At 67.9% G+C, this 56777-nt stretch carries 53 protein-coding genes, 1 tRNA gene and 1 pseudogene; 25 read left to right on the plus strand and 30 right to left on the minus strand.

What is annotated here, in order from left to right; genetic code table 11:
* Window positions 1–310: 310 nt before the first annotated feature.
* The 4 genes from AB0M65_RS16525 to AB0M65_RS16540 all read right to left on the minus strand — a co-directional run bounded on the left by AB0M65_RS16525 (window position 311) and on the right by AB0M65_RS16540 (window position 9581).
* Complete coding sequence (locus AB0M65_RS16525; RefSeq protein ID WP_364027946.1) at window positions 311–1555, minus strand: MFS transporter; 1245 nt, start codon at window positions 1553–1555, stop codon at window positions 311–313.
* Entirely contained in the window at window positions 1548–2819 is a 1272-nt protein-coding gene (locus AB0M65_RS16530) for a galactosyltransferase-related protein (protein ID WP_364027949.1), read from the minus strand. Before AB0M65_RS16530 ends, AB0M65_RS16525 begins: the two co-directional genes overlap by 8 nt.
* Before the next feature lie 105 nt (window positions 2820–2924).
* On the minus strand, window positions 2925–4178 hold the full coding sequence (locus tag AB0M65_RS16535; protein ID WP_364027952.1) for a cation:proton antiporter: 1254 nt from the start codon (window positions 4176–4178) through the stop codon (window positions 2925–2927).
* Window positions 4179–4250: 72 nt separating this feature from the next.
* Window positions 4251–9581 (minus strand): acyltransferase domain-containing protein, encoded by a 5331-nt coding sequence (locus tag AB0M65_RS16540; protein ID WP_364027955.1) that lies wholly within the window; start codon window positions 9579–9581, stop codon window positions 4251–4253.
* A gap of 180 nt (window positions 9582–9761) precedes the next feature.
* On the opposite strand from AB0M65_RS16540, the gene AB0M65_RS16545 reads away from it, so the two are divergent.
* Window positions 9762–11408 (plus strand): AMP-binding protein, encoded by a 1647-nt coding sequence (locus AB0M65_RS16545; RefSeq protein WP_364027958.1) that lies wholly within the window; start codon window positions 9762–9764, stop codon window positions 11406–11408.
* Window positions 11409–11410: 2 nt separating this feature from the next.
* Here AB0M65_RS16545 and AB0M65_RS16550 read toward each other — a convergent pair whose 3' ends face one another.
* Complete coding sequence (locus AB0M65_RS16550; protein WP_364027961.1) at window positions 11411–12424, minus strand: methyltransferase; 1014 nt, start codon at window positions 12422–12424, stop codon at window positions 11411–11413.
* A 155-nt stretch (window positions 12425–12579) separates the two neighbouring features.
* Between AB0M65_RS16550 and AB0M65_RS16555 the strand changes: the two genes are divergently transcribed.
* Window positions 12580–13842, plus strand: a complete 1263-nt coding sequence (locus tag AB0M65_RS16555; protein WP_364027964.1) for an FAD-binding protein — start codon at window positions 12580–12582, stop codon at window positions 13840–13842.
* Here the strand turns inward: AB0M65_RS16555 and AB0M65_RS16560 are convergent.
* From AB0M65_RS16560 to AB0M65_RS16570, 3 genes are all read right to left on the minus strand, one after another.
* Window positions 13806–15173, minus strand: coding sequence for an aminotransferase class V-fold PLP-dependent enzyme (locus tag AB0M65_RS16560; RefSeq protein WP_364027967.1), 1368 nt, complete (start codon window positions 15171–15173; stop codon window positions 13806–13808). The two genes, AB0M65_RS16555 and AB0M65_RS16560, sit on opposite strands and share 37 nt — an antisense overlap.
* Window positions 15174–15308: 135 nt before the next feature.
* On the minus strand, window positions 15309–15581 hold the full coding sequence (locus AB0M65_RS16565; RefSeq protein WP_364027970.1) for a class I SAM-dependent methyltransferase: 273 nt from the start codon (window positions 15579–15581) through the stop codon (window positions 15309–15311).
* A complete protein-coding gene (locus tag AB0M65_RS16570) occupies window positions 15548–15799 on the minus strand; it encodes a hypothetical protein (RefSeq protein WP_364027973.1) in 252 nt (83 codons plus the stop codon). The genes AB0M65_RS16565 and AB0M65_RS16570 overlap by 34 nt, the downstream gene beginning before the upstream one ends.
* Before the next feature lie 45 nt (window positions 15800–15844).
* On the opposite strand from AB0M65_RS16570, the gene AB0M65_RS16575 reads away from it, so the two are divergent.
* A complete protein-coding gene (locus tag AB0M65_RS16575) occupies window positions 15845–16222 on the plus strand; it encodes a VOC family protein (RefSeq protein ID WP_364027976.1) in 378 nt (125 codons plus the stop codon).
* A 15-nt stretch (window positions 16223–16237) separates the two neighbouring features.
* Here AB0M65_RS16575 and AB0M65_RS16580 read toward each other — a convergent pair whose 3' ends face one another.
* The 3 genes from AB0M65_RS16580 to AB0M65_RS16590 all read right to left on the minus strand — a co-directional run bounded on the left by AB0M65_RS16580 (window position 16238) and on the right by AB0M65_RS16590 (window position 17501).
* Complete coding sequence (locus AB0M65_RS16580) at window positions 16238–16699, minus strand: hypothetical protein (RefSeq protein WP_364027979.1); 462 nt, start codon at window positions 16697–16699, stop codon at window positions 16238–16240.
* Window positions 16696–17073 (minus strand): helix-turn-helix transcriptional regulator, encoded by a 378-nt coding sequence (locus AB0M65_RS16585; protein WP_364027982.1) that lies wholly within the window; start codon window positions 17071–17073, stop codon window positions 16696–16698. The genes AB0M65_RS16580 and AB0M65_RS16585 overlap by 4 nt, the downstream gene beginning before the upstream one ends.
* Window positions 17074–17159: 86 nt before the next feature.
* The gene (locus AB0M65_RS16590; RefSeq protein ID WP_364027985.1) at window positions 17160–17501 is read right to left on the minus strand and encodes a type II toxin-antitoxin system RelE/ParE family toxin; all 342 of its coding nucleotides are present in this window, start codon (window positions 17499–17501) and stop codon (window positions 17160–17162) included.
* A 286-nt stretch (window positions 17502–17787) separates the two neighbouring features.
* Between AB0M65_RS16590 and AB0M65_RS16595 the strand changes: the two genes are divergently transcribed.
* The 3 genes from AB0M65_RS16595 (at window position 17788) to mscL (ending at window position 19369) form a co-directional block, all read left to right on the plus strand.
* Entirely contained in the window at window positions 17788–18114 is a 327-nt protein-coding gene (locus AB0M65_RS16595; RefSeq protein ID WP_364027988.1) for an FmdB family zinc ribbon protein, read from the plus strand.
* Between the two features lie 118 nt (window positions 18115–18232).
* A complete protein-coding gene (locus tag AB0M65_RS16600) occupies window positions 18233–18874 on the plus strand; it encodes an SAF domain-containing protein (protein ID WP_364027991.1) in 642 nt (213 codons plus the stop codon).
* 90 nt (window positions 18875–18964) lie between these two features.
* Window positions 18965–19369: a large conductance mechanosensitive channel protein MscL gene (mscL, locus tag AB0M65_RS16605; protein ID WP_364027994.1), complete on the plus strand. Its 405-nt coding sequence runs from the start codon at window positions 18965–18967 to the stop codon at window positions 19367–19369.
* A 6-nt stretch (window positions 19370–19375) separates the two neighbouring features.
* On the opposite strand, the gene AB0M65_RS16610 is transcribed toward mscL, so the two are convergent.
* A complete protein-coding gene (locus AB0M65_RS16610; RefSeq protein ID WP_364027997.1) occupies window positions 19376–19546 on the minus strand; it encodes a hypothetical protein in 171 nt (56 codons plus the stop codon).
* Window positions 19547–19549: 3 nt separating this feature from the next.
* Entirely contained in the window at window positions 19550–20050 is a 501-nt protein-coding gene (locus AB0M65_RS16615; RefSeq protein ID WP_005155592.1) for a molybdenum cofactor biosynthesis protein B, read from the minus strand.
* Window positions 20051–20178: 128 nt separating this feature from the next.
* Between AB0M65_RS16615 and AB0M65_RS16620 the strand changes: the two genes are divergently transcribed.
* Window positions 20179–21249, plus strand: coding sequence for an NAD-dependent epimerase/dehydratase family protein (locus AB0M65_RS16620; protein WP_364028000.1), 1071 nt, complete (start codon window positions 20179–20181; stop codon window positions 21247–21249).
* Window positions 21250–21318: 69 nt separating this feature from the next.
* Window positions 21319–22122, plus strand: a complete 804-nt coding sequence (locus tag AB0M65_RS16625; RefSeq protein ID WP_364028003.1) for an MBL fold metallo-hydrolase — start codon at window positions 21319–21321, stop codon at window positions 22120–22122.
* 1 nt (window position 22123) lies between these two features.
* On the opposite strand, the gene AB0M65_RS16630 is transcribed toward AB0M65_RS16625, so the two are convergent.
* The 4 genes from AB0M65_RS16630 to AB0M65_RS16645 are packed head-to-tail and all read right to left on the minus strand — an operon-like array spanning window position 22124 to window position 26420.
* Window positions 22124–23269 (minus strand): serine hydrolase domain-containing protein, encoded by a 1146-nt coding sequence (locus AB0M65_RS16630; protein WP_364028006.1) that lies wholly within the window; start codon window positions 23267–23269, stop codon window positions 22124–22126.
* Window positions 23270–23324: 55 nt separating this feature from the next.
* Window positions 23325–24374, minus strand: a complete 1050-nt coding sequence (locus tag AB0M65_RS16635) for a HAMP domain-containing sensor histidine kinase (RefSeq protein ID WP_364028009.1) — start codon at window positions 24372–24374, stop codon at window positions 23325–23327.
* On the minus strand, window positions 24371–25069 hold the full coding sequence (locus AB0M65_RS16640; RefSeq protein ID WP_364028012.1) for a response regulator transcription factor: 699 nt from the start codon (window positions 25067–25069) through the stop codon (window positions 24371–24373). Before AB0M65_RS16640 ends, AB0M65_RS16635 begins: the two co-directional genes overlap by 4 nt.
* Window positions 25070–25079: 10 nt before the next feature.
* Window positions 25080–26420: a hypothetical protein gene (locus AB0M65_RS16645; RefSeq protein ID WP_364028014.1), complete on the minus strand. Its 1341-nt coding sequence runs from the start codon at window positions 26418–26420 to the stop codon at window positions 25080–25082.
* 144 nt (window positions 26421–26564) lie between these two features.
* On the opposite strand from AB0M65_RS16645, the gene AB0M65_RS16650 reads away from it, so the two are divergent.
* From AB0M65_RS16650 to AB0M65_RS16670, 5 genes are read left to right on the plus strand one after another with little or no spacing between them, the layout of a single operon-like run.
* Window positions 26565–27221 (plus strand): glycosyltransferase family 2 protein, encoded by a 657-nt coding sequence (locus AB0M65_RS16650; RefSeq protein ID WP_364028016.1) that lies wholly within the window; start codon window positions 26565–26567, stop codon window positions 27219–27221.
* On the plus strand, window positions 27218–27874 hold the full coding sequence (locus AB0M65_RS16655) for a DUF2064 domain-containing protein (RefSeq protein WP_364028018.1): 657 nt from the start codon (window positions 27218–27220) through the stop codon (window positions 27872–27874). Before AB0M65_RS16650 ends, AB0M65_RS16655 begins: the two co-directional genes overlap by 4 nt.
* Window positions 27871–28488: a class I SAM-dependent methyltransferase gene (locus AB0M65_RS16660; protein WP_364028020.1), complete on the plus strand. Its 618-nt coding sequence runs from the start codon at window positions 27871–27873 to the stop codon at window positions 28486–28488. The genes AB0M65_RS16655 and AB0M65_RS16660 overlap by 4 nt, the downstream gene beginning before the upstream one ends.
* Window positions 28485–29534, plus strand: coding sequence for a molybdopterin-dependent oxidoreductase (locus AB0M65_RS16665; protein WP_364028022.1), 1050 nt, complete (start codon window positions 28485–28487; stop codon window positions 29532–29534). Before AB0M65_RS16660 ends, AB0M65_RS16665 begins: the two co-directional genes overlap by 4 nt.
* A 20-nt stretch (window positions 29535–29554) precedes the next feature.
* The gene (locus AB0M65_RS16670; protein ID WP_364028024.1) at window positions 29555–29983 is read left to right on the plus strand and encodes a hypothetical protein; all 429 of its coding nucleotides are present in this window, start codon (window positions 29555–29557) and stop codon (window positions 29981–29983) included.
* 193 nt (window positions 29984–30176) lie between these two features.
* On the opposite strand, the gene AB0M65_RS16675 is transcribed toward AB0M65_RS16670, so the two are convergent.
* From AB0M65_RS16675 to AB0M65_RS16685, 3 genes are all read right to left on the minus strand, one after another.
* On the minus strand, window positions 30177–31601 hold the full coding sequence (locus AB0M65_RS16675) for a trypsin-like peptidase domain-containing protein (protein WP_364028026.1): 1425 nt from the start codon (window positions 31599–31601) through the stop codon (window positions 30177–30179).
* Between the two features lie 72 nt (window positions 31602–31673).
* A complete protein-coding gene (gene galT / locus AB0M65_RS16680) occupies window positions 31674–32756 on the minus strand; it encodes a galactose-1-phosphate uridylyltransferase (protein ID WP_364028028.1) in 1083 nt (360 codons plus the stop codon).
* On the minus strand, window positions 32753–33553 hold the full coding sequence (locus AB0M65_RS16685; RefSeq protein ID WP_364028030.1) for a DeoR/GlpR family DNA-binding transcription regulator: 801 nt from the start codon (window positions 33551–33553) through the stop codon (window positions 32753–32755). The genes galT and AB0M65_RS16685 overlap by 4 nt, the downstream gene beginning before the upstream one ends.
* A gap of 81 nt (window positions 33554–33634) precedes the next feature.
* Here AB0M65_RS16685 and AB0M65_RS16690 point away from each other — a divergent pair.
* Window positions 33635–34019, plus strand: a pseudogene (locus AB0M65_RS16690) (VOC family protein).
* Here AB0M65_RS16690 and lspA read toward each other — a convergent pair.
* The 6 genes from lspA to AB0M65_RS16720 form a co-directional block, all read right to left on the minus strand.
* Complete coding sequence (lspA, locus tag AB0M65_RS16695) at window positions 33988–34515, minus strand: signal peptidase II (RefSeq protein WP_364028032.1); 528 nt, start codon at window positions 34513–34515, stop codon at window positions 33988–33990. The pseudogene AB0M65_RS16690 and the gene lspA sit on opposite strands and share 32 nt — an antisense overlap.
* Window positions 34493–34993, minus strand: coding sequence for a carboxymuconolactone decarboxylase family protein (locus AB0M65_RS16700; RefSeq protein ID WP_364028034.1), 501 nt, complete (start codon window positions 34991–34993; stop codon window positions 34493–34495). The genes lspA and AB0M65_RS16700 overlap by 23 nt, the downstream gene beginning before the upstream one ends.
* Window positions 34993–36417 (minus strand): HAMP domain-containing sensor histidine kinase, encoded by a 1425-nt coding sequence (locus AB0M65_RS16705; protein WP_364028036.1) that lies wholly within the window; start codon window positions 36415–36417, stop codon window positions 34993–34995. Before AB0M65_RS16705 ends, AB0M65_RS16700 begins: the two co-directional genes overlap by 1 nt.
* Window positions 36414–37106: a response regulator transcription factor gene (locus AB0M65_RS16710; protein WP_364028038.1), complete on the minus strand. Its 693-nt coding sequence runs from the start codon at window positions 37104–37106 to the stop codon at window positions 36414–36416. The genes AB0M65_RS16705 and AB0M65_RS16710 overlap by 4 nt, the downstream gene beginning before the upstream one ends.
* A gap of 85 nt (window positions 37107–37191) precedes the next feature.
* Window positions 37192–37806 (minus strand): TRIC cation channel family protein, encoded by a 615-nt coding sequence (locus tag AB0M65_RS16715; RefSeq protein WP_364028040.1) that lies wholly within the window; start codon window positions 37804–37806, stop codon window positions 37192–37194.
* Window positions 37806–38459: a response regulator transcription factor gene (locus AB0M65_RS16720; RefSeq protein WP_364028042.1), complete on the minus strand. Its 654-nt coding sequence runs from the start codon at window positions 38457–38459 to the stop codon at window positions 37806–37808. Before AB0M65_RS16720 ends, AB0M65_RS16715 begins: the two co-directional genes overlap by 1 nt.
* Window positions 38460–38840: 381 nt before the next feature.
* Between AB0M65_RS16720 and AB0M65_RS16725 the strand changes: the two genes are divergently transcribed.
* Window positions 38841–38916, plus strand: a tRNA-Arg gene (locus AB0M65_RS16725).
* Between the two features lie 194 nt (window positions 38917–39110).
* On the opposite strand, the gene AB0M65_RS16730 is transcribed toward AB0M65_RS16725, so the two are convergent.
* Window positions 39111–40994: a DNA/RNA helicase domain-containing protein gene (locus AB0M65_RS16730; protein ID WP_364028044.1), complete on the minus strand. Its 1884-nt coding sequence runs from the start codon at window positions 40992–40994 to the stop codon at window positions 39111–39113.
* 129 nt (window positions 40995–41123) lie between these two features.
* Between AB0M65_RS16730 and AB0M65_RS16735 the strand changes: the two genes are divergently transcribed.
* Together AB0M65_RS16735 and AB0M65_RS16740 are read left to right on the plus strand one after the other, a co-directional pair.
* The gene (locus tag AB0M65_RS16735; protein WP_364028046.1) at window positions 41124–43016 is read left to right on the plus strand and encodes a DNA/RNA helicase domain-containing protein; all 1893 of its coding nucleotides are present in this window, start codon (window positions 41124–41126) and stop codon (window positions 43014–43016) included.
* 69 nt (window positions 43017–43085) lie between these two features.
* Window positions 43086–43997, plus strand: a complete 912-nt coding sequence (locus AB0M65_RS16740) for a restriction endonuclease (protein ID WP_364028048.1) — start codon at window positions 43086–43088, stop codon at window positions 43995–43997.
* Between the two features lie 102 nt (window positions 43998–44099).
* Here AB0M65_RS16740 and AB0M65_RS16745 read toward each other — a convergent pair whose 3' ends face one another.
* The gene (locus tag AB0M65_RS16745; RefSeq protein ID WP_364028050.1) at window positions 44100–44942 is read right to left on the minus strand and encodes a hypothetical protein; all 843 of its coding nucleotides are present in this window, start codon (window positions 44940–44942) and stop codon (window positions 44100–44102) included.
* Between the two features lie 108 nt (window positions 44943–45050).
* On the opposite strand from AB0M65_RS16745, the gene AB0M65_RS16750 reads away from it, so the two are divergent.
* From AB0M65_RS16750 to AB0M65_RS16775, 6 genes are all read left to right on the plus strand, one after another.
* Window positions 45051–45182, plus strand: a complete 132-nt coding sequence (locus AB0M65_RS16750; RefSeq protein ID WP_364028052.1) for a hypothetical protein — start codon at window positions 45051–45053, stop codon at window positions 45180–45182.
* A 41-nt stretch (window positions 45183–45223) separates the two neighbouring features.
* Window positions 45224–45520, plus strand: a complete 297-nt coding sequence (locus tag AB0M65_RS16755; protein ID WP_364028054.1) for a hypothetical protein — start codon at window positions 45224–45226, stop codon at window positions 45518–45520.
* Between the two features lie 156 nt (window positions 45521–45676).
* Window positions 45677–47221, plus strand: coding sequence for a TIGR02677 family protein (locus AB0M65_RS16760; protein ID WP_364028056.1), 1545 nt, complete (start codon window positions 45677–45679; stop codon window positions 47219–47221).
* Window positions 47218–48411, plus strand: a complete 1194-nt coding sequence (locus AB0M65_RS16765; RefSeq protein ID WP_364028058.1) for a TIGR02678 family protein — start codon at window positions 47218–47220, stop codon at window positions 48409–48411. The genes AB0M65_RS16760 and AB0M65_RS16765 overlap by 4 nt, the downstream gene beginning before the upstream one ends.
* Window positions 48408–52445 (plus strand): TIGR02680 family protein, encoded by a 4038-nt coding sequence (locus AB0M65_RS16770; protein WP_364028060.1) that lies wholly within the window; start codon window positions 48408–48410, stop codon window positions 52443–52445. Before AB0M65_RS16765 ends, AB0M65_RS16770 begins: the two co-directional genes overlap by 4 nt.
* Window positions 52445–53662 (plus strand): TIGR02679 family protein, encoded by a 1218-nt coding sequence (locus AB0M65_RS16775; RefSeq protein WP_364028062.1) that lies wholly within the window; start codon window positions 52445–52447, stop codon window positions 53660–53662. Before AB0M65_RS16770 ends, AB0M65_RS16775 begins: the two co-directional genes overlap by 1 nt.
* Here the strand turns inward: AB0M65_RS16775 and AB0M65_RS16780 are convergent.
* Window positions 53659–54045: a cupin gene (locus tag AB0M65_RS16780; RefSeq protein ID WP_364028064.1), complete on the minus strand. Its 387-nt coding sequence runs from the start codon at window positions 54043–54045 to the stop codon at window positions 53659–53661. The genes AB0M65_RS16775 and AB0M65_RS16780 overlap by 4 nt on opposite strands.
* A gap of 77 nt (window positions 54046–54122) precedes the next feature.
* On the opposite strand from AB0M65_RS16780, the gene AB0M65_RS16785 reads away from it, so the two are divergent.
* On the plus strand, window positions 54123–54719 hold the full coding sequence (locus AB0M65_RS16785; RefSeq protein ID WP_364028066.1) for a helix-turn-helix domain-containing protein: 597 nt from the start codon (window positions 54123–54125) through the stop codon (window positions 54717–54719).
* Window positions 54720–54845: 126 nt separating this feature from the next.
* Window positions 54846–56087, plus strand: a complete 1242-nt coding sequence (locus AB0M65_RS16790; RefSeq protein ID WP_364028068.1) for a plasmid pRiA4b ORF-3 family protein — start codon at window positions 54846–54848, stop codon at window positions 56085–56087.
* A 1-nt stretch (window position 56088) separates the two neighbouring features.
* Here the strand turns inward: AB0M65_RS16790 and msrA are convergent, their stop codons facing one another.
* A complete protein-coding gene (gene msrA, locus AB0M65_RS16795; RefSeq protein WP_364028070.1) occupies window positions 56089–56583 on the minus strand; it encodes a peptide-methionine (S)-S-oxide reductase MsrA in 495 nt (164 codons plus the stop codon).
* Window positions 56584–56777 lie beyond the last annotated feature (194 nt).

The raw sequence follows: 56777 nt of genomic DNA on the forward strand, positions 1-56777 counted from the left end.
CTCAGCCGAGGGAAGGGGTCCTTCACGCGGCTCAGCCGAAGAAACTCGACCTTCACACCTTCCCCAAGTACGTGAAGGACCCCTTCCTTGCGCCTAGGTACAGGAAGGGGGCCTTCATGTACTTCACGCGAGCAACACCACAGGTGACGCGCAAGTGCTCAAGAGCGGATTCGCTCTAACGCCCCACAACACTCACGCGACCCTGCCCGCTCGGTACCGGCGCCCCGTTGCTCGCCTCAAGTACAGGAAGGCCCCTTCCTTGCGCCTAGGTACAGGAAGGGGGCCTTCATGTACTTGAGAACGCTTGGCCCTAACGACCCAAATCACTCACGACAGCCCTAACCGGCTCCGGCCCGCCTTCCGGCGCCCCCGACGTCGAAGCGGGAGCGGTAGCCGCGGCGAAGACGGCGATCACCCCCAAGGGCACCAGCAACAGTGTCAGCGCGGTACTGATCCCGAACGTCTGCGCCAGCGAGCCGAAGATCGCCGGTCCGGCCAGCACGCCGGCGTTGTGCAGGGTGCTGTAGCGCGCGATCGCCAGGCTGGTGTTGGACTTCGTGCCGTGCCCGACCGCGCTGGAGATGATCGGGATCGCCACGGCGAGACCGACGCCCGCCATCGCGAGCCCGGCGAGGCCGAACCACACGTCCTCCACCATGACGGCGAGCAGGACGCCGGCCGCGGTCATCGCCATACTCCAGCGCACCAGTGCCACCGCGCCGAAGCGCCGGTGCAGCCGGTCTCCGGCGAGCCGGGTCCCGGTCTGCGCCACGATGAACGCGAAGTAGCCCAGTGACGCGATATTCGCCGCCGCCCCGCGTTGCTCGCTCAGGAAAACGCCGCCCCAGCTGGAAACGGCACCCTCGCACAGCGCGACAGCCGCGCCGAGACCGCCGAGGACGATCACCGCGCGAGTCCAGCCGGAGAAGAAGCCGACCTTCGGCGCCTTTTCCTCGGCACGCGCCACCAACGAGGATTCCGTCAGCAGCCAACGACCACTCACCAGGGCGATGACGAAGAGAACGACCGAAACGACCCAGAAGTGCGAGAGCAGCGACCATTCCGCGCGGACAGCCAGCACCGTCCCACCCGAGCCGAGCAGGGCACCGATACCCCATACCGCGTGCAGGCTGTTGAGCACCGGCCTCCGCGCCCGCCGCTCGACCTCGACGCCCTGTGCGTTCATGGAGACGTCGAGCAGGCCCGCGATGACACCCCACGTCAGCATGCCGAGAGCGGCGGTGATCACGCCGGGCATCACCGCCATCAGCGGCAGGAACCACGGCAGGACAACGGAAGTGACGCGGATGACCGCCCGGCTGTCCAGATGGTTCGACAGATGTCCCGCGAGCTGCATGGCCAGCAGGACACCGACGGTCTGCGCGAGCAGCACCATACCGAGTTCGGCGAAGTTCAGCCCGAGTTCGATCCGCAGCTGCGGCACCCGCGCGAACCACGAGCCGAGCATCATCCCGACCATCAGGAAGATGCCCGAGATCGCGATCCGCCGTCGGCGCACGTCCTTCGCCGGATGGATTTCCAGCCCGCTACTCATCGCCCCTCGCCGCACCGGACACGTCGCCGAAACCGGACTCGCCCGTCCAGCTGCCCACTTCCACATGCGCGTTGAACGGGTCCCCTTCGGCGTTGCGCATTGGCGGCCGCCGGTGCGCCAGGTGCAGGAAGACGTCGTCGTATTGCGTGACGTCGCCCGCCGCGGAGATGCGGTAGAGCATGTCCTCGTCCTCGCCGCCCCAGCCCTGGTAGCGTTCGTCGAAGCCGCCGATGCGGGTGAAGATCTCCGGCCGCGTCCACAGGCAGGCCCCCGGGACGTCGCGCAGCAGCAGCCCGCGTGCCCCGGCCAGCGGCGCTTCCGGCGTGTTCTCGCCGCAGCGCCGTTCGATCAGCCAGTCGCTCGAAGGACCGTCCAGTGAGAGCATTTCGGTATGCGGCAGATGCGCGTCGTGGCGCTGGTCGGCGAACCTGGCGTGGTTGCGCTCCAGGAATTCCCGGTCCACCAGGATATCCGCGTCGAGCAGGCAGAGGGTCCTTGCCGCGCCGAGGGTTTCGCGCACACCCACGTTCAGTGTCCAGGACTTGTTGAACAGTCCTTCGCCCTCGATGTGCACGTAGTGGTCGACCAGCGGCTCGACGACGTGCTTCCAGCGCGGCTTCTCGTCGAACTCGACGACGGTCACCCGGTACCGGTCCGACGGGAACGTCTGATCGCGCAACGCGAGCAGGCAGGCGGTCAGGTTCCGGATGCGGCCCGCACCGTCCCGATCGGACAGTGGGACGACGACGAGGATCTCGTCGCCGGTCCCGGACGGCCGCGAACGGATACCGCGAGCGAGGTCCGTCAGCCGGTCGAGCCCGGCGGGTTCCGCTTCCGGTTCGAAGAGACGACCGCGGAAGTAGTTGATGTAGACGTTGTCGTCCGCGGCGTCGGCTTCGTTCCCCAGTTTCCCGGCCAGACTGGGGTTTTCGTCGAGCAGCTCGACGACGCGTTCTTCGAGACGGCGCTCGGCGAACGTGTCGGCCGACTGCGAAACAAGCCGCCGGTACGCCAGATCGCGCCCGATCACGGCTTCGAGCGGATCGACAACGGCACGGTAGAAGCGTTCGCTGTGCATCCAGTAGTCGGCGGCGACATCCGGCACGGCGGGATCGTTGGCCAGGACGACGTACCGGACGATCCGCCCCGCGAGATCCGCGCTGCCCGGTTCGGCCTTCCAATATGCCGACGCCGAAGCGAAAGTCTTGCCACCCGTACGGGTCGGCCGGATCTGCATCGGATTGGTCGCCCGTAACACGCACATCGGGCTGCAGTCACAAGGATGCGGTTGCACTGCTCCTCCGTCCCTCGTTTTCCTTGATTACCCGGATACCGAGCGTGACAGTCGGTAGCTGCGCGAAACGTCTTCTTAATTGCCGACAATCTCGAAGACTTCCGGCTTCGCGGGTACCTTTTCCCGCCGCATGAGTAACCGCATCAACGGTCCCGTGACAGCCGTGGTGACGACGGCGACCAGCACGAGAATGGTGAACCCCAATTGGTTCACGAGCCCGTACTTCAGCCCGATCGTGGCGATGACGAGTTCGGTGACGCCGCGGCAGTTCATCAGCGCGCCGAGCTGGAATGCCTGTCTGCCGGGCAATCCCGCCAGTCTGGCCGCGCCGCCCGCGCCGATGAACTTCGTCAGCTGCGCGACCACCAGCACCCCGAGGAACAACAGCCAGTGCGAAAGATCCGAGCCCAGCAGGCCGATCGACGTGCTCAGCCCGACGAGTGCGAAGAACAACGGCAGCAGCACGACGACGGTGAAGCCCCGCAACTGTTCGCTGATCCTTTCCACCACCGGACTGTCGCGGGGAACGGCGGTGCCGAACAAGAACGCGCCGAGCAACGCGTGCAGTCCGAGCATCTGGGTCAGCACGGCGAAACCGATCGCGCCGACGAGCAGCAGTACGGTCATCACCTTGTCGGATTCGATCCGGGTGACCAGTTTGGCCAGCACCCGCCGCACGACCAGATGGGTGACGACGACCAGCACCACCGCCAGTATCGCGGTGGTCACGATACTTCCGCCGCCGGTCAGGCCGGTGCCCACGAGGATCAGCGTGAGGGTGAGCCAAGCGACGCCGTCTCCGATCGCCGCACTGGTCAGGGAAAGCGCGCCAAGCCCGGTCCGTTCGATTTTGAGGTCGACCAGGATCCTTGCCAGCACGGGCAAAGCGGTGATGGCCAGCGCGAGCGCGAAGAACAGGACGAAACCCGCCTTCGGGGCGCCGTCTCCCGCCAGCACGGACGACGCGGCGAACGCGACCCCGATCCCGGCGGCGAACGGGAGCCCCATTCCACCCAGTACCACCGCGCCGACCAGCGACTTCCGCTCGATGCGGTCGGTACGCAGTTCGCAGCCGAGCAGGAACATGAACACGACCAGGCCCAGTTGCGCGGCCTTGTCCAAACTGGACAGTACTTCGGGCGAGAACAGCCAAGCGCCACCGGCGGGCCAGATCAGGCCCAGCACCGAGGGGCCGAGCAGGAGCCCGCCGACGATCTCGCCGAGCACCGGTGGCTGGCCGAGTCTTCGCAGCACCTCGCCGCAGAAATGGCTGACCAGCAGGATCGCGCCGACGGCGAGCAGGAACCGGGTGATCGGTTCGACGGCCATGGACCCACCTCTCAAAGATGCGCGGAAGGGCGCGAGCGGCCGCGAGAGCCGCCCACGCCCTTCTGCGGGGGATCAGGCCGCTTCGGCCTGATTTGCGACGGCCAGTTCGGCGAGGCTGGTGTAGATGTGGTCGGACACCGCGGCCACGGTGGGCTTGGCCCACAGGATGGTCGGCGGGAGGTCCAGCCCGTACCTCCGCTGCAACCGCACCCGCAGCGCCACCGTCATCACCGAGTCGACACCGAGTTCGACCAGCGGTCGTTTGAGCTCGATGTCACCGGCCTCCAGGTTCAGCTCCGCCGCCACCTGCTCGCGGACGTCACCGGTGACCTTCTCGCGGGCGTCCTCTTCGGACAGATTCGCGAAGTCGACGGTGAAACCGGTGCCCGCGTTGGCTTCCTCGTTCTCGTCGACCACGGTCAGCTCGCGGAACATCGGCAGCTTCCGCTGGTGTGGCGGGGTCGGCAGGACTCGCAGCACCGCCTGGTAGTCCGAGGCGAACCGGTCGCCGAACGCCCACGCCCGGAACGCCTCCGAAGCGGAGACGGCCTCCAGACCACGGGAGTTCGCTTCGAGCATGGTCGTCGCGATGTCCTGCGACAGACCGACACCACGCCACGCCGTCCAGCCGAGGCTGATCGTATCGCCCGCGCCACCCGCATTGCGGTGCGTGGCCAGCGCGTCGAGGAACGAGTTGGCCGCCGCGTAGCTCGCCTGCCCGGAGAGGCGGGCGAACTGGCCGCACGAGGAGAACAGGACGAAGAAGTCGAGCGAGCCCGCCGGGAAGAGCCGGTGCAGTACCAGCGCCCCGCCCACCTTCGGCGCGAACACGTCGCGCAGCCCGTCCTGATCGACCTTGTCCACCAACGCGTCGTTGACCACACCGGCCGCGTGGATGACGCCGGTCACCGGCGGAAGACCCAGCGCACCCGGCGCCAGCGCCGACGCGACCGCGTCCTCGTCGGTGATGTCGAGTGCCAGCACGCCGACCGTGACACCCAGCGCCTCAAGGCCGAGGACACTGTCGATTTGGTGCCGCACGTCCGGGTCGGCCACGGTACCCCAGTCCGCCCGCGGCGGCAGGCCACGACGGCCTGCCAGCAGCAGGCGGCGGGCGCCGCGATCGACCAGCCAGCGGGCGACTTCGAGACCCAGCCCGCCGAGACCGCCGGTGATCAGCACCGTGCCCGAAGGCGAGCAGTGCAGTGGGGTCCCGTCGGTGCTGCGCGTGATCTGGCTCAACCGAGCCGCTTCCGCGCCCTCGCCGGTCAGCGAGATGACGTCCTCGTCACCGGCCGGGCCGCGGAAGACGTCGATCAGCCGCGAACCGAGATCCGGCGCCGTGCGGTACTCGACGTCGACGGTGCCGCCCCACAGTTCCGGATGCTCGCCCGCGATGACGCGGCCGACACCCCACAACGGGCCGTGCGCGACCGAACGCTCGTCGGTGCCCTGGCGGACGCCGCTGGTCACGGCCCAGATCCGCTGGGTGGCGACCTTGCCCTTCGACGTCGCCTGCAGTTCCGCGAGCCGCTGCGAGGTACGGATGAGCGACCACGTGGCACGCTCTGTCGCGTCCTCCAGCCGCTCGCCTTCCACCGCCCGCGAAGGCGCGACGACGACCGCGCCCGGATTCGCGAACAGTTCGGCGGTGAGGTCGAGCGGTTCGCCGTCGATCGCCACCTCGACCGCGGTGGCGGTGACGCCCGCCGCGACGAACTGCTCGACCAGGGGGCCGGTCGTGGCGGGCGGCCCCACCACGACGATCTGGTCGAGGTCCGAAGCCGGCGTGGCTTCCGGCAGTTCGTGCCAGGTGATCTCGTGCACCAGGTCACGCGGCAGGACCGCGGTGCCGAGGTGCTCGACCGCCGCGAACTTCAGGCCGATGACCTCGCAGACGATGTCACCCGCCTCGTTGGCGACCAGTACGTCGACGGTGTCCTCCGGCGACTTCGGCGAACGGACGGCGTGCACGAGGATCCGCGCGGGCGGCAGCCCCTTCCATGCCACCTTCTCGATGCCACGCGACATCCACAGCACGGTGGCGTGGCCGGGAGAGACCACCATCGCGCTGATCGTCAGCGCGGCGTCGATCACATGCGCCCAGCTCGTCGCCAGCTTCGCGGGCGGCGCGACGACGTCCATCAGCGCGAGCTGCTCGACATCGTCGTAGTAGAGCTCGCTCATCTCCCACGGGAACGCGTAGCCCTCGACGCCCATCCGGCCGAACATCTCGTCGGCCTTGGTGAGCGATCCGGTGGGCAGGCGGTCGCGGATCGTGGCGAACTCGATCCGGCCATCCGGCACCCTCGCGCCCGTGTCGATGGAGGCGGTGGTGTGCGTGATCCACTCGTCGTCCTCGGCGCTGGTCTCGTCCGCGACCCGGGTGGCCAGTGCGAGCGACCGGCCCTCCTTGACGATCTGGACGATGCGGGCGGGCTGCACGGCGAGCGGGGTGCGCAGCACGATGTCGGTCAGTGCCGGCGCGACCTCTTCCTCCGCCGCGAGGGCGAAGGTGTTGATGATCGACGCCGCCGGGGTGACCTCGACCCCGACCAGGCCGTGGCTCTGCGGGTATGGACGGCTGTCCATGTCGAGCCGGGTCTGCCAGACCTGCCGCGACGGCGCGCCGGATACGGTCATCCGGCCGCCCAGGAGACTGTGGCTCTCCGGGTCGTGCCCGCTGCCGAGTCCGGTGGCGGCGCCGCGCTCCGGGAAGATCCAGTACGGCCGGTGCTGCCACGCGGCCGCCGGGATGCCCAAGAGGTCACCCGAGGCGAAGTCCCGCGTCCAGTCGATCTCGATGCCCTGTACGTGCAGCTTGGCCAGGTTGTGCAGGAGCGTGCCGACCTCGTCGGTGTTGCGGCGCGACGTGGCGCAGCCCGCGAGGTCGTCGATGCCGAGGCTCTCGGCGGTCTCGATGATGGAATGCGAGACGACCGGGTGCGACGAGATCTCGACGAATACGCGGTGCCCGTCTTCGAAAGCGGCCTCGACGGCTTCGGCGAAGCGGACCGGGTTACGCAGGTTGCCCGCCCAGTACTCCCCGTCGCGCACGACGTCGGAGCGCGGGTCGGTCAGCGCGGTGCTGTAGAGGCTGACCGCCGGTGTCCGCGGGTTGAGCTGACGCGCGGCGGCGGCGACCTCTTCGATCACGGCGTCCACCTGGGTGCTGTGGAACGCGATGTCCGTGTCGACGACACGCATGTCGATTTCCTCTTCACGCCACTGCGTGACGAGCCGCTCGATCGCGGCCTTGTCCCCGGAGACGACCGTGGACGTCGGGCTCGCGGAAATCGCGGCGACGAGGTCGGGCCGGTCACCCAGCTTGGCCTTCACCTCGGCGAAGGACAGGCTCGCGAGCACCATGCCGCCGTCGCCTTCCAGCCGCTGCAACGCGGCCGCGCGGCGGCAGGCGAAGCGGGCGGCTTCGAGCAGGTCGAGCGAACCGGCGGCCACCGACGCGGCGATCTCGCCGACGGAGTGCCCGATGATCGCGCTCGGCCGGACGCCGCGGCTGCGCCACACCTCCGCGAGGCCGGCCTGCATGGCGAAGGTCAGCGCCTGGACGTGCGCCGCGGTCCACGGGCCGCCGTCGAGGATCGCCTCGCGCGGCGTCCAGCCCAGTTCCTCGCGGAAGACGCCTGCCAGCGAGTCGATCGTGGCGGCGAATCCGGGGTGTTCGGCGAGCAGCTGACGGCCCATGCCGGACCACTGCGCACCGTGCCCGGAGAAGACCCACACCGCGCCGTCGCGCTGCTGTCCCGCGCGGGCCAGCAGGATGCCGGACGCGGGTTCGTCGACGGCGAGCGCGCGGAGCCGCTCGGCCAGCTGTTCGGTGGAGGCGGCGATGACCGTGCCACGCTGCGGAAGGTGCGAACGACGCCGCGCGAGGGTGTACCCGATCGAGGAGAGCGAAGCCTCCGGGTTGGCGTCGATCCAGTCCGCGACGGTACCGGCCAGCGCGCGCAGGCCCGCTTCCGACATCGCCGAGATCGGGAAGACCTTGCGCGTGCCGTCGCTGATTTCCTTACCGGACTTGGGTACCGGCCGCGCTGGGCCCTCTTCGAGGACGACGTGGGCGATGGTGCCGCCGACGCCGTAGCTGGAGACACCGGCGCGGCGGGTGTTGTCCCCGGCCGGCCACGGCGTGTTCTCGCCGACCAGCTTCAGACCCGAGGCCGGGTCGGCGATCGCGTCGTTGGGCTCGGTGTGCAGACTCGGCGGGATCTGCTGATTGCGCAGTGCCAGCACGGTCTTGATCACGCCGGTGATCCCGGACCCGCCCTCGACGTGCCCGATGTTCGGCTTCACCGAACCGACCAGGCACGGGTTCCCCGCCGAGCGCACGGAGCCGATCACGGCCGCGAGTGCCTCGACCTCCTCGCCGTCGCCGGTCGGGGTGCCGGTGCCGTGCGCCTCGACGTAGTCCACAGTGGACGGATTGACCCCGGCCCGCTCGTAGACCTCACGCAGCATATGGGCCTGTGCCTCGGCGTTCGGCGCCATCATGCCCTCGGACCGGCCGTCCTGGAAGACGCCGCTGCCGCGGATGACGGCCTGGATCGGGTCACCGTCGCGGATCGCGTCCGAAAGCAGCTTCAGCACGATGACACCGGCGCCCTCGCCGCGGCCGTAGCCGTCGGCGTTCTTGTCGAAGGCCTTGCTGGTGCCGTCCGGCGACATCGCTCCCGCCCCCTGCAGCGCCACGTTCAGCGCCGGGGTGGCCATGATGTTGACGCCCCCGACGAGCGCGATCGACGTCTCGCCACTGCGGAGGCTCTGCCCGGCGATGTGCAGGGCGGTCAACGATCCGGCGCAGGCGGTGTCCACGGCCATACTCGGGCCGCGGACGTCGAGGAAGTAGGAAACGCGGTTCGCGATCCCGTAGAACGTCGTGCCGTTGACGGCGTACGCGCCGGTGAGGGGAATGTCCTCCAGCAGGCGGCGGCCGTAGTCGTTCGAGTTCGCGGCGACGAACACACCGGCGTCGGAGTTACGCAGCGACAGCGGTGGAACACCCGCGTCCGCCAGCGCTTCCCAGGCCAGTTCGAGGATGAACCGCTGCTGCGGGTCGAGGAAGTCCGCCTCACGCGGGGAAATGCCGAAGAAGTCGGCGTCGAACCCCTCGATGTCGTCGAGGAAGGAACCGCGGATCGTGGTCCCCCTGAGGATCGCGGTCGCCTGAGGACTGCTCGCCGCGTACGCCTTCCATCGCTTTTCGGGCATGTCACCGACGGTGCTCTTACCATCGGTGAGGAACTCCCAGAACTTCTCCGGGGAGTCGAGGTCTGGAGCGAACCTGCAACTCATGCCGATGATCGCAATGGCTTCATCGGGCGCTTTGTACTCGCTCAAGTCCTCGCTCCTCGAAGTAAAGGTCGCCTGAGGCGAAGACGACACAAAATTCCGGCGTGTCGTTGTACGGACAGCGTCTGCCCCGGCGCCTCGCTCCGGCATCTCCTCGACTGCCCGCGCGGGATCCTCTAGCGATCCCCGAGTGCGAGCGCAAGGTTCGAGACGCCCGCACGCGGGCGAGGTCCCTAGTGTCCGGACGGGACCGAGTGCGGAGGAGGGCGAACCATGCCGGCATCAGCGGGGCGGTCGACCGGGACGGGAGTCGTGCCGTGGCCGAGACGGGACGCGGACCGCTACTTCGCCGAGGGTTATTGGGAAGGCCGGTCGCTGGGGACTCACCTGGCCGAGACGGCACGCAAGTATCCGGACGAGGTCTGCCTCGTCGACGGCGACGTACGGCTGACGTTCCGTGAACTGCTGGCGAAGGCCGACGGCGCGGCCATCCGGATGAGCGCACTCGGGGTCGGCGGCGACGACCGGGTCGTCATCCAGCTGCCGAACTGCTGGGAATTCGTCGTCACCACGGTCGCCTGCCTGCGGCTCGGCGCCGTTCCGGTGTGGACGATGCCGCAGTTCCGCGAGCACGAGATCGGCGGCATCCTGACGAACGCCGAGGCGAGCGCGATCGTCGTCCCGGACGTCCACAAAGGATTCGACCATCAGGCGCTCGCCCGTGAAATGCTGCCCGACGGGCTCGTGTTCGTGGCGGGCGAGGACGTCGCGCCGGGTAACATCGACCTCCGCGCGCAGTTCGTCGCGGACGAGCCCATCGAGGTCTCGCAGGCACTCGACGCCGCCGCACCGAACGGCGACGCCGTCGCGACGTTCCTGCTTTCGGGTGGGACGACCGGGCTGCCGAAGCTGATCCCGCGCAGTGGCAACGACTTGAGCTACATGATCAAGACGGCGTCGGAGATCTGCCGGTTCGGGCCGGACACGTCGTATCTCGTGGTGCTGCCGCTGGGACACGGGTTCGCCAACACCGGGCCGGGTATCCTCGGCGCGCTGCTGTCCGGCGGACGGGTCGTCATCGCGCCGTCTCCGGCTCCCCAGCAGGCGTTGCCGCTGATCGAGCGGGAGCGGATCACCGCGACGTCGGCGGTGCCGGCGATCCTGCATCGCTGGATCGAGTACCTGGACACCGATCCCGGCCTTGATCTGTCCACTTTGGAGATGATCCAGATCGGCGCGGCCAAGCTCGATCCTGCGTTGGCGGCTCAGGTTCGACCGAAGCTCGGGTGCACGCTCCAGCAGGTTTTCGGGATGGGTGAAGGACTTCTGTGCCTGACCCGGCTCGACGACCCGGACGAGCTGATCCTGCACACCCAGGGCAAGCCGATCTCGCCGCACGACGAGATCCGCCTTGTCGACGAAGACGGCACGCAGGTGCCGCCGGGTGAGCCGGGAATCCTGCTGGTCCGCGGGCCGTACACGACTCGCGGCTACTACCGCTCACCGGAGGAGAACGCGCGGTCGTTCGTCGACGGCTGGTACAACACCGGCGACATCGTCCGGATGACACCCGAGGGCTATCTGGTGGTTTCCGGCCGGGAGAAGGACGTCATCAATCGCGGCGGGGAGAAGATCAACGCCGAGGAGATCGAGACGTTCGCCTCGGAAGTGTCCGGGGTGAAGCACGCGGCCGCGGTCGCGATGCCGGACGCGGAACTCGGCGAGGTCGTCTGTCTCTACGTGGTCGCCACGAAACCTGTGACACTGCGGGATGTCCACGCGCTGATGCTGGCCGCCGGGGCGGCCCGGTTCAAGCTGCCGGAGCACCTGGTCGTCGTGGACGCGCTGCCCGCCACGGGTATCGGCAAGGTGGACAAGACGGCACTGCGGGCCGACATCGCCTCGCGCCTGGCAGCCTAAGCCTAAGCCTTGACCAATTCCACAATGGACATATACGATTTGTGGCTCACCTTGTGCGTCCCACGCACCTTGAGCCCGGCCCGGCGCGCCAGCTCCGCCAGTTCGGAGAGACCGCGTTCCTTGCCACCGTTGTAGACCAGCATGCGCAGGTCCATCCCGGTGTTCGGGGTCTCGCCGTCGGAACCGATCGCCTCGACGAGCAGCACGACGCCGTCATCCCCGGCCGCTTCCGCGCATCGCTTCAGAATGTCGACGGACGGCTCGTCGTCCCAGTCGTGGATGATCGCCGACAACACATACGCGTCCGCGCCGGCGGGCAGCGGATCGAAGAAGCTCCCCGGCACGACGTCGACCCGTTCGCCGAGGCCGCTGTCCGCGAACCGCTCACGAGCGTTCGCGGCGGGTCCCGGCAGGTCCACCAGCGTCCCGTGCAGTCCGGAATGCTTGGTCAGCAACGCTTCCAGCAGCGCGCCGCTGCCACCCGCGACATCGACCACGTGGCCGAGGCTCGACCACTCGTAGGCGTCGACGATGCCCGAGTTGTCCAGCGCGATGTGGTGCCCCATCAGCGCGTCGAACGACGCCGAGAGTTCCGCGTCCCCGCTGAGGTCGTCCCAGAACGGGACGCCGTGACGCACCGAATAGGACTCTTCGCCGGTCTGGACGGCGTGCGCGAGGTCGACGAAACTCAGGTCGCCCTTGCCGATGGCGCCGTTCATGTCCAGCCACTTCCGCTTGCCGCGCGGGTGACCGTCCCGGAGTTGCCCGCCGATCTCGGTCACCGCGTAGGCACCCGCGTCGTCCCTGGTGAACAGGCCGACGGTGACCAGGTGCCGCAGCAGGCGGTCCAGCGCCCCCGCGTGCGTGCCGGTGACCGCGGCGAGTTCGGCCGGAGTCCGTGCCCCACCGGCGATGTGGTCGGCGATCCGCAAGGTGGCCGCCACCCGTACCGCCATCGGTGTCGCCAGATCCGCCAACGCCCTCAGCCCGACGCGCCCCGCTTCGTCGACCGGCATTTGTGCTCCTTTCGCCCTTCGGTCAGGCTAGGGCGAGAGGGACGGCGAGGCTTATCCACGACTGCCCGCAATCGGGGAGAGGCTGTCCGCCGTCCGCGGCCGATACCGTCGGTTACCGAGGAGAAGGCAGTTCCCCGGACCGGAGGTCGCATCCCGTGGCACACCACGAGTTCGGACCCCGGCTGGCGATCCCCGGACGCGGAGCCGTGGCACTGCCCGAACTCGCCGGAACGCTCAGCGTCCGCGAACGTGACCTCGCGGACGCTGAGCGGGACTTCGGCGGGCACGTCCACCGCCGCCCGCTCGCCGTCGCCTTCCCGGCCACCGCCGTCGACGTGGCGGCACTCGTCCGCTTCGGGCGGACACACGGCATCCCGGTCGTCCCCCGCGGTGCCGGGCATTCCGTCGACGGCCAAGCACTGGTCAGCGACGGAATCGCCATCGACATGTCGACACTCAAGGAAGTTCGGCCGGTCGACCAGGACCGGATCAGCGTGGACGCCGGCGCCCGCTGGCGCGCGGTCGTCGACACGAGCCTCCGCGATGGCACCGTCCCGCCGGTACTCCCGGACTACCTGGAACTTTCCGTCGGCGGATTGCTGTCCACGGGTGGTTTCGGCGGCGCGAGCCACCGATACGGCTCGCAAGCCGACAACGTCCACGACCTCGACGTCGTCACCCCCGACGGCGAACTGGTGACCTGCTCGCCCACCACCAACCCGGAGCTGTTCGACGCCGTGCGCGGGACGCAGGGGCGGCACGGGATCATCACACGCGCCACCGTCGCGCTGACCCGCGCGCCTTCGACGGTGTGGTGGCATCGCCTGACCTACCACGATCTCGGCGCGTATCTCGGTGACCAGCGGCGGCTGGTGGACGAACTCCGCTTCGACCACGTCGACGGCCAAGCGCGGTTCGTGGACGGCCACTGGCGTTTCATCCTGGAGGCGGTCTCCACGCGGTCACCGCCGATCGATGATCTCGCCTGCGATTCCGCCGAGATCATCGAGGCGGCCTACCGCGAGTTCGCCGACCGGATCCTCCCGATCGAGGCGCGGTCGCGGTCGACCGGTTCGTGGTACCACCCGCATCCACGCGCCAACGTGCTGCTGCCGGGAAAGCACGCGGAAACCGTTCTGACGGAAGCGTTCGCCGAACTCACGCCCGAACTGCTCGGCACCGGCGGCAGTGTCTTGCTGTATCTCTTCCCGACCGCGCGGGTGCAGGCCCCCAACGTCCCGAAGGCACGGGATCCCTACACCGTGCTGTTCGGCGTCCAGCGGACCTCGCCACCCGGAGATTTCGTGGCGCTGCAACGCATGCGGGAGGCCAACGCCGCCTTGCACGCGACCGCGCGGCGACTCGGTGGGGCGAGCTACGCCTACCCCCTGGACGCTACGGACGCCCAAGCCGCCTGAATCGCGGCGACACTGCGATCGACGTCGGCTTCGGTCGTGTTCCAGCCGGACACGGAGATCCGCATCAGGCGCCGGCCGTGCCAGGTGGTCGCGCCCATCCAGCATTCGCCGGAGCGCTGCACGGCTTCGACGACGCGGTCCGTGTCCTCACCGAAGCCGACGAGAACCTGGTTCAGCACGACGTCGTTCACGACCGTGATGCCTTCCACGGCACTGAGCTGCTCGGCGAACCGCCGGGCGAGCACGCGGCAGCGTTCGATCAGCTCCGCGATCCCGGTGCGGCCCAGCTCGCTGAGCGCCGCCCACGTCGCGAACCCCCGCGCCCGTCTGGACGACTCGGGGACGAAGTCGCTCGGAGCTCTCACTCCGCCATCCCCATGACCGGTCAGGTACGCGGCCGTGAAGGACATCGCGGCCGCGTGCGCCTCCGGATGCGCGCAGAAGGCGTACCCGCAGTCGTAAGGCACGTTGAGCCATTTGTGCCCGTCGGCCGCCCACGAATCCGCCCGTTCCACCCCCGCAACCAGAGGACTACTTGCGGGGTTGGCGGCGGCCCAGAGGCCGAACGCGCCGTCGACGTGGACCCAGGCGTCATGCTCGTGGGCGATGCGGATCGCGGCTTCGAAGTCGTCGAAAGCACCACTGTTCACGTTCCCGGCCTGAAGGCAAACGATGGCGGAGCCGTCCAGCACGCGTTCGAGGTCGGCGACGTCGATCGCGCCCTGAGCGTCGGCACGAACGGGCGTGACGGCGTCGGTGCCCAACCCGAGAAGTCGCAGGGACCGGTCGATCGTCGCGTGGCGTTCCTCGCTCGCGATCACTTTCAGCGGCGGCGCCCCGTTCAGGCCGCGGCGCTCGACGTCCCAACCGGCCCGCGCGAGCACGTGGTGACGGGCGGCGGCCAGGCCGACCGTGTTCGCGCCCTGCCCACCGGTCACGAACCCGAACGACGCGCTGGACGGCAGCCCCAGTACGTCTTTCAGCCACCCGCCCGCGACGTCCTCGACGGTCGCGGCGGCAGGCGAAGTGGCGTGGTTGAAGGCACTCTGATCCCAGCCTGTCGCCAAGATGTCGGCCGCGGTCGCCGCGTCGAGCGCTCCGCCGGTCACGAACCCGAAGTACCTCGGCCCGGTGGTCGCCACCAGCGCGGGCTCGACGGCATCGGCCAGCTTGGTGACGACGTCGGCCGCCGGAGTGGGCTTCTCGGGCAACTCGCCGAGTGCTTCGCGGATGTCGGTGTCGTGCGGGAAGACCGGGCTTTCGGACACACGCTCGCGGTAGTCGGCCACACGGGTGGCGGCGTCGGCCAGGAGATCTCGCAGCTCACTCACCCGTTGGCCTTCTTTCGATCGTCGCGAACCAGGCCGGTGCGCCGTTCTCGTCGTGGAACCTAGTCCGTACGCGCTCCTTCTCGATAGCGGTTATCCGCCACCCCGCCTGGAACGCCGTCGTGAGGTCTTCGCGGCTCACGGGGTGCGGGCCGGGTTCTCGCCTTCGTCGCCGAAGCACAGGACGTACAGCGTCCCCTTGGTGACCGCCTTGAGGCTTTCGGCGTACTCCAGCCGCTCAGAGGCGTCGAAAGTATGGAAAAGCCCGGAGTCGAGCACCGTGTCGAACTGCCGCCCGAGCCGCTCCAGATGGAGTGCGTCCGCTGTGGCGAACTCGGCTTCGAGGCCGCTTCGCCGGGACTTCTCCCGTGCGCTCTTCAGCGCCGTCTCGGCGACATCGACACCCAGCACCTCGAACCCAGCCCGGCGAGGTGAAGGGCGTTCTCACCGGCCCCGCAGCCCGCGTCGAGCACCGTCCCGGTGAACCTCGGCGCGGCCCGCGCGATCGCCGGCTGCGGCCCGCCGAAATCCCAGGGCACGGGCCCTTCGTGATACGACGCGTCCCAGTGCAAACCGGTCATACGCTCGTGGCTCGTCGGGTTCCTGCCGCCGAACGGGTCCTCTGCCATCGTTTCATCGTGGCAGGCGACCGGGCGGGAAGGTAGGTTTCGCCCATGGCATGCCGGATCACCGAACTCGTGCTCGATTGCCGAGATCCCGAGGCACTGGCGCGGTTCTGGTGCGAGATCCTGGACTACACGGTGCTCGACCGCGAAGACGACGACATCGAGATCGGGCCGCGCGAAGGATCCGGCGGCCCGCAGCCGACGCTCATCCTCAGCCGCACCGACCAGCCGAAGAGCGGGAAACTCCCGCTTCACCTCGACGTCAACGCCACCGACCGCGACCAGGACGCCGAACTCGAACGGCTGCTGGCCGCCGGTGCCGTGTTCGCCGACGTCGGCCAGAGCGGCGAAGAGACCTGGCACGTCCTGGCCGACCCCGAAGGCAACGAGTTCTGCCTGCTCAGTGCCCGCGTCGAGCCGGTGTGACCTGCTCGCTGCCCGCTAGCCGTCTTCACCGAGAACGACAGCCAGCTGATCCGAGTCCACACCAACAGGATTCGTCGCGAACGCCGCATACCAAGACGGTTCACTCTCACCGTCAACGCTGACACTCCACCGGTACTTTCTGTCACCTTCAAGGGGCAGTGGACCGGTCTGAAGCACGATCGGCGCAATTATCGGCCCGTCAGCAACTCCATCGGGCTTGCGATCGATGGATACGGTGAAGCCGCCTGCCGGAACCCCGAACCGCGACAGATCCACCCTCTCTCCCCGCTCGTCAACAAGGACGATCGTCGCATCATGTGAGCGATTCACCTCTGGAGCGTCGCCAAGCTCCAAGAGAACTACGACAGCCATCGGCCCTGTCGGCGAGGTAGTACGTGTCCAACCCAAGCCCAGCACATGTATCTTGCCGCCGGCGTCGACCTGAGCGGCGTCCCCAAGGAGAACGTTGACCTTCACCGCACCGCCACCTCGAAGGGAGGGGCGATGTAGTGCCTTGGCACAAAAGCTTGCGCAGGGCGTGCCGTGACATGACCTGGAGAACTACGCTCACCCGGTATCACTATCGACACTCGGACCTCAGCGCCGATCGCTTCCGCGTAGCGGAGGACCGTAGAGATTTTCGGGTCGCCTCCGGCGCGCTCGAAGTTGGACACAGAGGACTGTGTCGTGTCCATCTTGCCCGCAACGTCCTTTTGCGTCAGCTTGAGCTTGTCGCGCAGGTGAACCAGTGTCTCGATCAGGCGAGCAATGAAGACCCCATGCTTCCTGCCTGCCATGACCTTCGGATCGTCCGCGTCGTAGCCGAGTACATCAAGCAGTTCATTTGGCATGTCAGCGCTCCCTCCCTGCACCCAGTATCGCCTGTAGACGATATCTACGCCAGTTCCGATCGAGTTACGGAGACGCACGCCGTCTGTTACCGACGCCACTCCCGCAACCGCTGAACGGCCAGCTCCACGGCCTGACGATCGTTCTGCTTCTTCTTGCTGATGAAGTGCAGTGCCAACAGCACGAGACCGTCGTCAACCTCGGCGTACATCAGGCGAAACGTTCGTTTGTGCCCGTCAAAGAGGATTTCCGACACACCCTCGCGGAGCGGCTTGAAGTCGACCTTTGGCCGAGCCGATCCCGCAGCAACCCGATCCATCATCTCCTGCACACGACCGGCTTCCCACTTGGTGAGTCCGGCCTTACGGATGTCCTTCCGGACAGGATCACCACCGCCGGGCGCGGTGTAAAAATCCCACCTGCGCTCCAAGCCGCCTCCCCTCATATGTGCCAAGGCCGGTTACAGCACAGGCTGCACCTGAACCAAATCCGTTACTGACCGGACACGCTGAAGGACCCCCAAAGGTCGACTACTGCCGCAGAACTTGCCTCTGCGGAATGAACCCCGACCCCCTCGGAACAGGTACGGAAGCAGTGGGTGTGACCAGGCCGTCGTGTGAGCTTGGGAAACCTTGTTTGACCTGCTCCGGAATGCGCCGGTACCGTATTGCGTTAGCACTCTTGTCGGCTGAGTGCCAGTGCGCGAAGGAGCAGCAGTGCCCACCTACCAATACGCCTGCAAGGAATGCGACCACGGTTTCGAGGCCGTGCAGTCGTTCTCCGACGCGAGCTTGACCGTGTGCCCGCAGTGCTCAGGGCCGCTTCGCAAGGTCTTCAGCTCGGTCGGCGTGGTCTTCAAGGGCAGCGGTTTCTACCGCAACGACTCGCGTGACTCGAAGGCCAACACGACCTCGGGCACCCCGGCCAAGAGCGAGGGCAAGACCGAGACCAAGTCGGAGTCGAAGTCCGAGACCAAGTCGGAGACGAAGAGCACGCCATCCTCCTCCTCGGGTACGACGAAAACGGCCGCCGCCGCTTCCTGACGTCCCGAGTTGTCCACAAGCCCCCGGTTATCCACAGCCGGGGGTTTTCGTTCTTTCCCGGCACCGGCACCGCCCCTAACGTCGATGGCATCAGCACCGATCGACGAGGGGGAATCCCGTGCTTCACGACTTACCCGTCCTGCGAAGACTCCGGGGCAGGCCGTCCCGGCTGTTGCGCCGCTGGCTCGCCCTGTCCCTGCTGCTCGGCGGCCTGCTCACCCTGTTCCTGCCCGCGTCCGCCCGCGGCACGCCCGGCACCGCGACCGTCGTCTCCGCCCGCGACCTCCCGGCCAGGACGCTGCTCCGCGCCGGAGACCTCAAGGTCGTCGGCCTCCCGGACGACGTCCGTCCACAGGGCGCCACCACCCAGCCCGCCTCGGCCGAGGGCCGGTTGCTCGTCGGGGCGGCCCGCGCGGGTGAGCCGCTGACCGACGTCCGCCTGTCAGGAGCTGCCATCCCCGGAACGGGTGATCCCGAAAGTTCGACTGTGCCGGTGAGGCTCGCCGACGCCGGGGTCACGGAGCTTCTGCGGCCGGGTCAGCGGGTCGACGTCGTCGCGGGTGCCGAAGCGGGGCGGGAGGCGTCCGTGCTGGCCAGCGCGGCCGTCGTGGCGGCTGTCGGCGCACCGGACTCCGCCGGGACACGTGACCTCAAAACCGGGAGCAAGGGACCTTTGCTACTGCTTTCGCTGCCGTCCGCGATCGCGACACGGGTCGCCGCCACTTCGCTGGAACGGTCCCTAACGGTTACCCTCCGCTAGCTCGCGCCTGCGCCGGCGGGCGCCTGCGTCCCCGGCCGAAGCTACGAAAAGGGACGGTCGGCGAACCGTCCGGGTGAAGAGGAGAGCGTCTTGCTCAAGGGTTTCAAGGACTTCCTGATGCGCGGGAACGTCGTCGACCTCGCGGTCGCGGTGGTCATCGGCGCGGCGTTCACATCCATCGTCACGGCCTTCACGACCGGTCTGATCAAGCCACTGATCAACGCCATCGGCGGCTCGGACGCCGCCAAGGGGCTGGGGTTCAACATCCTCAGCGCGAACGACGCCACGTTCCTCGACTTCGGGGGCGTGATCAACGCGGCGATCAACTTCGTGCTGGTCGCCGGGGTCGTCTACTTCGCGATCGTGCTGCCGGTCAAGCACGTCCAGGAGCGGCGCAAGCGCGGCGAGGAGGCAGGCCCGGCGGAGCCGACCGACGTCGAACTGCTCACCGAGATCCGCGACCTGCTGCGCACGCGGCAGAACCGCCAGGGCTGAGCCTGCTCACCGGTCGTGGTGAGGCGGCCGGTTCTCCAGGTACCACGAGTCGGGGTCCGGGGTGCGCTGCCCCGGCTCCCGCTCGTCGGAGGTCGTGTCCGGCAGGACGTCGCCGAAGATCTCGTCGACCCGGCGCCGGGTCGCTTCGGTGGGGCGCTTGTCCTGGTCTTCCGGCAAGGTTCAGGCCTCTTCGAGCCCGGAAAGCTCGTCGATCACGTACGGCACGAGTGACGAGAGCGTCGCCATGCCGTCGCGGACGGCCGCGCGCGAGCCCGCGAGGTTGACCACCAGCGTGCTGCCGGAGACGCCGACGAGCCCGCGGGAGATCCCCGCGTCCACCGCGCCGGCGGCAAGGCCGGACGCGCGCAGTGCCTCGCCGATGCCCGGGATCGGGCGGTCGAGCACACCGGCCGTGGCGTCGGGGGTGCGGTCGCGCGGGGAGACCCCGGTGCCGCCGACGGTGATCACGAGGTCGGCACCGCCGATCACCGCGGTGTTGAGCGCGTTGCGGATCGCGGCCGTCTCGGCCTCGACCACGACGACCCCGTCGACGATGAAGCCCGCCTCTTCGAGCAGCTCCGTGACCAGCGGTCCCGTGTTGTCCTCGTGTTCGCCGTGGGCGACACGGTCGTCCACGATGACCACCAGTGCGCGGCCCAGCCGTTGTGCGCTCCGTTCCATACGCACACCGTATCCGGTTTCGGCTGATCTTCGCTCCCGCGGTGTCGCGGGCCACCAGTTGTGACGATTCCCTGACGTGACCGGCGGATCCGGGGCCGTCCGCGGAGATCGCCCTTAGCGTCGGGAAGGTGCGAACACTGGTAACCGGCGGGGCCGGGTTCATCGGCTCCCACATCGCCGATCTGCTGTCCGACGACAACGCCGGCCACGAGGACGTGGTGGTCCTCGACAACCTGCTGCCCACCGCGCATGGCTCGTCGCGGCCACCCGGCTACACGAGCCGCCATCGGTTCCTGCGCGGCGACGTCGCCGACACCGAACTGGTCGCCGAACTGCTGGACGGCGTCGACGCGGTCTGTCACCAGGCGGCCGTCGTCGGGCACGGGATCGACCCGTCCGACGCGCCGTCGTACGCGCTGAACAACGACTACGGCACCGCCGTCCTGCTCGCCGCGATGCACAAGGCACGCGTCCGGAAACTGGTGCTCGCCTCGTCGATGGTCGTCTACGGCGATGGCCGGTACGCCTGCCCGGCCCACGGGATCGTCCCGCCGTCGCCGCGGAAACAGTCCGATGTGGACGCCGGCCGCTACGAGCCGGAGTGCGGTGCCTGCGGTGCCGAACTCGGCTGGCGGCTCGTCCCCGAAGACGCGCCGCTACAGCCGCGAAGCACGTACGCCGCCACCAAGCTCGCGCAGGAACACCTCGCGGCCGCGTGGGCCCGGCAGACCGGCGGGACCGTCTGGGCGATGCGGTACCACAACGTCTACGGCCCCCGGATGCCGCAGAACACGCCGTACGCGGGCGTCGCGTCGCTGTTCCGCTCGTCCCTGCTGCGCGGCGAAGCGCCGACGGTGCTGGAGGACGGCAGGCAGCAGCGCGACTTCGTCCACGTCCACGACGTCGCGAGGGCGAACGTCCTGGCATTGCACGCCGACGGCCCCGAAGGCGACCTCACGCCGGTGAACATCTGTTCCGGGCAGCCGCATACTGTCGGCGAACTGGCCGAGGAGCTCGCGAAGGCCTGCGACGGACCGGCCCCGAAGGTCATCGGTGGCGCGAGGCCCGCCGACGTCCGGCACGTCGTCGCCGACCCCGCCCGCGCCGAACGGCTGCTCGGCTTCACCTCGCGGACCGGGTTCGCGGAAGGCATCGCCGGTTTCGCCACCGCTGAACTGCGGGAACCGGTCGGTCACTGAAACCGGGAACAGACCGCGCCCCCGGCCGGTTGTCGTTCCCGGCAACGGAAACGACTTTTGGGGGTTCGGGTGGGCATCACCGTCGGAGACATCGAGATCGAAGCGCTCGGGGACGGCCTGATCAGGCTGCCGCTCGCGTTCTTCCCCGGTCTCGACCCCGAGGCCCACCCGGACGTCCTCGACGTGGACGGCACCGTGCACGTCCCGACCGGCGCTTACCTGATCCGCGGCAACGGCCGCACGATCCTCGTCGACACCGGGCTCGGCCCGCGCGAGTTCGCCTTCCCCAAAGGGATGACGCCCGCCAAGGGCGACCCCACCCCGCCGATGGGCGCCGGCGGCGACCTCGCGGCCGCGCTGGACAAGGCAGGCTGCCCGGTCGGCGAGATCGACACCGTCTTCCTCACCCACTTGCACAACGACCACACCGGCTGGATCGCCCCCGAAGGCGAGCTGACCTTCCCCGACGCTCGGGTCGTCTTCGGGCAACTCGACTGGGAAGCCCTGATCGAGCCCGCCGGGACGGGCGAATGGGGCCGTGTCGGCATGGAGACCGCCCGCGGCGCCGGTCTGACCGAGGCGATCAGCGGCGACGACGTCCCGATCGCGCCCGGGATCGTGGCGCGGCACGCCCCCGGCCACACGCCGGGCCACTACGTCCTCGACATCACCGCGGACGACGAGCGCCTGCTGTTGCTCGGCGACGTCCTGCACACACCCGCGCAGCTGACGGACACGCGGGTCAGCTTCCTCAGCGATTTCGACCCGGACCTCGCGCTCCGCACCCGGCAACGCTTTCTGGCGGAAGCGGAAGAGACCGGCGCGATCATCGCGCCGGCCCACTTCCCGGACATGGGGTTCCTGCAGCTCTGAGCTACTTCCCGCAGAGCACCTTGTCGGTGAGCATCCCGTCCGCCTTGTAGTACGCCTGCCCCATGTCCGCGGCGGAGTCCCCGTAGGTCATGGACAGCTCGTAGGTCCTGCTGCCGTCGGGTGTGCCGGCCATCAGCGTCCCGTAGCCGTGGAAGCCGCCCATGCCCTTGAGGACGGTTCCGCAGCTCGCTTCCTGGACGTACAACCCGAGGCCGTAGCCGCCCTTCGGGTGCGGCTTGCGCATCTCGGCCAGCAGCGGGGCGGGCAAGAGCTTTCCGCCCAGCAGTGCGGAGAAGAACGTGTCGAGGTCCTTGGTGGTCGAGATCAGGTCACCGGCGCTGGACGCCCAGGAGGGGTTCTGCCGGGTGATGTCGACCGTCTTCCACTGCCCGGGCTTCTCCTCGTACCGGTAGTAGCCGTGGGCGTGCGGTCCCGAGATGCCCGGTCGTGTGTCCGGCGCCTCGGTGTCCCGCAGTTTGAGCGGCTCCAGGATCCGCCGCTGGATCTCGTCGCCGTAGGAGCGTCCGGTGACCTTCTTGATCAGCAGCCCGGCCAGCACGTAGTTAAGGTTCGTGTAGGTCCAGTCCGTTCCCGGCGCGAACAGCGGCGGCAGGGCGAGGCCGAACCGCACCAGCTCCTCCGGCCGGTAGGTGTGGAACCGGTTGTCCAGAAATTCCTGACCGCCCAACGGGATCGAGGCGGTGTAGTCGGCGATTCCGCTGGTGTGCTGCAACAGCATCCGCACGGTGATCCGCCGGTCGAGGCCGAACTCGGGCAGGTAGCCCGCCACCGGCGCGTCCAGGCCCACCTTGCCCTCGCCGACCAGTTGCAGTACGACGGTGGACACGAAGGCCTTGGTGTTGCTGCCGATCCGGAACCGCCCATTGGTCGGCGGCTTGGCGGACGAGCCCAGCTCGCGCACCCCGGCGCTGCCGGTCCAGTCACCCCGCGCGTCGTGCACCCGCAGCTGTGCTCCGGCGAAACCGAAGGCGGCGATCTCCTGGACCATCGCCCGCAGGTCCGGGCGTTCGCGGCCACTGTCCGCGGCCGCCACGCCGGGGATGACCCCGGCCAGCAGCGCGGTCGCCACCGCGGTGATCCCCGCCCGCCGGAAGAATCGTTTGGCTGTGTTCGCTGAGGTCGTCATGGCGGCAACGATCGCCGTCCGCGCTGACACCGCGGTGACACGCCGCTGACACGGGTCAGGGCGTCGCGAGCGGCAGGCGGACCTCGAACCGGCAGCCGGGGCCGTGGTTGCGGACGCCGATCCGGCCGCGATGGGCCTCGACGAGTCCTTTCGCGATCGCCAGGCCGAGCCCGCCGCCGCTCGCCAGCCCACCGCGCTCGGGTGTCCGCGCCCTGGTCCCGCGGAACGCGACGTCGAAGACGCGCCCGATCTCGTCGTCGGGGATCCCGCCGCAGCCGTCTTCGACCGCGAACAGCGCCTCGCCGCCGTCGATCCCGATCTGGACCGCGACCGTGCCGTCCGGCGGGGTGTGCCGGACGGCGTTGGACACCAGGTTCCGCACGATCCGCGCCAGTTCGGGGTCGCTGCCGGAGACGACCGGCCAGACGTCGGCGTGCTCGACCATCCGCACGCGTTTCTGCTCGGCGAGTGGTGCCTGCGCGGCGACGGCGTCACTCACGACGTCGCGCAGTGGCACGGAGGCCATGGTCAGGTCCAGCGCGCCGGCGGTGATCCGCGACAGTTCGAAGAGGTCGCCGACCATGCCGGAAAGCCGCGTGGTCTCGCCACTGATCCGCCGGGCGTAGTCGGTGACCTCGATCGGTTCGGCGACGACGCCGTCCGCGACAGCCTCCGCCATCGCCTGGATCCCGGCCAGCGGGCTCCGCAGGTCGTGGCTGATCCACGCGACCAGTTCGCGCCGCGACGCCTCGGCCGCGCGCTCCCGTTCCCGCGCTTCCCGCTCCCAGACACTGCGGCGTGCGATCGCGCGGCCGAGCGCGAGCGCGGGTGGCACGGTCACCAGCGCGACCAGCAGGCAGACCAGTGTCATCGTGGTCAGCGCGGGGGTGAACATGAACCCGCTGATCCCGAGCACCGCGGTCAGCGTCGCGAGTACCGGGATCAGCACCAGGATCGTCATCGTGCTGGCCAGCGAACCGCGTCTGAGCAGGTACAACGCCAGGACGCCGAGCAGCACCACCGGCAGTGCGAACAGCAGCGCGAACGGCAGGATGTGCCAGGCGTGCGCCAGCATCTCGCCGAAGGACTCTCCGGAGCCGATCATGGCCGCACCGGGTCGTACCGGTAGCCGACGCCCCAGACGGTGGCGACGCGGACGGGTTTGGCCGGATTCTCCTCGATCTTTTCCCGCAACCGTCTCACGTGGACGGTCACGGTGGACTGGTCGCCGAAGTCCCAGCCCCAGACCTTCTCCAGCAGATCGGCACGGGAGAACGCCACCCCCGGATGCGCGAGGAAGAACGCGAGGAGGTCGAATTCCCTGCTGGTCAAGGGAAGTTCGACACCGCCGAGGCTCGCCTGGCGGGCGTTCATCTGCAGCCGCAGGTCCCCGTCGGCGAGTTCCCGCGCGGCCGGTTCGGGGCGAGGCATCCGCGCCCGCCGCAGCACTGACGCCACGCGCAGCGCGAGTTCCTTGGGGCTGAAGGGTTTCGTGACGTAGTCGTCGGCGCCGAGTTGCAGCCCGGCGATCCGGTTCTCCTCTTCGCCGAGTGCGGTCAGCATGACGACCGGTACCTGGCTCACCTGCCGCAGCCGCCGGCAGACCTCGAGCCCGTTGAGCCCGGGCATCATGACGTCGAGCACCACGAGGTCCGGCCCGGTCGCGGAGAACAGCCGCAGCCCCTCGGTGCCGTCCCCGGCGACGTCGACGTCGAAGCCCGCGACCTCCAGGTACCGCCGGACGACGTCACGAACCGTCTCATCGTCGTCGACCACGAGCACGCGGCCCTGCTCTGTCATGAAGCCCACCTCACCAGCTCGTCAGCACCAGATGGTTCACCACCAGCGCCGTGGCCGCCGACGCGGCAAGCCACCACCGCCGCCGGAGCGACGGCAGCGACGCCACCGCGGGCAGCAGCCACACCGCGAACGGTAGCCAGATGCGTTCGACCTCCGCCTTCGACAGGCCGGACACGTCGGCGAACACGATCGCCAGCACGGCGGCCAGCGTGATCAGCGTGACCGGGTCGCGGATCGACAGTTTCGGCTCCGCGAGGAACACCGACCCCGTCCGCCGGATCCCGGCGATCACCGCCGGGCCGATCGCGATCAGCACCGCAGCGAGATCCGCACACACCCAATAGGAGTACGGACGCAGGGTCGCGATCCCCTGGTAGTAGCGCTCGACCACCAGGTGATAGCCGTCCAGCCACCAAAACCCGGACCAGGCGAACACCCCGGCCACGACGGCGACACCGAGCGCGGCGAGCGGCAGGATCCGCCACTGGCGCGTCAGCACGACGACGGCCAGCACGAGCACGCCCAGCAGCACGAGGCCGTAGGACAGAAAGAGCCCGAACCCGAGCAGCAAGCCGCCGGGGAACGCGAGGATCCGCCGTCGCGTGGCGAGCGCCAGCAGCGCGATCCCGGTCGCCGTCACCCCCGTGAAGAGGCCGTCGGCCGAGACGCCGATCCAGATCGCACCCGGCGTCAGGACGGCGAACGGCAGGACCGTCCGCGCCGCGTCCGGTTTGCCCAGCGCGGAAAGCGTCACCGGGACCGCGACGACGACCAGACAGCCGATGAGCACGACGAGCGTCGACGCCCAGGCACCACCGTGCAGCCCGAGCCGGTCGAGCCAGACGAAGACCAGCGTCGCGCCCGGCGGATGCCCGGAGACGTGCGTCGTCCACGAATCCGGCTGGAAATCCAGGATGCGCGAGGAGAACTCGCTCAGCATCTTCGGGATGTCGGTAATGCCGGGGACTTCGTGCAGGTACTCGTGTTCCGTGGTGAGCCTGCCGGTGAAGCCACGCACCCAGCCGTCGATCATCGCCAGCGAGAACGTCCACGCCAGCGCGCTCACGTAGCCGAGTGCGAGCAGCGGGCGCCAGCGCAGTCGCGCGGCGAGAGCCGGCCCACTGGTGACGACCAGGATCGCGACCACGACGGCGGCGACCGACCCGGGCCCGGCATGCGGCAGCCACAGCCCGAACAACGGCGGCGCGAAGGCGTAGATCACCACCCCGGAGCCGGGACGGTTGTAATAGAGGCCGACAGCGATCGCCGCGGCGACGACGAGCATCGCCAGCGCGACGGCGATCAGATCGGCCCGGCGACCTGTCCGGGGAGAGGCGGTGACAGCGGACATCACCGGCACCCTAACCGCGTTCCCGGCGTCCGGCTGCCCGGAACGCCGAGTCCGTCAGAACTCGGTAAGAACTTCGACGACGTCATGATTCGGTAAGCAGCACAAGGGTTTTCGTCCGTCCAACCCGGACTTAACGTGCGGTGCGTGAACGATGACCAGGTTGATGTCGTGCTTCCCTGCCTCGACGAGGCCGGTGCCCTCCCCCAGGTGCTGGCGGCCCTGCCCGGACGCTACCGGGCGATCGTGGTCGACAACGGCTCCACCGACGATTCCGCCGAAGTGGCGGCCGCGCTCGGGGCGAAGGTCGTCCACGAACCCCGGCGCGGCTACGGCGCCGCGGTGCACACCGGGCTGGAGGCGGCGACGGCGGACATCGTCTGCTTCGCCGACGCCGACGGTTCCCTCGACCTCGCCGAACTGCCGATGCTGGTGGACGGCCTGATCGAGGCCGATCTCGCGGTCGGGCGGCGGGTGCCGAGCGGCCAGGGTGTCTGGCCGTGGCATGCGAGAGCGGGCACCGTGCTGGTCTCGTCCCTCTTGCGGCGACAGGGCTTGCCGGTCCGCGACATCGCGCCACTGCGAGCCGTCCGGCGGCAGGCGCTGCTCGACCTCGGCGTCACCGACCGCGCCTTCGGCTACCCGCTCGAACTGCTGATCAAGGCACGGCGCGCGGGTTGGCTGGTCGCCGAATTCGACGTGAGTTACGGCGAACGCGCCAAAGGCACGAAATCGAAGGTCTCCGGTTCGCTGCGTGGAACCCTGCGGGCGGCACGCGATTTCGGGCGGGTGCTGAGCCGATGACCTTCTGCCTGCTGATCGTCGCCAAAGCACCCGTGCCCGGCTTCGCGAAGACGCGCCTCTGCCCACCCGCGACCCCGGACCAGGCCGCCGGAATCGCCGCCGCCGCCCTGCTCGACACCCTCGAAGCCGCACTCACGACGCCGAACACCCGAGTCGTCGTCGCACTGACCGGAGACCTCGGCAAGGCCACCCGCGGCACCGAAATCACCGCGGCACTGGAAAAGACCGACGTGATCCCGCAGCGCGGCGACGGCTTCGACCTCCGCCTGGCGAACGCCCACGCCGACACCGCCTCCCTCCATCCCGGGGAATCGGTGGTGCAGATCGGGATGGACACCCCGCAGGTCACCCCGGAATCGCTGGCCGCCGCCGCTGAGTCCCTGACCACGCGAGAGTCCGTTCTCGGACTCGCGGAAGACGGCGGCTGGTGGGCGTTGGGGCTCCAGGATCCCCTGCACGCCAAGGCCCTCGCCGGTGTCCCGATGTCCCGCGCCGACACCGGCCGGGAAACCCTGCGTGCACTGACCGAAGCCGGCCTGCGCCCCGGCCTTCTGCCCGAACTGTCCGATGTGGACACCATGGCGGACGCGCGGCGGGTCTCGGCGGCGATACCGGGAAGCCGGTTCGCCCGAGCGGTCGCGGCCGTCCGGTGACCGCCTTCGACCGCGGCCTCCTCGGCCACCGCTGCTGGCTGGAACTGGCGACCGGCGAACGCGTCGACCTGCCAGTGGAACGCTGGACGGCCATCCCCTGCGACGGCGACGACGTCCTCCTCGACGCCTGCGAAGGCCCCACGATCGACATCGGCTGCGGCCCCGGACGGCTCACCGCCGCGCTGACCGAACGCGGCGTCGCGTCACTCGGCGTCGACATCTCGGCCACCGCCGTGCGGCTCACGCACGCCCGAGGCGCGGCCGCGCTGCGACGCGACGTCTTCGATCGCGTGCCCGGCGAAGGCCGCTGGCGGCATGCCCTGCTCGCCGACGGGAACATCGGCATCGGCGGCGATCCACTCCGCCTGCTCACACGGATGGCGGAACTGGTCGCCGACGGCGGGACGCTGCTCGTCGAACTCGACCCGCCGGGCCGGGGCATCCGCCAGGACCGGGTCCGGCTGCGACCCGGCAGCGATGACGGCGGCGCCTGGTTCACCTGGGCGTGGGTCGGCGTCGAAGCGATCGCCGAACTCGCCGCCCGTACCGCGTTCCGGGTCGCCTGGGCCACCCGCCGCGGCCACCGCTGGTTTGCCTGTCTGGAGAAAGCATGAGTTCCGCCGCGCGTTCGGAACGGGTGACGTCCCGGATCGGGCTCACCCTCGCCGTCACGTTCACGCTGTGTTTCGTCACCGGCCTGCTCAGCCATCTGATACAGCATCCGCCGTCGTGGTTCGGCTGGCCGAGCCGCCCGATCGGGCTCTACCGCTTCACCCAGGGAACGCACGTCGTCTCCGGGATCGCGTCGATTCCCCTGCTGCTGGCCAAACTCTGGAGCGTTTACCCGAAACTGTTCGAACGTCCGGTGATCCGGAACCTGCCGCACGCGCTCGAACGGCTCTCGATCCTGGTCCTGTCCGTGGCCGCCTTCTTCGAACTCACCACCGGCCTGTTCAACATCGCGCAGAACTACCCGTGGACGTTCTACTTCCCGCAACTGCACTACGCGCTCGCATGGGTCGCGATCGGCTCGATCCTGGTGCATATCGCGGTGAAACTGCCGATCGTCCGCCGCGCGCTCACCACGGAACCCGAACCCTCACGAAGGGCCTTCCTCCGCACCACTTGGCTGGCCGCCGGAGTCGCCGTCGTCGCGACAGCCGGTGACTCGGTTCCGTTGCTGCGCAACGTCTCCGGCCTCTCGTGGCGCAGCGACAAGGGCCCGCAAGGCCTGCCGGTGAACCGGACGGCGGAAGCGGCCGGTGTCCTGGACACCGCTCGCGACGCGGACTGGCGGCTGTCCGTGGTAACCCCGGGCGGCACGAAAACCTATTCACTCGACCAGCTCCGCGCGTTGCCGAGGACGTCGGCCGAACTGCCGATCGCCTGTGTGGAGGGCTGGAGTCAGTCCGCGCACTGGAGCGGTGTCTCATTGCCGGATCTCCTGCGCCACGCCGGAACCGCGCCGGGTACACCGGTCCGCGTGTTCTCCCTGGAGAAGGCCGGGCCCTACGGGATCAGCGATCTCCCCGGCGAACATACCTCGGACGACCTGACCCTGCTGGCACTGGAACTCAACGGTGAGATCCTCGACGCCGACCACGGCTTCCCGTGCCGCGTCATCGCCCCGAACCGGCCCGGCGTCCTGCAGACGAAATGAGTCACCCGGTTGGAGGCGCTGTGAAAACGTTGCGGCTACTGCTGTTCCTGCCCGGTCTCGCCGCGGTCGCCTGGGGCACGGTGCTGTTCGCCGAGTACGCGTTCCCGCTGCGCCCGGACGTCTTCGAGACGCTCGGCTGGCTCGCCGGCGGCCCGGTGGCACACGACCTGCTGGTCGCGCCACTGATCGGCGCCGTCGGGCTCGCGCTGAGCAGGTTCCTCCCGGAACGCTGGAAAGCCCCGGTCAAAACGGGTGCGGTGCTCACCGGCGTGCTGACGCTGCTCGCGTTTCCGTTGCTGTGGCGGCCTTTCGGCGGCGCCCGGAATCCGGGCCTGCACGACGCCGACACCCTCACGGGCCTGCTGCTGACACTTGCCGTCGTCTGGCTCGGTGTACTCGCCGCTGTTTTCTGGCCGCGAAAGGGGTCGGGTTGCTGCCGGAGTCTATGAAGGAATTGGGACGTTGAGTGTCCCAATTCCTTCATAGACAAGCCCGCGCTTACCCCTCAAGAAAAGGGCCACGCGCGACCGGGATTGGCAGCCGGTCGCGCGTGGCCTCTGGGTCCGGCCCGCTGGGGGTTCGAGCCGGGGTTTGGTCTCGGCCGCGCACTGCGGCCGAGCGTCTGGGTGAACTCAGGCGGAATCAGTTCGGGGTGACGGGCTGGCCGCCGAGGGTCACCTCGACCACCTTGTCACCGCTGAGGGTGAGCTTCACCTTCTCGTTCGGGGCCCGCGTGCGGATCTCCGCGACGAGCGCGTCCGCGTTCGGGATCGACCGCTCGTCCAGCTTCGTCACGACGTCGCCGGACTTCAGGCCCGCCTTTTCCGCCGGGCTGCCCGCGGTGATCTCGCCGAGCTGCGCCCCGCCGGTCGGCGCCGTCTGCACACGCGCGCCGATGAAGGTCTGCGTCGCCTGGCCGGTCTTGATGATGTCGTCGGCCGTGCGGCGTGCCTGGTCGATCGGGATGGCGAAGCCGATGCCGACGTTGCCGCCGCTCTCCCCGCTCTGTCCCTGGCTGGACTTCGGGCTGTAGATCGCCGAGTTGATGCCGATGACCTGCCCCGCCATATTCGCGAGCGGTCCGCCGGAGTTACCCGGGTTGATCGCCGCGTCGGTCTGCACCGCCGACATCACCGTCGCCTGGTCGCCGCCGCTGCCACCACCGGCGCTCACCGGCCGGTTCAGCGCGCTGACGATGCCCGAAGTGACCGTGCCCGCCAGCTCGAACGGCGAACCGATGGCGACCACCGGCTGCCCGACCCGCAGATCGTCGGAGCGGCCGAGCTCGACCGGGGTCAGCCCGCTGACGCCGCTGACCTTCACCACGGCGATATCCGTCGTGGGGTCACGTCCGACGACGGTCGCCGTGCCCTTCTTGCCGTCCTGGAACACCGCCTGGATCTGCCCGCCGTTGGCGGCGACCTCGACGACGTGGTTGTTGGTCAACACGTAGCCGTCGGTGCTGAGGACGAAACCGGAGCCCTCGCCCGCGCCGGATCGCCCGGAGACCTGCAGCTCGACCACGCTCGGGGACAGCTTCTGCGCCACCGACTCGACCGAACCGGCCGGCGCGTTGCCCGTCTGCTGGGCGGGCTTCGGCGCGTCGAGCGCGCTCACCGAGCTACCGCCGGTGGCGTCCGAGGTCAGGAAACCGACCGTGCCACCCGCGACACCGCCGACGACCAGCGCGATCGCCGCGACACTGGCGAGCAGCTTGCCGGAGGTGGACTTACCCGACGCCTGCCGCTGCTGCGGGACCGCGTAGACCGACGGGCCAGGCTGGGTGTGCGGCGTGTACGGCGCCTGCTGGCCCGGGATCTGGTGTCCCTGGGTGTACGGAGGCTGCTGGGTCTGCTGTGCCTGCGGTGACCAGGGGTTGTGCTGCTGTTCGGAGGTGTAGGCCTGCTGCGCTCCGCCGTGCGGGGTGGCATGGCCGCCGAGGCCGGTCGCGTCAGGCTGCCGCGGGGCGGGCTGCGCGGCCCAGCTCGCACTCTGCTCCGCGTCCGGCTGAGCGCCGTCGGGCCTCGCCTGCTCGGCGTTCTGGCCGCTGGGGTCGTTCTCGGTCATGTCTTCACCTTGCGGGATGGTCCTGAGAAGTTCCTGAGCCAAAGCTGTGCATCGCACATGAGTATGGCCTCATCAGCGGGTGGCGCGCAGCTTCTCCGCGATCTGCTCGGGGGTGGCGTCGTTGATCCACACGGCCATCCCGGACTCCGAACCCGCCAGGTACTTCAGTTTGTCCTTGGACCGCAGCACCGAGAACACCTCCAGGTACAGCCAGCCCAGCTCGCGATCGCGTTTCGCGGGCGCCTGGTTCCAGGCGGCGATGTAGGGCAGCGGCCGGTCGTAAAGGCCGTCGCAGCGGCGAAGGACTTCGAGGTAGACGTCGGAGAACTCGTCGCGCTCGGCGTCGTTGAGCGCGGGAATGTCCGGCACCTGGCGATGCGGCACGATCTGGACCTGCACCGGCCAGCGCGCGGCGGGTGGCACGAACGCCGTCCAGTGCTCACCGGCGACCACGACACGGGCACCGGATCCACGTTCGGCGGCCAGCACGTCACCCATCACCGGGCGACCGTGTTCGGCCTCGTAGGCACGCGCGACCTCCAGCATCCGCTCGGTCTTCGGCGTGACGAACGGGTAGCCGTAGATCTGGCCGTGCGGATGATGCAGTGTCACGCCGATCTCTTCACCGCGGTTCTCGAACGGGAAGACCTGCTCGACACCGTCCATCGCGGACAGTTCGGCGGTGCGGTCGGCCCAGGCGTCGACGACCGCGCGGACCTGTTTCGCCGTCAACCCGGCGAAGGAACCGTCGTGCTCACTGGTGAAACAGACGACCTCGCAGCGGCCGGCCCCCGGCGCGAGCGGCACCAGACCCGCGCCATCCACAGTGGACACTTCACCGATGACATTGCGGGAGAAGGAAGGAAACCGGTTCTCGAACACCGCGACGTCGTAATCCGGCTCCGGGATCTCGCTGGGCTTCCCGGGTTTCGTCGGGCACAGCGGGCACAGGTCGGCGGGTGGCTTGTAGGTCCGTGTCTGCCGGTGGGCGGCCATCGCGACCCACTCGCCGGTCAGCGGGTCACGCCGGATCTCCGACGCCGCCGCGACCCTCGGCAGGTCACGGGTGTCCTCGGCGGTGCGTTCGGGCGCGCCGGGCCGGTCGAAATAAATGATCTCCCGGCCGTCGGCCAGGTGCCTTACCGTGCGCTTCACGCTTCTTCAGCCTCAGCCGTCTCCGCCGTTTCGGCGATCATCAGCTCACGCGACTGCTCGGTGAGCGTTTCCCTTGCGTGGTCGGACAATCCGTCGTCCGAGACGACGACGTCGGCCTCTTCGAGCCCGGCGATGGTGGAGATGCCGACGATGCCCCATTTGGTGTGGTCGGCCAGCACGACCAGTTTGCGGCCCGCTTCGACCAGTGCGCGGTCGGTCTCGGATTCGGTGAGGTTCGGCGTGGTGAAGCCGGGGCCGTCGGCCATCCCGTGCACACCGAGGAAGACGACGTCCAGATGCAGCGAACGCAGGCTCTGCACGGCGACCGGCCCGACCAGGGCGTCCGACGGCGTGCGGACGCCACCGGTGAGCACCACCGTGCGATCCGGCTGGTTCGCGCCACGCAAGACGTCGGCGACCTGGATGGAGTTCGTGACGATGGTCAGCCCGGGGATCTCGTCGAGTGCCCTTGCCAGCCGCCACGTGGTGGTGCCGGCGGAGATCCCGATCGCGGTGCCCGGCCGGACCAGCCCGGCACCGACGGCGGCGATGGCTTCCTTCTGCGCGCGCTGCCGGACGGATTTAGCCTCGAAACCGGGCTCATCGGTGCTCTTGCCGACGATGGAGGTGGCACCGCCGTAGACCTTCTCGACCAGCCCCCGGCCGGCGAGCACGTCGAGGTCGCGGCGCACCGTCATGTCGGAGACGCCGAGCCTCGTGACGAGGTCGCTGACCCGGACCGCACCGGTCCGGCGCGCCTCTTCGAGGATCACCGCCTGTCGTTGCCGCGCGAGCACGAGCCCTCCCTAGTCAACTACACAAAATCCTACATGATCAAACATAACGCGGCGACTTGGCGCGCCTGCCGGCATGGGTCCATGGCCTGGCTTCGCGACGTCGTTTTCGATTGCCACCATCCGGCTTCACTGGCCCGGTTCTGGGCGGCCGCGCTCGACGGCTACGAAGTCGCACCCTATGACGAAGACGAGGTTGATCGCCTTCATTCACTGGGGTTCAGCGGTCCCGAGGACGATCCTTCGGTGCTTGTCGAAGCCGCGTCGGGGCCCCGTCTGTTCTTCACCGTCGTGCCCGAGGACAAGGTCGTCAAAAACCGCGTTCACCTGGATCTCACCGGCGACGACGTCGAACGCCTAGGGCGCCGAGGTGCTCGCGCGTCCCGAAGCCGGGCTCGTCGTCCTCGCCGATCCCGAAGGCAACGAGTTCTGCCTGCTTACTCCGCTTGAGCGTCTTCCGCCTGCTTGACGCCGTCGATCGGGACGCCGCGGAAACTCAGCACGAACAGCGAGACCGCACCGAAGAACAACGCGATGTCGGCGACGTTCCCGACGAACCAGCCGTTGTAGTCGATGAAGTCGACGACGTGGCCGCGTGCGAACCCGGGGTCGCGGAACAGCCTGTCCCCCAGATGCGTCGTCGCGCCGCCGAGCAGCAGCCCGAGCGAGATCGCCCAGCCGGCCGAGCGGACCTTGCGCGAGATCCAGAGCAGCGCGACCACCGCGACCGCGGCCAGGATCGCGAAGATCCAGGTCGAACCGGCACCCAGCGAGAACGCCGCACCCGGGTTGTACAGCAGCCGGAAGCGGATGAAGTCCCCGATCACCGGGATCGGCGCCCGGTCGGTCAGGGCGTCGACGGCCCACCATTTGGTCAGCTGGTCGGCCGCCAGCAGCAGCGCGGCCACCAGCAGTGTCCACAGCAGACGACGGGGCGGCGGCTCAGGCGCGTTCTCGGTGCTCATCACTCGTCAGAGTACGGGCGACGCCGAGCGCGTTGAGTGCGGCTGGGAAGCCGACGTAGACGGAAAGGTGCAGGATCGCCTCGACGGCCGCCCTGAACTCCCCCGCGGCACGCGCTTCCCGGAGGAGATCCGCCAGTTCCGGCGCCACTGCACCCTTCGCCGTATAGGTCGCGATCGCCATGAGCCGCCGGGTCGCTTCGTCGACGCGGTCCACGTCGCCGCCGACGTTCTCCACCCCGGCACGGTGGAACGCGAGCTGCGCCTCCGCGTAGCCCAACGCCTCCAGCGCGGCGACGGTCACCAGCTGCCGCTGTTCCAGCGAAAGCCCAGGCCGCTGGTAGACGCCGCCGTAGACGAAGGCGACCGCTTCCGCGCCGAAGTCCGTCGCCTGGACGCTTTCGAACAGGGCCAGCACGGCGGGATCTTCGACGCCACCGAGGAGCCGCAGCAGTTCGAGGCCCTTGTCGTAGTCACCCATCAGCCAGGCGCTCCCGGAAGCCGCAACGTCATCAACGCACCGCCTTCGGGGGCCTTGCCCGCGTAGACGTCGCCGCCGTGCCGCTGTGCCGCGTGCTTGACGATCGCCAGGCCGAGCCCCGAACCGGGTAACGTCCGGGCCTCCGACGAGCGGTAGAAGCGGTCGAAGACCTTCGGCAGGTCCTCGTCGTCGATCCCCGGCCCGGCGTCGGCGACTTCGAGTACCGCGGTGCCGTCGCCGACCGGGTACAGCCGGACCCCGACCGTCGTTCCCTCCGGCGAGAACTTCACGGCGTTGTCCAGCAGGTTCAGCACCGCGCGTTCCAGCGCGCTGGTGTCGCCGGTCAGCACCCACGGCTGGAGCGAGACGTCGAACTCGATCTCGCCGGCGCGGCGGCGCGCCCGGTCGAGCGCGCGCTCGACGACGTCGACCATCTCGACCCGCTCGTGCTCGATCCGGGGCTCGTCCTGGCGCGCGAGTTCGACGAGGTCGCCGATCAGCTGGGTCAGCTCGTCGAGCTGGCCGCGGATGTCGGCCTCGATGTCGCTGCGATCCTCGCCGGACAGCGTGCGGGCGCCCGGTCTGCTCGCCGACAGCAGCAGCTCCAGGTTGGTGCGCAGCGACGTCAGCGGGGTCCGCAGTTCGTGGCCGGCGTCGGCGACGAGCTGCCGCTGCCGCTCCTGCGATTCGGCGACCGTGCCGAGCATCGTGTTGAAACTCTGGGTGAGGCGGGCGAGTTCGTCGTCGCCGCTGACCGGGATCGGCCGCAGGTCACCGGTGGTGGCGACGCGTTCCGCAGCCGAAGTGAGCCGGTCGACCGGCCGCAGCCCGGCTCGCGCGACCGCGGTGCCCGCCACCGCGGCGACCAGGATCCCGGCGCCGCCGATCAGGAACAGGACAACGGAAAGCTCGTTGAGGGTGCGTTTCGTCGGGCCGAGCGACTGGGCCAGCACCATCGCCTGCCCTGGCCCCTGCGGCAGCGCGACGACGCGGCTGTCGGTCTTCGGGTCGGTGCGCAGGGAAACCGGCGAGTCCCCGGACGCGACCGCGATCTCGCGCTCGTCGTACGGCGGGCGCGAACCGGACTGCGGATAGGTCAGCCGGACCTTCTCCCCGATCGTCAGCTGGCCGATCTGCAGATCCGCGCTGGCCAGGAAGGCGCCGGGGACCTGCTGGAGCTCGGTCTGCACCTGCGGCGAGTCGACCGCCGCCTGCGCGCGGGCGAGCAGGTTGTCGTCGACCTGCTGGTACAGGTTGTCGCGAACGACGAGGTACGCGCCCAGCGACACCAGCGCCACCGCGCCCGCCACCGAAGCGGCCGCGAGCAGCGTCACCCGGCCGCGGAGCGAGAAGCGCCGCGTGCCCCAGCGGTCGCCACGCGGATCCTTTTCGGATCCGTCGACGATCTGGACCGGGTTCGTCACGGCGGGGTTTCCCTCAGCACGTAGCCCACTCCCCGTACCGTGTGGATCAGCCTCGGTTCGTCCCCCGCCTCGGTCTTTCGGCGCAAGTAACCGACGTAGACCTCCAGCGCGTTGCCCGACGTCGGGAAGTCGTATCCCCATACTTCCTCCAGGATCCGGCTTCGGGTCAGCACGTGCTTCGGGTAGGAGAGGAACAACTCCAGCAGCGCGAATTCGGTCCTCGTGAGACTGATCTCCCGCCCGGCCCTGCGGACCTCGCGCGTCCCCGGGTCAAGGGTGAGGTCGGCGAACGAGAGGATCTCGGTGTTCTGCCCCGCCTGCGGGTCCGGGATCGCCCGGCGCAGAAGCGCGCGAAGGCGAGCGAGGAGCTCTTCGAGCGCGAAGGGCTTGGGGAGGTAATCGTCAGCGCCGGCGTCGAGACCGGACACGCGATCGGAAACGGTGTCCCGCGCCGTCAGCACGAGGATCGGCAGGTCGTCACCGGTGCTTCGCAGTCGTCGAGCGACTTCCAGGCCGTCGAGCCGCGGCATCATCACGTCGAGCACCATCGCGTCCGGACGGTTGGCGATGATCGCTTCGAGGGCCTGTGCGCCGTCCCCGGCCATCTCCACCTGGTAGCCGTTGAACTCAAGCGATCGCCTGAGTGATTCACGGACGGCCCTGTCGTCGTCCACTACGAGGATGCGCATGGCGACAGTCTTACGCAGCGTGCTGAGACTCGCCTAAGAACACACACAGAACAAACAAAGAGAATTCAGCGGTCCACAAGGCGTTTTAGCCGGTCTCGGGGCCTTTTGCAACAGGTGCGTTCCATCTGCGCCACAAAGCGAGCATGCGAACGGCGACCACGACCGCGGCGGCGACTACGGTGACTGGCCCAGCGGGTAGTCGCAGAGCGTGACCAACCACGACCAGCGCGGCCCCCGCGAGCGCGGCGACCGCGTAGATCTCCTTCCGCAGCACGAGGGGGATTTCCCGCAGGAGAAGATCACGCACCGCACCCCCGCCGATACCCGTCGTCATACCGATCAGGCACGCCGCGTAGGGAGTAGCACCCGCGTTCAACGCGATAGTGGTACCCGCGGTCGCGAAGACGCCGAGCCCCAGCGCGTCGGCGAGGAGCACGCCGCGGCGCAGCTTCGCGATCTGCGGATGGAAGACGAACACGACCAGCGCCGTCCCGCCGCAGACCGCGAGATAAGGCCAGGTCCGCAGGGTCGTCGGCGGAGTGATCCCCAGGAGGACGTCACGGATGATCCCGCCCCCGAGGGCCGTGGTCAGTCCGACCACGACCACCCCGAAGACGTCCAACCTGGACCGCACCGCCGCGAGCGCCCCCGAGGCGGCGAACGCGATCAACCCGAGGAACTCGAGCGCGGTGAGGATCATTACTGGTCGAGCAGGCCACCGCGGTAGGCCAGCAGCGCGGCCTGCACCCGGTTCGCCGCGCCGATCTTGGACAGGACGGCCGAAACGTAACCCTTGACCGTGGCCTCGGACAGGTGGAGCCGTCCGCCGATCTCGGCATTGGACAGCCCCTGCCCGATCAGCCCGACGACCTCACGCTCCCGTTCCGACAGCGAGGCGAGAAGCTTGCGCGCCGGCTGCGCGGCCCGCTGCTCGTCCCGATGCGACTGCACCATGCGCGCCGCGACGCCCGGATCCAGCACCGCGCCACCCCTGGCGAGGTCCCGGACGGCCCTCAGCAACGCCGCCGGGTCGATATCCTTGAGCAGGAAACCGTTGGCCCCGAGCCTGAGCGCGAGACTGACGTAGTCGTCGATGTCGAACGTGGTCAACATCGCGACGGACGGTGGATCCGGCAACGCGAGGATCGCCCGCAGCGCGCGAATACCGTCGTCAGGAGCCCGCATCTTGATGTCGAGCAAGGCGACGTCAGGGTGGTATCGCCGGGCGACCTCGACCGCTGATCTCCCGTCGCTCGCCTCGCCCACGATTTCGATGTCGGCGGCGCCGGACATCATGGCACGCAGGCCCGAACGGACCAGTTCCTCGTCGTCGGCGAACATGAGCTTGATCAACGAAGCCCTCCGGCAGCCGGGGGAGCGGCGTCTCGCGTCCCGTTAACGAAGATTACCTACTGTTGTTCAGGGTTTGGAAACCAGACACGTACGAGTGACCCGTGCGGGTCATCTGTGTCGATCTAGGCGTCGATTCAGACCCTGTTTGCCTGGGTTGAGTGTGGCTGCTCGGCGACGGATCCGCAGGTCGAGTGTCACTACCCGGCCAGTGGCACCGCTCTGCCGCATGCTCCCTCGGCGCTCGCGGCACAACCGCCGTTCGGGGCATCCGCCCGGTTCACCTCGCCGGCCGCATGCCCTCCCCGCCCCGACTCGTGCGTGACGGTCACCTCCCTACCCAGTAGGGGGCAACCACCCGGTAGGCTGTGCCTGGCAGTACATGCCCTCGTAGCTCAGGGGATAGAGCACCGCTCTCCTAAAGCGGGTGTCGCAGGTTCGAATCCTGCCGGGGGCACCAATCACCGATGTTTCGCTCGGGTGTCGTCATCCACGCCGTTGGCTGAGCCTGTCCGATCGAACACCAGCATCGCGACCGCGACCTTCGTCAACCGGTCGCCGACCACACTGATGGCTTCGCCGAGCCAAAGTGTCTGGAACTCTCCCCGTGGGGAAGCCTGACTCGCTCGGCCGCCGTGCTTTCGGTCATCGCGGCTACCTGGCGAACTTCCGGAGGAAGTTGTTCGTCTCGTCGTCCGTGGAGTAGACGCACATTCCCTGCATGCCCCGCGTCATCAGCACCTTGTAGGTGTTCCGGACCAACCGGTCGAACCTTACGGGCTCGGCCTTGTTCACCGACCCGTCGAAGGAAAAGTCGCGGCGCGCGACCCACTCTCCGTTACGGATGACCAGGTCGTCACCGAAGATGACCCCCGCCCAGTCGTACTCGAAGCCCTGGGCCGTGTAAATGCAGCCGACCTGCCCGAATCCCTCCGGCTCGGACGCCCACAAGGAAGCAGAGGGAACGCCAGGCACTTCGAATCCTTGTCTGGCGTTCCACGGACGACGCCATCCGCCGATCTGGACGTCGTCGAGCAGCCGCAGTTCCCCGTCAACCGTCACGGGGTCGTGCCACTCCCAGCAGAAACCGGCCGCCATCCTCGCCGTGCCGGAAAAGGTTTTGGCCTGACGGAGAAGCCAGCTCTCCAGTTCATGAGGTGATCCGGCGGAGTCCACCACGTACTCGTCTTCACTGCCTTCGACCAGCTCCGACCACACCGCGGGTGGCTCGGAGCCGAGCCCCAGTATGCGCACAACCCACTCGTCGAATTTCGCCGAGCCACCGCACCGGTATTGACCGTCGAGGCTGATCTCGACTACCTCGCACCCTTTCCCTTCGGCGATGGAGATGATGTCGGTCTTGGTACCGATCTCACCCGGCCTCACCACCTGGTGTTCATCCAAAAGGAACAGTGGCACCTTCGCCACTTCGATGAGCTCGTCGATCTGGCTCCGCACCTTCCCATGAAGGTGGGCGGGCATGCCCCGCACGCGGTGCGCTTCATCGCAGATCAGGACATCGAGAGCATCTGCGGGTTCGCGGCGGAACTCGTTGAAGTACTTGAAGATCTCGCCGGAACGTTCCTCGTCCCCTGCCACCTTGTCCCGCAAGGTTTCGGTGAAGGCGCGGGATCCGGTCGCGTGCAGTGCTTTTCGCTTCTGCCTTGCCAAGGCGGCGAGTAGCGTCACCGCGATGGCGCTCTTGCCGGAGCCCGGCCCACCATTGACGACAACGACCTTTTTCCGTTTGTTCTCACCACCGGAATCGGCCTCGCCCACGGCGTCGAGCACTGTCTTGTAGGCGACCTGCTGCTCATCGAGAAGAACGAAGTCGTCTCGAGCGACAAAAGCGTCCGCAGCGGTCTTCAGCAGGTTCCGAGCCGGCGCCGGTGGAGCGGAGATCAATTCGTGAGCGGCGGCCATCGCCGCGCCGGCGGTGGCCGGGTCGGCGTCGAGTACCGACCACAGGTCGGAAAGCAGATCCCCTTGCAGATCCGACGTGTAGAGCTGGCCGAAGTCATCGTACTCGAATTCATCCAGTGTCCACTCTGCGTCGCGCACGGCATTGTGCATGTAAGCGATCCCTTTGACCTGCCCGGGAAATCGCGCGAACGCGGGGACGAAGTCGAGGAGCTGACGGCAGTACCGCCTGACCTGTTCCGCCGGGTGCAAATCCGGCTGCCGTCTCCCACCCCGAGCTTTCACCAGACCGGTACCGACCGTCTTCGCGTCGCTCCACTGCTTCAGCTCGACGAGCACGTAGGAGGGTCTCTTGGTTTCCGGGTGAACCCCGCAGAGGATGGCGTCCACTCGCTTCGGGCTGTACGGAAGCCGGTACTCGAGCAGCACCTGCAGGTGCCCAAGGCCGGCGGCGCACAGCATCTCGGCGAGTACCGGAAGACTGCGCCTCCAGGAACCGATTTCACCATGCTGTTCGGACGCCTTGTAGGTGACGCCCACATGCTTGGCGAGCTCGATGACAATACGTTCGTGCTGAAGTTCTTCGCGCAGTTCGTACGCGGTCTTGCTGACCGGCAAGCCACCCTCCCCAGGGCCGTTCCCGCCTCTTGGCCTTTCGCGCGATTGCGTGAAGGCAAGAATCACTCTAGCGGGTTATGATCGACTGCTGGGGAGCAGCTGAGCGCCCCACGCCCAGGGGAGGGACGAGTGGCTCTTGCACGCGGCAGCGCGGCCGATCTCTTGATCGAAGCCCGCGCGGGTCACCTGCACACCCGGTTGAAGGAGCAAGCGGGCTTCGTACTCGGCAGCAGGATGGGGACCAGCGAGGTGGTCTCCTGGCAAAAAAGCCTGCCCATCCTGTTCACAGACCTCGTGGACGCGGGTCTTGGCGACGTCGAAGTCCTCCTCGAGCATCAACTACCGCACAGTAAGCAGCGCATCGACGTCGTGCTGTGCGGCGTTCATCCTCGTACCGGACAAAGCTCGTTCGCCTTCATCGAACTCAAGCAGTGGTCCAAAGCCGAGTCGTACCTGTCCGAGGTGGTCAACGTGGCCGGGCTCCCGGGACGGCACCTTCATCCGGCCGAGCAGGTTCACCGGTATCACCAGTACTTCGTGGACCACACGCCAGCGCTCGTGGATCGGCCACAAGCGGTGCACGCCATGGCGTACCTGCACAACGCGCGTCGGACGGATGTGCCCGGTCTCCTTCAGGACAACCCTCGCCCCAGCTGCCGGCTGTTCACCATGGATGACAAGGCGGCCCTGCGCGACCACCTCAACGCCGTGCTCGACTTCGCGGTCGACAGGCGAGCGAACGTGGAATCCGGCGACGAGTTCAGTGCCTTCACCCACCGCCCCACCAAGCCGTTGCTGGATCTGGCCGCCGCCGAGATCAAGGACCGCGAGCAATTCGTTCTCCTGGACGAACAGAAGGTCGCGTACGAACTGGTACTGCAGGCGGTTGAGCGGTCTCGGGCGGCGCAAACGCGCACGGTCGTGATCGTCGAAGGCGGCCCTGGATCCGGCAAGAGCGTGATCGCTTTGAGCCTGCTCGGCGAACTGGCTCGTCGTGGCCTCGCCGTCCACCACGCGACCGGTTCGAAGTCGTTCACCTCGACCATGCGCAAGTACGCCGGACGCGGCAGCACTCGGGTCCAGGGGTTGTTCAAGTACTTCAATGCCTACGTGGGTTGCGAGCCTCGCGAACTGGACGTCTTGATCTGTGACGAAGCGCACCGCATCCGAGAGAAGGGCGTCGACAGGTTCACGAAAAAGGAGAGGCGCGATCGCGCCGATCGTCAGGTCAACGAGCTCATCAACGTGGCGACCGTTCCCGTCTTTCTCCTCGACGAGCACCAAGTCGTGCGACCAGGAGAAATGGGCTCACTCAAGGAGATCACCACCGCGGCGCGCGCGCTCGGTTGCGAAGTCGAGGTCGTCCGGCTGCATGATCAGCTGCGGTGCGGCGGCTCGGTTTCCTACGACACCTGGGTCGCCAGGCTGCTAGGGCTCCGTTCCGCCGAACCACCGATCGCCTGGAGCAAGCTCGCGGGTCCCCTCGACGAGGGCATCACCTTGACCACCGCGGCGTCACCAGAGGCGCTCGAGTCCTGGGTACTGCACCAGCAAGCCCAGGGTGGCGGGGTCGGGCGGCTGGCCGCCGGCTTCTGCTGGCCATGGAGCAATCCGGTCAAGACGCCCGATGGACTTCGGCTCATAGACGACGTCCAGGTCGGTGCGTGGAAGCGGCCCTGGAACGCGAAGGGCGAGAAGTCGGTGCCTGACGTACCCGAATCCAGCTACTGGGCGACGGACGAACGCGGCTTCGGCCAGGTTGGCTGCATCTACACCGCTCAGGGTTTCGAGTACGACTGGTCAGGCGTGATCTTCGGCAAGGATCTCGTGCGCCGAGACGGCATGTGGCATCCGGTGCGCGCGAACTCCAAGGACACCGAGGTCAAGAAGGCCGACGAACTGCACTTCGGCGCGCTGATCAAGAACACGTACAAGGTCCTGCTCACTCGTGGGATGCGCGGGACCGCGATCTTCTCGGAAGATCCCGAAACCCAGGAATTCCTGGAAGAGATGACTCGGTAACCCGGTCGAGACCGGCAGGGCACCATCACAGCCGGATCACCGTGGTCACGTTCGCTAAGGGAGCATTCGTTGGGCGTACCGGACTACCAATCCCTGATGGCCCCGTGCCTACATGTACTGGCAGACGGGCAATCTCTGCCAGTACGCGCGCTCCGTGACGCGGTCGCAGAAACGCTTAAGGTCACGTCCAGCGACAGGGAGGCGAAGATCCCCAGTGGATCGTTCGTCTTCGACAACCGGATGCACTGGGCGATCACCTACATGGCGCAGGCAGGCCTGGTTACTCGGCCCCGGCGCGCGGTAGTACAGATCACCGACCGCGGCAAGAATGTCTTGCGACAGCATTCGGACCGCGTCGACAACACCGTGCTCGCGCAGTTTCCGGAGTTCACCGAATTCAAAAGCCGAAGCAAGGAAACAACCCCAGGCTCGACGGAAGCCCAGGAGAACACCGACACCGTCCCACCCGCTGAATCCATCGCCAACGCGGTCAAGCTCGCTCATACCGCGCTCGCCGACGAACTCATCGAGCGAGTGCGTGAGCGTGAGCCGGAATTCCTTGAGCATCTCGTCTTGCGAACGCTCACCGCGATGGGTTACGGCGGAAGCCACGGAGCTGCGGAGCACCTGGGCCGTAGCGGCGACGAAGGCCTAGACGGCGTCATTCGACAAGACGCCCTCGGCCTCGACCGCATCTACGTCCAGGCCAAGCGCTATGGCAAGAACCGAGCCGTCGGACGACCCGAGATCCAGGAGTTCGTCGGGGCACTCCATGGCGCGCAAGCCGATCGGGGCGTCTTCATCACCACCAGTCGTTTCACCCCTGACGCCCAGCAGTTCGCCGAGCGAATCCAGGCTCGGGTCGTTCTGATCAATGGCATCGAGTTGGCGCAGCTCATGATTCGCCACAACATCGGTGTACAGGTCCGCGATACGTACGTTGTCAAGCGTATGGATGAGGACTTCTTCGAAGACGCCTAGCGGGAGCAGTCAGGGGACGCCAAACCACAAGAACCGACACGCGATAATTCCGTGATCTATTCCGTCGGCGACGCGGCCGTGTGGATTTTTCTCCAGGGCCCGTCACAGGCCGCTATCGAGCTTGGCGATGAATGACGTCTTGCGTTTGTGCTGGTCTCGCAAGCTGTCCAGGTAGATTCCGAAGCCGGTCTCGTCGTCCGTGGCCTGGTAGGCGTCACGAAGCTTTCGGAGCATTTTGATGGCTTTGCCATACCGGTACTTGTCGGTACTGACGTCGAGTCGTTGCTGGATGAGCCGTTGCCATGGCTCGATGACATCTCGCGGGTGGGTGGGTTGGCGTAGCTCGATGATCTGTTGCCAGCGTGACTCGAAAAGAGCGTGGGCATGGCTGGCTGCCACCTGCCATGCTTCGTCCAGTTCGCCTTCGTCGAGGAGTACGCCGATGAGGTGGTCGACGACGGCGGGCTGTGCGGTGGCGGCGTCACGTAGCCGCTTAATCGCCTTGTCTCGCAGGCCGGCCCAGTCATAGGTGCGTTGAGTCGCGTCGTCGAAGAGCACGGAGTGTCCGTACGGATGGAGCTGCTTCGGCGGTTCCGCGACGAACGCACCACGACCATCACCGCTCCACCACGGCGAACCGTGGCCGACCTTCTCGACAACGCGGCACGGCTGCGGGCTGACCCGGAGCGGGGTGAAGCCGCCCAGCTTGCCAAGGAGGAAGCGCGCCGCGAGCAGGCACGTGCCCTCGCCCGCGAACGGCGGCTGGACGAGCTGGCCCTTGACGAGGATGTCGCTTGGGCGCGCGTCGATGCGATGATCGCTACCCGAGAGCCTGGTGAGTACGACGCCGCTGTGACGCTGCTCAGCGATCTCCAGGCCCTCGCCGAACGCGATGGTCGCGGTGACTTGTTCAGGGAGCGGAGCATGGCGCTGCGTCAAACGCATGCTCGCAAACCAAGTCTCATCGAACGGCTAGACCAGGCAAACTCTTGAATCGCTCGGAAAAGTGTGGCATGGATCTTGCGGCTGAGTGAGCGGGAATAGGCTGTCCGTATGCCCGGCTTGGACAAGTTCGACATCGGTGATATCGCCATGGCTCTGCGGACCCAGGTCGACTACGAGCACTTTCACCTGGTCGACCCGCAGACAGGCGAGATGGGCCACTGGACACAGGAAGGCGGGTAGACGGCGAGAATCCGATCGACCTCGACGAGCTGGACCTGGTCGTGATCAACCCGCTGCCGTCCTACGTCTGGTATCAGGACATGGCGGACTTCGCGGAAGGTATCAGTGACGAACGAGCTGGCCGACGGCTGGAGAGGGCCATCCGCGGCAAAGGCGCCTTCCGCCATTTCAAGGACGAGCTGCACGAGGAATATCCAGAACTTCTCCCGTCTGGCACGCGTTCAATGACAACCGCGCGAATCGTCGCGCGGTGCAGTGGCTTGCCGACAAGCCCCTTTGTCGACCATGACACTATTGACCGGTTCGCTGTCGAACACCCAGATCCTGACCTGCCCTGAAGCTCAGTGAGCCGTATCGTCAGAATTCCTGGCGTTGGCCGCCGCGGCCGACATGACCGAGCGGCGAGCTGCCCCGCTGGGAGCGGAAAAGGCGTGCTGACCAGGCGTCCGGAGGGGTGCCATCGGAACTGTCGGTGCCCTCTCCATAATGGGATCGTGACCGTCGACCAGGAGCCCCAGCCGTTCGCGCACCTCAGTGCGCCGAACGCGGCGCTCTATCGTGACGTCCTGTTGACGTTCGCGCGGGCGAGGGATCGGTTCATCGTGCACATGCGTCCGGAGGACGTCGCGGCGGACCTTGGCAGGCTGGGTGACATCGAGCAGGTCGCGGACGCGCTGGACAAGCTGGTCGAGTGGGGCAACTTGCGGGCCGATCCGGATACGAGCCGGGTGACCAGTGTCGCCGACTTTCATCGTGCCCGATATCTGTACCAGCTCACCGCGGCCGGCCAGGCCGCCGAGGAGGCACTCGCGGTTTACGACCAGGCGCTGGGGCGCCGGGGTTCGCTGCAATCGGTGGCGCTGGAGGACATCGCCGCGCAACTGCGGGCGCTCGTGGAGCTGGCGGGGGCGCGGGAGCTCGACCCGGCGAAGGTGCATCTTCTTCTCTTGGCCCTCGCCGAGCGGTTCACCGGACTGGCCGATAACGCGCAGGCGTTCATGGCGTCGCTACGTCGTGTCATCGATTTCGCCGACGGGGACGTGGAGGCGTTCGTCGCCTACAAGCAGCGGCTGATCGACTACGTCAACAGGTTCATCGCCGATCTTGCCAACCGGGGTGCGGAGATCGCGACTCTACTGGGCAAGATCGAAGAAGCCGGTGTGCGAGAGCTGCTCATGGTGGCCGCGAAGCGCGAAGCTGCCGACGTCGCACCTGACGATCACGAGAACGCGGCCGCCATCGAAAGCTGTTACGACACTTGGCGAAATCGGTGGCGTGGGCTGCATGACTGGTTCGTCTCGGCCGACTCTCGCCGTCAGTCGCAGGCGCGGCTGCTGCGTGGAGCCGCTGTCACGGCGATCACCCAGCTCATCGACACGGTGGCCGCGCTCAACGAACGTCGTTCCGGGCGCTCCGATCGCTCGGCGGATTTCCGGACGCTGGCGCGGTGGTTCGCCCAGGCACCGGACGACAACGCGGCGCATCGTCTGTGGCGGACGGCGTTCGGGCTCGGTTCGGCGCGGCACCTCACGGTCGACAATGAAACCGTTGCCGCGTGGGAGGAAGAGCAACCCGCGCCGAGTACGCCGTGGCGGCTAGCGGCCGGGGTGCACATCAGCCCGCAGTTACGCCGGACAGGTTCCTACGAGCGACGCGGTCAGCCCAACCGAGTCTCGGATCGTGCGGAGCAGCGACGGGTCCTGGCCGAGCAGGCGGCTCTCGAAGCCGAGCAGGTCGCCGCGGCGCGTGAGCGGTTGGCGACGCCGGGACCGACACGGCTGTCAGCGCTGGGTGAGCTCGACGCGCGGGCGTTCCGGCTGTTCCTCGGCCTCCTCGGCGACGCATTGTCCTCCCGCGCTCCCGGCGATCATGAAGTCCGGACCACCACGAGCGACGGCACGATGGAGGTTCGCCTGACCCTCGTGCGAGGTGGCGGAACAGTGAGCATCGAAACCGAGGACGGGACGCTCCACGGGCCGGAGCACCTGATCGAGATCCTCGACCTGATCGGAAACGGCCGAGTGGAGGCGATCGCGTGACTGTGCTCGCCGAGGAAACCGTCGCGCAGAAACGGAAAGCCCTGCGGGCGCTGCTCGCCAAGCCATTGTTGACCGCGGGGGCGGACGACGAAGTACTTCGGCTGGTCCGGCGCCATGCGGCGGAATTGCGTGATTGGCTCGCCACGGAAACGGGCTGGCGGCTGCTGGTCGGCGCGGAATCCGCGCGCTTGTTCAAAACCGCGCCGACGTTGCACGACCCGACCCATCCGGCGAGGGACGGTAAGGGCAAACCACCGTTCGGCCGCCGCAGGTACGTCCTGCTCTGCTTGGCGCTGGCCGTTTTGGAGCGAGCCGACGCGCAGATCACCCTCGGCCGTCTCGCCGAAAGCGTGCTCGCCGCCGCGGGTGAACCGGAGCTCGTCGACGCCGGGGTGTCGTTCACGTTGAGCAGGCGCGACGAACGTTCGGATCTCGTCGCCGCGGTCCGGCTGCTGCTTACGTGGGGTGTCCTCGAGCGTGTCGCCGGCGAGGAAGACTCCTACCTGAGCGACAACGGAGACGTCCTGTACGACGTCCAGCGCCGAGTACTGGCCGCACTCTTGACCAGTGGCCGCGGCCCTTCGACGATCAACGCCGCCGATTTCGAGACCAGGCTCGAAGAGCTTGCCCACGAGCCCGTCGCCGACACCGACGACTTGCGCAATCGGGCGTTACGCCACCGGCTCACCCGCCGCCTGCTCGAAGATCCGGTGGTCTACTACGAGGAATTGGCCGACGACGAACAGGCGTACCTGGCCAGCCAGCGACACGCGATAACGCACCGGATCGAGGACGCCGTCGGTCTGGTCGCCGAAGTCCGCGCCGAGGGCGTCGCGATGGTCGATCCCGACGACGAACTGACCGACGTGCGGATGCCAGAGCAGCGCACCGACGGCCACGCCACCCTGCTCGTCGCCGAGTACCTCGCGGCACGGAACGGGCCGGTGCCCATCGAGCGAGTGCTGGCTTATATCAGGAAGATCGCGCGCGATCACGCCTCCTACTGGCGTCGCGGAGTCACCGAAGAAGGCGCTGACGAGGAACTCCTCGCCATCGCGTTGCACAAGCTGCGCGCGTTGCGTCTCGTGGAGGATTCCGCGGGGGATCCGCCGATGGTGCGTGCGCTGCCCGCGATCGGCCGCTATCGGCTCGACGCGCCCACCATCCGGGAGAGGAAGACCGGGAAATGACTTTGCCCGTCCCGGACAGAGCCCGCTGGCAACCACTCCGTGCCGGCCTGGTCGACCTGTTCTACTACGACCTCGAAGAGTTCCATTTCCACGATGGCCGTTTGTTGTTGCGTGGCAACAACGGGACCGGCAAGTCCAAGGTGCTCGCGCTCACGCTGCCGTTCCTGCTCGACGGCGAACTGTCGGCACACCGGGTGGAGCCGGACGGCGACCGCAACAAACGCATGGAATGGAACCTGCTGCTCGGCGGGAAACATCCGCACAACGAACGCCTCGGCTACACCTGGCTGGAATTCGGCCGTGCCCTTCCCGACGGGAGCGCCGAATACCGCACGATCGGCTGCGGGCTCAAGGCCGTCGCCGGACGCGGTATCGCCAGGCATTGGTTCTTCGTCACCGACCAGCGCGTCGGCCGTGACCTCTCCCTGGTGAGCCCGACCCGGGTGGCGTTGACCAGGGAGAAGCTCAAGGACGCCGTCGACGGGCATGGCCTGGTCTACGACACCGCGTCGGAATACCGGCGTGCGGTGGACGAAGCATTGTTCGGGCTGGGGATTCACCGCTACGAAGCCCTCGTCAACCTGCTGATCCAGCTTCGGCAACCGCAGCTGTCGAAGAAGCCGGACGAGAAGCTGCTGTCCCGAGCGCTCACCGAGGCACTGCCGCCGCTCGACCCGGCACTGGTGGCCACGGTCGCGGAAGCGTTCCGTGGACTGGACGAGGAGCGGGAGACCTTACGCGCCCTCGCCGAAGCCAAGACGGCCGCAGAGCAGTTTCTCGGCCATTACCGGCGCTACTCCCGGATCGCGGCCAAACGCCGTGCGGCTCCGGTGCGGCACACCCACAGCAGGTATGAACAGCTCGGCCGTGAGCTGGGTGAAGCCGAGGCCGCTTATGAAAAAGCGACGCTGGCACTCGAAGAAACAGAACGACTGCTCGGTGCGTTGACAGCGGCGAAGACCCAGCTGGAGGCACGACGTGCCGCGCTGCAGAGCAGTCCGGAAATGCGGGACGCCGAAAACCTGAAAAAGGTAGGCGAGGAGGCCGCCAAGCTCAGCGAATTCGCCGCTGCGCGGGAACGCGACCTGACTTCGGCCGTTGCCAACCTGCGACGACGTGAAGAAGAAGCCGAGACGGCGCGGCGAACGACCGCCGCCGACGTGGAGATTTTGGCGCAGGCCAAGGACATCGCCCAGGCGGCCGCCAAGGCCGCGTACCTGGCCGAGGGACATGCCGCTGCCGTCGCCGACGAAGACGAGCGCGCCGGGCAGACGCTCATCGAACGGCAGACCAAGGCGGTCGACCAGCTGCAACAGTTGCTCAACGCCGCGACGCAGGCCGAAGCCGCGTTGCGTTCGGCACGCGAAAGCGTGGACCGGATCACCGCCGAACAGCAGGGTGCCGCTGAGCGGATCACCGTGGCCGAAGAGGCCATCGTCGAGCACGGTGCGGCGCTCGTCGACTCTTATCGCTCCTATTCGGCGGGCACGGAGCAGTTCAGGCTGTCCGATGTGGACGATCTGCTCGATGCCCTTGACGCGTGGACCGAGACCCTCGCGGGCGCGAATCCCGCCGCATCGGCTGTGGAAGAAGCCGTGCTACGGGCCACCGCCGAATTCGGTCGCAGGCAAGCCGCACTGGACGCCGAACGAACAGCGGCGGAGAACGAGCGACGAGCGATCGCCGACGAGATCGCACGGCTCGAGGCAGGCGGACATGACGCTCCGCCAAGGCCGTACACCCGTGACGAAGAAGCACGAGTCGGCCGCCCTGGCGCGCCATTGTGGAAAGTCGTCGACTTCGTCCCGGGCGTCGACGCGGAGCATCAGGCCGGACTTGAAGCGGCTTTGGAGGCCGCGGGCATCCTGGACGCTTGGGTGACCCCGGACGGTGAACTGCACAGCACCCTGACCGGAGACGTGGTCGTCAGGCCTGGCAAGGCCGCACCGGCCGGTGGCCTCACCGCTGTGCTCGCACCGGCGGTGGACCGAGCCGACCCACAAGCCGCGGCGCTGGCCGACGATGTGGTCGGCTCGGTTTTGCGCGCGATCGGTCTCGGGCCTGGCGCGGACACCTGGGTCGCGGTGGACGGCAGGTTCGCCGTCGGCGTGTTGAGTGGAGCGTGGCGCAAGGACACGGCCGCTTACCTGGGTGAGGGCGCGCGCGAAGCCGCGCGCAGGGAACGGATTCTGCGGCTGCGTGAAGAGAATGCCTTACTGGATCAGCGTCTCGCCGCGGTGGCGGAGGCCGAATCCGGCCTGGCCGCCCAGCGAGCCGCCCTCACCGCTGAACACCGAGCGCAGCCGAAAGACAACGATCTCCGCGACGCTCATGTCAAACTCGCAGGCGAACATGAGGCCAAACGTCGGATCGACGTCCGCCTCGGCGAAGCTGTCGTGGCCTCTGAGGACTGCGCCGGGGAAGCAGAGCGGACTCGCGGACAGGTCATCGAATTCGCCGGGGACGTAGGTCTGCCGACCGACCCCGAGGAACTGGCCCGAGTTCGCGGAGCCCTTGGTGACTACCGGGTCGCCTTGGCCGGGCTTTGGCCCGCGGCGCGGGCACTGGCTCGGGCCCGCGCGGACGCGGTCAAGGCCGAAGACGAACTGCTGGCCGCTGCCGAACACCACGACGAAGCGCGGGAGTCGGCCGTCGAGGCGCGCGCCGAAGCCGAAATCGTGGCGGAACGCCACCGCGTCCTGGTCGAGACCGCGGGTGCGGGAGTCGATGAGCTTTATCGGAAGCTCAACGCGGTCGCGACGGACCTGGATGAGCGAGACGCCCGCGAAAAGCAGGTGCGAAAAGACGAACAGGTCGTGCACGAAGAGCGAGGTACGGCCAACGGGCGGCGCGAGACACTTCGGGATTCGATCGCGATCGCCGTGGCCGAACGCGACCAGGCCATCAGTGAACTGCGGGCTTTCGCGACGACAGGACTGTTGACGACGGCCATTCCCGAATTGGACTTTCCCGATCCTGGCAAGGAATGGGCGCCCAACCCGGCCGTCGCCCTCGCCAGGGCCGTCAACGCCGCGCTGGACGGCGTGGACGACGCGGACCGGCCTTGGGAGCTGGTGCAGCAGCGTGTGTCGGCCGAGCACAAGCTGTTGACCGACGCGCTGTCGAGGCACGGCCATTCGGTCGGCATGACGGTGCGGGACGGGATCATCGTCGTCGATGTGCTGTTCCAAGGGCGCACTCAAGACATTCCGACGCTGGTGGCCGCTTTGGCGGTGGAGAACGAGCAGCGGGCGAACCTGCTTTCGGCGAAGGAACGTGAAATCCTCGAGAACCACCTCATCAACGAAGTGGCGGGAACACTGCAGGAATTGATCGGTAACGCCGAGGACCAGGTCCGGTCCATCAACAGCGACCTGGAAGCCCGGCCGACGTCGACCGGGATGCGCCTGCGGTTGCAGTGGCGTACTTCGCGGACGGCGCCCGACGGACTCGATCGAGTGCGGGACCGGTTGTTACGGCAGATCGCCGACGCCTGGAGTGCGGAAGACCGGAGCGCCGTCGGCCGGTTCTTGCAGGAGCAGATCAACCGGGAGCACGCCGAGGACGCGGCGGGCGGCTGGGTCGAACAACTGACGCGTGCGCTGGACTACCGGAGCTGGCACGAATTCGCGATCCAGCGCTACCAGGACGGACAATGGCGGTCGGCGACCGGCCCGGCTTCCGGCGGCGAACGGGTACTTGCCGCGTCGGTCCCGCTGTTCGCCGCGGCGTCCTCGTTCTACTCGTCTTCGGCCAATCCGCACACGCCGCGTCTTGTCGCGCTCGATGAGGCGTTCGCCGGCGTCGACGATGACTCACGGGCCAAATGTCTCGGCCTGCTCGCGGCGTTCGACCTCGACGTCGTGATGACCAGCGAACGCGAATGGGGTTGCTACCCGCAGGTGCCCGGTCTGGCCATCGCGCAACTCGCCCGGCGCGACGGAATCGACGCCGTGCTGGTGACGCCCTGGCGATGGAACGGCCGCGAACGTGTCCAGGAGCAACGACCGATTCCGTACGTCCCGAGTGCCTGATGGCCGATCTTGACCGCCTCCGCAGGCTTTTGGGTGGTGAAGAGACGGCTTGGCTGCTCGATCGCTTGCGCCGGCGGATGATCAACGGTAAGCCGTTGAGCGGAATCGTCACCCTCGGCTCGGCGACACAGGATCAGCGCAGGGCCATCGAGCTGCTGCTTGGCCGCCGGGCCGGTACTGGTACTTCCCTGAGCGTTTCTCTCGATGAAGTCGACACGGTGCTCCGTCGCAGCGGTTCGGCGCCGGACGGGCTCGCCGACGCGACACGGCTGCTGGTCGGAACCGTGCCGGACCGGGCGACCGAAGCCGCGGCATGGGCAGCGGCCTACGGGCCGTTGGACGAGCTGGTCGCACGACGTCCGGCTTTGGTGACTTGGCGCGGCTGGTTGGACGCCACCGGCCTGATCCGGCGGTTGACTTCCGATCCGGGGAGCGCTTCGACGTTGATCACCGCCGCGGTCCGCGTACTCACCGAGCTGCCATCGGAGGGCATCGCGCTGGGCCGTCTCGCGGCGGAGACCACGGGCGACGCGCACGGCCTGGATGACGGGCGTCCCTTGGCGACGATCGTCCTCTCGGCGGCGAGAGTTCTCCGCGGTACCCCACCGGCAGGAGACGGAACAGCAGGCGAACGCCGTACTTCCTGGGCGGCGGTCGGCGTCCACCGCGACGAGCTGTCCTCGTCCGTGTTGTGCCTCGGTTTGCCCGGCGGCACCACCACGGTGACCGGCCGCATACTGGCTTTGGCCAAGGAATCCGGAGAGCCGTGTGTGCTGACGCTTCGCCAGTTGAACGCCGCACGGCTCGGCGTCGAAGCCGGGATCGTGTCGGTTTGCGAGAACCCGATCGTTCTCGCCTCAGCGGCCGATGAGCTGGGGTCCGGCTGCCCTCCTCTCGTCTGTGTCAACGGCCAGCCGTCGGCCGCGGTGTGGCGTCTACTCGATCTGCTGGCGACCGACGGTGCCCGGTTCAGGTATCACGGCGATTTCGACTGGGGCGGCATCCGGATCGGCAACACCCTGTGGGACCGGATTCCTTGGGAACCCTGGCGTTTCGACGCTTCCGCGTACACCGCGACGAGCGTGACCGGCGGTCCGCTGACGGGAAACCCGGCGGCCGCGGCCTGGGATCCGGAACTACGGCCGGCACTCGAGCGGCGTGGTGTCCGCATCGAAGAGGAACTGGTCCTCCCCGCCTTGTTGGACGATCTCCGCTAGGCCTGGTGGAAGTCGTCGAGGCGGTGAGCTTCAGCCGACGATTCCGTGGCAACCAGCCAGTGCGGATAGGTGACGTAGACCAGTTCTGCGTCCTCTTCGGCCACGTAGACGACCTCGGTGCCCGCCCGCAGATAGATGACCTCACCCGCCCGAGCCGTCACCGAGCCCGAGGGGCCTTCGACGCTGAAAGACCCGGAAGTGATGACGAGGGCCTCGTCGTAGGTCATCTTCCACGGGTTCTTCTCCCCCTTCCGGTAGCGCCCGAATCCGACGGACATCGCCGCGCCGCTGTCGTCAGAGAGGACGTCGGCGAGGAAGATCTGCTGGTCAAGCCGCTGGAACCAGGTCGAAGCGTCGGCGCTCGTGAAGTGTTCGACGGACATTCAAGCCTCCTAAGCGGAAATTTCTCCATTTAGTTAAGCGGAGAAAGTTCCACTTGTCCACCGACTAAACTCACCGCGTGCTTCCCATCGCAGGGTCCGGACCGGTCGAGCGGGCGGACGCGGCTCGCAATCGGCAGAAGATCGTCCGAGCCGCGGCCAAGCTTGTGGCGGCCAAGGGGATCGAGGGGCTCGCGTTGGACGAGGTCGCGGCGGAGGCGGGCGTCGGGATCGGGACGGTGTACCGGCGGTTTCCGGACAAGGGTGCGTTGGCGCAGGCGCTTCTGGACCAGAACGAGCGCGAGTTCCAGGAGGCGTTCATCAGCGGGCCGCCGCCGTTGGGGCCGGGGGCGCCGCCGAAAGAACGACTCAGTGCGTTCATCAGCGCGTACGTCGACAGGCTCGAGACGCACGGGCAACTGCTGATGGTCGCGGAAACGGCGACGCCGATGGCGCGGTTCGTGACCGGCGCATACCGGCTGCACCACAGTCACCTGGTCACGTTGATCAGCGAAATCGAGCCGGCCGCGGATGCGCGCTTCCGGGCAGACGCACTGCTCGCACCACTGGCGGCGGCGCAGTACGCCCACCTTCGACAGGACGGCATGACGCCGGAACAAGTCAAAGCGGGCCTGAGTGACCTTCACCAGGTGACGGGCAGCTCCCGCACCGTATGAAAAATCGTGTTCGAGCGGCATATCCGCCTTGCCGGTCAGGGAATCTCCTCACGATGTCGAACTGGACTTGGCTCGACATCCACCGCGAGACCGCGGTCGCGGAAGCCGGAACCTAGACTTCGCGACATGGATTGTGCGGCGAAGTCCGAATTGGTCGAGCAGGTGCGCGCGTTCACCGGATGGGTGGGCGCGGGACGCAAGCTCACCCAGACCGGGCGCATCACCTTGACCGACGCCAAAACGCTGGTGCCCCTGCTGGGCACCGGTGACGTGATCGACCCGGTCATCGGCGACCGCGTGTTCCGGACCAGGTCGAGCGAGGTTCTGCTCGACCTGGCGCTCGTCGTGGAATGCGCCAAAGTGGCGCGGCTGGTCCGCAAAACGGGGCAGCGACTGGTGCCGGTGAAGAAGAACCAGGCCCTGCTTGACGACCCGGAGGCGCTGTGGCTCGCGCTGTTCACCGGGTTGGACAAGCTTGGCGAGGCATTTCTGCCCACGGGATTCGGCGAGTCCTTGCTGCGCCCGGAATTCGCCGACGGCAGCCGTGCGGCCTTGACCTCGTTGTACAAGGCGGACGGCGCCGTCGGCATCTCGAGTTTGTGCATGATCGTCTGGAATGTGGTGAGCGCGCCTTACGTCCTGGACGACGTCACCGAACTCCAGCGCGAGACTTTGCGCATCACGACTGACCGCGACACCAAGCACACACTCGAGGTCCTGCGGCGGCTGGGGGCGGTGACCCTCCAGGACGAATCCGCGGAGCTGACCGCACTCGGCCGATCAGGCATGCGAAGGCTACTGGGCGCGCCTGAAGCCGGTGATCCGATCTACCAGGTGAAGATCACCCTGCTGGACATGGAAGGTCTTCCGGTGTGGCGACGGGTGCTGGTTCCGGCGGCCATCCGGCTCGATCGGCTGCACGTCGTCGTCCAGGCCGCGATGGGCTGGGAGAACTACCACCTGCATTACTTCCTCGATGGGCAAACCCACTACGGCGAGGCCGAGCCCGAGCTGCAATACCGTGACGAACGGCAAGTACGGCTGGACGAACTGGTGAAGCCCGGTGGCCGGCTCTTGTACAACTACGACTTCGGCGACAGCTGGGACCACGAGATCCTCGTCGAGGAAGCCACGGTCGCCACGGCCGACGGGCACTACCCGCGCTGTGTCGCGGGCCAAGCGGCGTGCCCGCCGGAGGACGTCGGCGGCACCGGGGGTTACGCGCGGCTGATCCGGATCCTCGGCGATCCCGGCCACGAGGAACACCAGGACATCCTCCGCTGGCTCGGCCTCGACGACCCGGGCCAGTTCGACCCTGCGGGCTTTGACCTCGACGAAGCCGACCAGCGCCTCACCGCCATGGCGTGACTCAGCGCTCGCCCAGTTGCCATTCAGGCCGCACGTAGTGGCAGGTGTAGCCGTTCGGGATGCGCTCCAGGTAGTCCTGGTGCTCAGGCTCGGCCTCCCAGAAGTCGCCGGCCTTGGTCACCTCGGTGACGACCTTGCCTGGCCACTTGCCGGAGGCGTCGACGTCGGCGATCGTCGCCTCGGCGACCTGCTTCTGGGTGTCGTCGGTGTAGTAGATCGCCGAGCGGTAGCTGGTGCCGAGATCGTTGCCCTGGCGGTCACGAGTCGTCGGGTCGTGGATCTGGAAGAAGAACTCCAGGATCTGCCGGTACGACAGCTTCGCCGGGTCGAAGACGATCTCGATGCCTTCGGCGTGCGAGCCGTGGTTGCGGTAGGTCGCGTTGGGCACGTCACCACCGGTGTAACCGACCCTGGTGGAGACGACTCCGGGATGCCGTCGGAACAAATCCTGCATGCCCCAGAAGCAACCGCCCGCGAGAACAGCCTTTTCCGTCACAGTTGATCTCCTCTGGTCGTTGACATCCAGTAGAACGCGTCGGACCCGCCCTGTCATCCCGGTCCGGGTGTGACGGAAAAAGTCTGTCTCAAGGCAGACGCGCCCGGCCTGGCGTCACTAGGGCGTGTCTGGCAAATCTGTTCGTGGTCTTCGCGCCCAGGCGGCCCCTGGCGGCGCGGGCCCTTCGACCGAGT

This window comes from Amycolatopsis sp. NPDC051071 (assembly GCF_040682875.1).
In the GTDB taxonomy this organism is placed as follows: Bacteria; Actinomycetota; Actinomycetes; order Mycobacteriales; family Pseudonocardiaceae; genus Amycolatopsis.

What these genes read in the sequence shown, in the direction of transcription:
- AB0M65_RS16525 (WP_364027946.1), bottom strand. Translation starts at nt 1,555, where the DNA reads ATGAGTAGCGGGCTGGAAATCCATCCGGCGAAGGACGTGCGCCGACGG.
- AB0M65_RS16530 (WP_364027949.1), bottom strand. Translation starts at nt 2,819, where the DNA reads ATGTGCGTGTTACGGGCGACCAATCCGATGCAGATCCGGCCGACCCGT.
- AB0M65_RS16535 (WP_364027952.1), bottom strand. Translation starts at nt 4,178, where the DNA reads ATGGCCGTCGAACCGATCACCCGGTTCCTGCTCGCCGTCGGCGCGATC.
- AB0M65_RS16545 (WP_364027958.1), top strand. Translation starts at nt 9,762, where the DNA reads ATGCCGGCATCAGCGGGGCGGTCGACCGGGACGGGAGTCGTGCCGTGG.
- AB0M65_RS16550 (WP_364027961.1), bottom strand. Translation starts at nt 12,424, where the DNA reads ATGCCGGTCGACGAAGCGGGGCGCGTCGGGCTGAGGGCGTTGGCGGAT.
- AB0M65_RS16570 (WP_364027973.1), bottom strand. Translation starts at nt 15,799, where the DNA reads ATGGCAGAGGACCCGTTCGGCGGCAGGAACCCGACGAGCCACGAGCGT.
- AB0M65_RS16575 (WP_364027976.1), top strand. Translation starts at nt 15,845, where the DNA reads ATGGCATGCCGGATCACCGAACTCGTGCTCGATTGCCGAGATCCCGAG.
- AB0M65_RS16585 (WP_364027982.1), bottom strand. Translation starts at nt 17,073, where the DNA reads ATGCCAAATGAACTGCTTGATGTACTCGGCTACGACGCGGACGATCCG.
- AB0M65_RS16615 (WP_005155592.1), bottom strand. Translation starts at nt 20,050, where the DNA reads ATGGAACGGAGCGCACAACGGCTGGGCCGCGCACTGGTGGTCATCGTG.
- AB0M65_RS16630 (WP_364028006.1), bottom strand. Translation starts at nt 23,269, where the DNA reads ATGACGACCTCAGCGAACACAGCCAAACGATTCTTCCGGCGGGCGGGG.
- AB0M65_RS16635 (WP_364028009.1), bottom strand. Translation starts at nt 24,374, where the DNA reads ATGATCGGCTCCGGAGAGTCCTTCGGCGAGATGCTGGCGCACGCCTGG.
- AB0M65_RS16640 (WP_364028012.1), bottom strand. Translation starts at nt 25,069, where the DNA reads ATGACAGAGCAGGGCCGCGTGCTCGTGGTCGACGACGATGAGACGGTT.
- AB0M65_RS16645 (WP_364028014.1), bottom strand. Translation starts at nt 26,420, where the DNA reads ATGTCCGCTGTCACCGCCTCTCCCCGGACAGGTCGCCGGGCCGATCTG.
- AB0M65_RS16655 (WP_364028018.1), top strand. Translation starts at nt 27,218, where the DNA reads ATGACCTTCTGCCTGCTGATCGTCGCCAAAGCACCCGTGCCCGGCTTC.
- AB0M65_RS16665 (WP_364028022.1), top strand. Translation starts at nt 28,485, where the DNA reads ATGAGTTCCGCCGCGCGTTCGGAACGGGTGACGTCCCGGATCGGGCTC.
- AB0M65_RS16675 (WP_364028026.1), bottom strand. Translation starts at nt 31,601, where the DNA reads ATGACCGAGAACGACCCCAGCGGCCAGAACGCCGAGCAGGCGAGGCCC.
- lspA (WP_364028032.1), bottom strand. Translation starts at nt 34,515, where the DNA reads ATGAGCACCGAGAACGCGCCTGAGCCGCCGCCCCGTCGTCTGCTGTGG.
- AB0M65_RS16700 (WP_364028034.1), bottom strand. Translation starts at nt 34,993, where the DNA reads ATGGGTGACTACGACAAGGGCCTCGAACTGCTGCGGCTCCTCGGTGGC.
- AB0M65_RS16710 (WP_364028038.1), bottom strand. Translation starts at nt 37,106, where the DNA reads ATGCGCATCCTCGTAGTGGACGACGACAGGGCCGTCCGTGAATCACTC.
- AB0M65_RS16715 (WP_364028040.1), bottom strand. Translation starts at nt 37,806, where the DNA reads ATGATCCTCACCGCGCTCGAGTTCCTCGGGTTGATCGCGTTCGCCGCC.
- AB0M65_RS16745 (WP_364028050.1), bottom strand. Translation starts at nt 44,942, where the DNA reads ATGCGTTTGACGCAGCGCCATGCTCCGCTCCCTGAACAAGTCACCGCG.
- AB0M65_RS16750 (WP_364028052.1), top strand. Translation starts at nt 45,051, where the DNA reads ATGCCCGGCTTGGACAAGTTCGACATCGGTGATATCGCCATGGCTCTG.
- AB0M65_RS16770 (WP_364028060.1), top strand. Translation starts at nt 48,408, where the DNA reads ATGACTTTGCCCGTCCCGGACAGAGCCCGCTGGCAACCACTCCGTGCC.
- AB0M65_RS16775 (WP_364028062.1), top strand. Translation starts at nt 52,445, where the DNA reads ATGGCCGATCTTGACCGCCTCCGCAGGCTTTTGGGTGGTGAAGAGACG.
- AB0M65_RS16780 (WP_364028064.1), bottom strand. Translation starts at nt 54,045, where the DNA reads ATGTCCGTCGAACACTTCACGAGCGCCGACGCTTCGACCTGGTTCCAG.
- AB0M65_RS16790 (WP_364028068.1), top strand. Translation starts at nt 54,846, where the DNA reads ATGGATTGTGCGGCGAAGTCCGAATTGGTCGAGCAGGTGCGCGCGTTC.